Origin of the sequence: Agarivorans sp. Z349TD_8 (genome assembly GCF_050870825.2) — a bacterium.
In the GTDB taxonomy this organism is placed as follows: domain Bacteria; phylum Pseudomonadota; class Gammaproteobacteria; order Enterobacterales; family Celerinatantimonadaceae; genus Agarivorans.
Genome location: NZ_CP194037.2, coordinates 461,372 through 519,042 on the forward strand (window position 1 = coordinate 461,372; position 57,671 = coordinate 519,042).

50 protein-coding genes and 1 pseudogene (1 of these 51 cut by a window edge) are annotated in these 57,671 nt (G+C 46.6%); 33 read left to right on the forward strand and 18 right to left on the reverse strand.

Going from position 1 to position 57,671, the window contains the following annotated elements; genetic code table 11:
• Positions 1–273: 273 nt before the first annotated feature.
• The 5 genes and pseudogenes from ACRRS1_RS01995 to ACRRS1_RS02015 form a co-directional block, all read left to right on the forward strand.
• Positions 274–669 (forward strand): hypothetical protein, encoded by a 396-nt coding sequence (locus tag ACRRS1_RS01995; protein ID WP_432454820.1) that lies wholly within the window; start codon positions 274–276, stop codon positions 667–669.
• Positions 670–781: 112 nt separating this feature from the next.
• Positions 782–4,165 carry an exodeoxyribonuclease V subunit gamma gene (recC, locus tag ACRRS1_RS02000; RefSeq protein WP_432460743.1) on the forward strand — a complete coding sequence of 1,128 codons (3,384 nt, stop codon included), beginning with the start codon at positions 782–784 and terminating at the stop codon, positions 4,163–4,165.
• Positions 4,158–7,898 carry an exodeoxyribonuclease V subunit beta gene (recB, locus tag ACRRS1_RS02005; protein WP_432468510.1) on the forward strand — a complete coding sequence of 1,247 codons (3,741 nt, stop codon included), beginning with the start codon at positions 4,158–4,160 and terminating at the stop codon, positions 7,896–7,898. Before recC ends, recB begins: the two co-directional genes overlap by 8 nt.
• Positions 7,891–9,966, forward strand: a complete 2,076-nt coding sequence (recD, locus tag ACRRS1_RS02010) for an exodeoxyribonuclease V subunit alpha (RefSeq protein WP_432468509.1) — start codon at positions 7,891–7,893, stop codon at positions 9,964–9,966. The genes recB and recD overlap by 8 nt, the downstream gene beginning before the upstream one ends.
• A gap of 350 nt (positions 9,967–10,316) precedes the next feature.
• Positions 10,317–10,538: pseudogene (locus ACRRS1_RS02015) on the forward strand (chlorhexidine efflux transporter); the annotation flags it as partial.
• Here the strand turns inward: ACRRS1_RS02015 and ACRRS1_RS02020 are convergent.
• Complete coding sequence (locus tag ACRRS1_RS02020) at positions 10,535–11,065, reverse strand: NUDIX hydrolase (protein WP_432454815.1); 531 nt, start codon at positions 11,063–11,065, stop codon at positions 10,535–10,537. The pseudogene ACRRS1_RS02015 and the gene ACRRS1_RS02020 overlap by 4 nt on opposite strands.
• A gap of 151 nt (positions 11,066–11,216) precedes the next feature.
• On the opposite strand from ACRRS1_RS02020, the gene ACRRS1_RS02025 reads away from it, so the two are divergent.
• Positions 11,217–12,860, forward strand: coding sequence for an HD domain-containing phosphohydrolase (locus tag ACRRS1_RS02025; protein ID WP_432468508.1), 1,644 nt, complete (start codon positions 11,217–11,219; stop codon positions 12,858–12,860).
• A gap of 109 nt (positions 12,861–12,969) precedes the next feature.
• Here ACRRS1_RS02025 and ACRRS1_RS02030 read toward each other — a convergent pair whose 3' ends face one another.
• Complete coding sequence (locus tag ACRRS1_RS02030) at positions 12,970–14,184, reverse strand: M24 family metallopeptidase (RefSeq protein WP_432468507.1); 1,215 nt, start codon at positions 14,182–14,184, stop codon at positions 12,970–12,972.
• Positions 14,185–14,308: 124 nt separating this feature from the next.
• On the reverse strand, positions 14,309–15,466 hold the full coding sequence (locus tag ACRRS1_RS02035; protein WP_432468506.1) for a GGDEF domain-containing protein: 1,158 nt from the start codon (positions 15,464–15,466) through the stop codon (positions 14,309–14,311).
• A 329-nt stretch (positions 15,467–15,795) separates the two neighbouring features.
• Here ACRRS1_RS02035 and ACRRS1_RS02040 point away from each other — a divergent pair, with 329 nt between their 5' ends.
• Positions 15,796–17,301, forward strand: a complete 1,506-nt coding sequence (locus tag ACRRS1_RS02040) for a Ppx/GppA phosphatase family protein (protein WP_432468505.1) — start codon at positions 15,796–15,798, stop codon at positions 17,299–17,301.
• Between the two features lie 47 nt (positions 17,302–17,348).
• Here the strand turns inward: ACRRS1_RS02040 and ACRRS1_RS02045 are convergent, their stop codons facing one another.
• Entirely contained in the window at positions 17,349–18,551 is a 1,203-nt protein-coding gene (locus tag ACRRS1_RS02045; protein ID WP_432454810.1) for an ammonium transporter, read from the reverse strand.
• Positions 18,552–18,932: 381 nt separating this feature from the next.
• Between ACRRS1_RS02045 and ACRRS1_RS02050 the strand changes: the two genes are divergently transcribed.
• From ACRRS1_RS02050 to ACRRS1_RS02065, 4 genes are all read left to right on the forward strand, one after another.
• Positions 18,933–19,241 (forward strand): putative signal transducing protein, encoded by a 309-nt coding sequence (locus tag ACRRS1_RS02050; protein ID WP_432454809.1) that lies wholly within the window; start codon positions 18,933–18,935, stop codon positions 19,239–19,241.
• A gap of 102 nt (positions 19,242–19,343) precedes the next feature.
• A complete protein-coding gene (locus tag ACRRS1_RS02055; RefSeq protein WP_432454808.1) occupies positions 19,344–20,021 on the forward strand; it encodes a flagellin in 678 nt (225 codons plus the stop codon).
• 69 nt (positions 20,022–20,090) lie between these two features.
• On the forward strand, positions 20,091–20,336 hold the full coding sequence (locus ACRRS1_RS02060) for a YecH family metal-binding protein (protein WP_432454807.1): 246 nt from the start codon (positions 20,091–20,093) through the stop codon (positions 20,334–20,336).
• A gap of 323 nt (positions 20,337–20,659) precedes the next feature.
• Positions 20,660–21,250: a YhgN family NAAT transporter gene (locus ACRRS1_RS02065; protein WP_432460749.1), complete on the forward strand. Its 591-nt coding sequence runs from the start codon at positions 20,660–20,662 to the stop codon at positions 21,248–21,250.
• A gap of 104 nt (positions 21,251–21,354) precedes the next feature.
• Here ACRRS1_RS02065 and ACRRS1_RS02070 read toward each other — a convergent pair whose 3' ends face one another.
• From ACRRS1_RS02070 to rsmD, 3 genes are read right to left on the reverse strand one after another with little or no spacing between them, the layout of a single operon-like run.
• Positions 21,355–22,587 carry a BamA/TamA family outer membrane protein gene (locus tag ACRRS1_RS02070; protein ID WP_432468504.1) on the reverse strand — a complete coding sequence of 411 codons (1,233 nt, stop codon included), beginning with the start codon at positions 22,585–22,587 and terminating at the stop codon, positions 21,355–21,357.
• Between the two features lie 56 nt (positions 22,588–22,643).
• Entirely contained in the window at positions 22,644–22,910 is a 267-nt protein-coding gene (locus tag ACRRS1_RS02075) for a DUF1145 domain-containing protein (protein WP_432454804.1), read from the reverse strand.
• Between the two features lie 12 nt (positions 22,911–22,922).
• Complete coding sequence (gene rsmD / locus ACRRS1_RS02080) at positions 22,923–23,537, reverse strand: 16S rRNA (guanine(966)-N(2))-methyltransferase RsmD (protein WP_432460751.1); 615 nt, start codon at positions 23,535–23,537, stop codon at positions 22,923–22,925.
• Positions 23,538–23,640: 103 nt separating this feature from the next.
• Here rsmD and ftsY point away from each other — a divergent pair, with 103 nt between their 5' ends.
• From ftsY to ACRRS1_RS02105, 5 genes are all read left to right on the forward strand, one after another.
• Entirely contained in the window at positions 23,641–25,095 is a 1,455-nt protein-coding gene (ftsY, locus tag ACRRS1_RS02085) for a signal recognition particle-docking protein FtsY (RefSeq protein WP_432460752.1), read from the forward strand.
• A 38-nt stretch (positions 25,096–25,133) separates the two neighbouring features.
• Positions 25,134–25,817, forward strand: coding sequence for a cell division ATP-binding protein FtsE (gene ftsE, locus ACRRS1_RS02090; protein ID WP_432454801.1), 684 nt, complete (start codon positions 25,134–25,136; stop codon positions 25,815–25,817).
• Positions 25,814–26,773: a permease-like cell division protein FtsX gene (gene ftsX, locus ACRRS1_RS02095; RefSeq protein ID WP_432454800.1), complete on the forward strand. Its 960-nt coding sequence runs from the start codon at positions 25,814–25,816 to the stop codon at positions 26,771–26,773. Before ftsE ends, ftsX begins: the two co-directional genes overlap by 4 nt.
• A 484-nt stretch (positions 26,774–27,257) precedes the next feature.
• Entirely contained in the window at positions 27,258–28,106 is an 849-nt protein-coding gene (gene rpoH, locus ACRRS1_RS02100; protein ID WP_432454799.1) for an RNA polymerase sigma factor RpoH, read from the forward strand.
• A 97-nt stretch (positions 28,107–28,203) separates the two neighbouring features.
• On the forward strand, positions 28,204–28,686 hold the full coding sequence (locus tag ACRRS1_RS02105; RefSeq protein ID WP_432460753.1) for a DUF4357 domain-containing protein: 483 nt from the start codon (positions 28,204–28,206) through the stop codon (positions 28,684–28,686).
• A gap of 63 nt (positions 28,687–28,749) precedes the next feature.
• On the opposite strand, the gene ald is transcribed toward ACRRS1_RS02105, so the two are convergent.
• Entirely contained in the window at positions 28,750–29,865 is a 1,116-nt protein-coding gene (gene ald, locus ACRRS1_RS02110) for an alanine dehydrogenase (protein WP_432454797.1), read from the reverse strand.
• A gap of 187 nt (positions 29,866–30,052) precedes the next feature.
• Between ald and ACRRS1_RS02115 the strand changes: the two genes are divergently transcribed.
• The gene (locus ACRRS1_RS02115; RefSeq protein ID WP_432464287.1) at positions 30,053–30,643 is read left to right on the forward strand and encodes a DUF4202 domain-containing protein; all 591 of its coding nucleotides are present in this window, start codon (positions 30,053–30,055) and stop codon (positions 30,641–30,643) included.
• A gap of 66 nt (positions 30,644–30,709) precedes the next feature.
• Positions 30,710–31,717, forward strand: a complete 1,008-nt coding sequence (gene glpX, locus ACRRS1_RS02120; protein WP_432460755.1) for a class II fructose-bisphosphatase — start codon at positions 30,710–30,712, stop codon at positions 31,715–31,717.
• A 51-nt stretch (positions 31,718–31,768) separates the two neighbouring features.
• Here the strand turns inward: glpX and ACRRS1_RS02125 are convergent, their stop codons facing one another.
• Both ACRRS1_RS02125 and ACRRS1_RS02130 read right to left on the reverse strand, forming a co-directional pair.
• Positions 31,769–32,143 carry an acetyl-CoA sensor PanZ family protein gene (locus tag ACRRS1_RS02125; protein WP_432454794.1) on the reverse strand — a complete coding sequence of 125 codons (375 nt, stop codon included), beginning with the start codon at positions 32,141–32,143 and terminating at the stop codon, positions 31,769–31,771.
• Positions 32,144–32,161: 18 nt separating this feature from the next.
• A complete protein-coding gene (locus ACRRS1_RS02130) occupies positions 32,162–32,584 on the reverse strand; it encodes a hypothetical protein (RefSeq protein ID WP_432454793.1) in 423 nt (140 codons plus the stop codon).
• Positions 32,585–32,944: 360 nt separating this feature from the next.
• On the opposite strand from ACRRS1_RS02130, the gene ACRRS1_RS02135 reads away from it, so the two are divergent.
• From ACRRS1_RS02135 to ACRRS1_RS02165, 7 genes are all read left to right on the forward strand, one after another.
• Entirely contained in the window at positions 32,945–33,487 is a 543-nt protein-coding gene (locus ACRRS1_RS02135; RefSeq protein ID WP_432468503.1) for a GspH/FimT family pseudopilin, read from the forward strand.
• Positions 33,456–33,974 carry a type IV pilus modification protein PilV gene (gene pilV / locus ACRRS1_RS02140; RefSeq protein WP_432454791.1) on the forward strand — a complete coding sequence of 173 codons (519 nt, stop codon included), beginning with the start codon at positions 33,456–33,458 and terminating at the stop codon, positions 33,972–33,974. The genes ACRRS1_RS02135 and pilV overlap by 32 nt, the downstream gene beginning before the upstream one ends.
• Positions 33,944–34,735, forward strand: a complete 792-nt coding sequence (locus ACRRS1_RS02145) for a PilW family protein (RefSeq protein ID WP_432460758.1) — start codon at positions 33,944–33,946, stop codon at positions 34,733–34,735. The genes pilV and ACRRS1_RS02145 overlap by 31 nt, the downstream gene beginning before the upstream one ends.
• Before the next feature lie 2 nt (positions 34,736–34,737).
• Positions 34,738–35,250 carry a pilus assembly PilX family protein gene (locus ACRRS1_RS02150; protein WP_432464288.1) on the forward strand — a complete coding sequence of 171 codons (513 nt, stop codon included), beginning with the start codon at positions 34,738–34,740 and terminating at the stop codon, positions 35,248–35,250.
• Positions 35,251–35,255: 5 nt separating this feature from the next.
• On the forward strand, positions 35,256–35,657 hold the full coding sequence (locus tag ACRRS1_RS02155; protein ID WP_432454788.1) for a type IV pilin protein: 402 nt from the start codon (positions 35,256–35,258) through the stop codon (positions 35,655–35,657).
• Positions 35,657–40,078, forward strand: a complete 4,422-nt coding sequence (locus ACRRS1_RS02160) for a pilus assembly protein (RefSeq protein ID WP_432468502.1) — start codon at positions 35,657–35,659, stop codon at positions 40,076–40,078. The genes ACRRS1_RS02155 and ACRRS1_RS02160 overlap by 1 nt, the downstream gene beginning before the upstream one ends.
• 312 nt (positions 40,079–40,390) lie before the next feature.
• Entirely contained in the window at positions 40,391–40,627 is a 237-nt protein-coding gene (locus tag ACRRS1_RS02165) for a YkgJ family cysteine cluster protein (RefSeq protein ID WP_432454786.1), read from the forward strand.
• A gap of 11 nt (positions 40,628–40,638) precedes the next feature.
• Here ACRRS1_RS02165 and ACRRS1_RS02170 read toward each other — a convergent pair whose 3' ends face one another.
• From ACRRS1_RS02170 to gpmM, 3 genes are read right to left on the reverse strand one after another with little or no spacing between them, the layout of a single operon-like run.
• Complete coding sequence (locus ACRRS1_RS02170) at positions 40,639–41,430, reverse strand: divergent polysaccharide deacetylase family protein (protein WP_432468501.1); 792 nt, start codon at positions 41,428–41,430, stop codon at positions 40,639–40,641.
• Entirely contained in the window at positions 41,418–42,605 is a 1,188-nt protein-coding gene (locus tag ACRRS1_RS02175) for a murein hydrolase activator EnvC family protein (RefSeq protein ID WP_432468500.1), read from the reverse strand. The genes ACRRS1_RS02170 and ACRRS1_RS02175 overlap by 13 nt, the downstream gene beginning before the upstream one ends.
• Before the next feature lie 7 nt (positions 42,606–42,612).
• Positions 42,613–44,145: a 2,3-bisphosphoglycerate-independent phosphoglycerate mutase gene (gene gpmM / locus ACRRS1_RS02180; RefSeq protein WP_432454783.1), complete on the reverse strand. Its 1,533-nt coding sequence runs from the start codon at positions 44,143–44,145 to the stop codon at positions 42,613–42,615.
• 253 nt (positions 44,146–44,398) lie between these two features.
• Here gpmM and ACRRS1_RS02185 point away from each other — a divergent pair, with 253 nt between their 5' ends.
• From ACRRS1_RS02185 to gpsA, 3 genes are all read left to right on the forward strand, one after another.
• Entirely contained in the window at positions 44,399–44,827 is a 429-nt protein-coding gene (locus tag ACRRS1_RS02185; RefSeq protein ID WP_432454782.1) for a rhodanese-like domain-containing protein, read from the forward strand.
• Between the two features lie 70 nt (positions 44,828–44,897).
• Entirely contained in the window at positions 44,898–45,374 is a 477-nt protein-coding gene (gene secB / locus ACRRS1_RS02190; protein ID WP_432454781.1) for a protein-export chaperone SecB, read from the forward strand.
• Positions 45,374–46,381 (forward strand): NAD(P)H-dependent glycerol-3-phosphate dehydrogenase, encoded by a 1,008-nt coding sequence (gpsA, locus tag ACRRS1_RS02195; RefSeq protein WP_432454780.1) that lies wholly within the window; start codon positions 45,374–45,376, stop codon positions 46,379–46,381. Before secB ends, gpsA begins: the two co-directional genes overlap by 1 nt.
• 56 nt (positions 46,382–46,437) lie before the next feature.
• Here gpsA and nfuA read toward each other — a convergent pair whose 3' ends face one another.
• Both nfuA and ACRRS1_RS02205 read right to left on the reverse strand, forming a co-directional pair.
• Positions 46,438–47,016, reverse strand: coding sequence for a Fe-S biogenesis protein NfuA (gene nfuA / locus ACRRS1_RS02200; RefSeq protein WP_432454779.1), 579 nt, complete (start codon positions 47,014–47,016; stop codon positions 46,438–46,440).
• A gap of 162 nt (positions 47,017–47,178) precedes the next feature.
• Complete coding sequence (locus ACRRS1_RS02205; RefSeq protein ID WP_432454778.1) at positions 47,179–47,901, reverse strand: ComF family protein; 723 nt, start codon at positions 47,899–47,901, stop codon at positions 47,179–47,181.
• Positions 47,902–47,935: 34 nt separating this feature from the next.
• Here ACRRS1_RS02205 and bioH point away from each other — a divergent pair, with 34 nt between their 5' ends.
• From bioH to ACRRS1_RS02220, 3 genes are all read left to right on the forward strand, one after another.
• Positions 47,936–48,709, forward strand: coding sequence for a pimeloyl-ACP methyl ester esterase BioH (gene bioH, locus ACRRS1_RS02210; protein WP_432468499.1), 774 nt, complete (start codon positions 47,936–47,938; stop codon positions 48,707–48,709).
• A 66-nt stretch (positions 48,710–48,775) separates the two neighbouring features.
• The gene (locus ACRRS1_RS02215) at positions 48,776–49,009 is read left to right on the forward strand and encodes a hypothetical protein (protein WP_432460768.1); all 234 of its coding nucleotides are present in this window, start codon (positions 48,776–48,778) and stop codon (positions 49,007–49,009) included.
• A gap of 1 nt (position 49,010) precedes the next feature.
• Complete coding sequence (locus ACRRS1_RS02220; RefSeq protein ID WP_432454775.1) at positions 49,011–49,922, forward strand: putative metalloprotease CJM1_0395 family protein; 912 nt, start codon at positions 49,011–49,013, stop codon at positions 49,920–49,922.
• 379 nt (positions 49,923–50,301) lie between these two features.
• Here ACRRS1_RS02220 and ACRRS1_RS02225 read toward each other — a convergent pair whose 3' ends face one another.
• The gene (locus ACRRS1_RS02225; RefSeq protein WP_432454774.1) at positions 50,302–52,605 is read right to left on the reverse strand and encodes a Tex family protein; all 2,304 of its coding nucleotides are present in this window, start codon (positions 52,603–52,605) and stop codon (positions 50,302–50,304) included.
• Between the two features lie 253 nt (positions 52,606–52,858).
• Here ACRRS1_RS02225 and greB point away from each other — a divergent pair, with 253 nt between their 5' ends.
• Together greB and metF are read left to right on the forward strand one after the other, a co-directional pair.
• Positions 52,859–53,356: a transcription elongation factor GreB gene (gene greB / locus ACRRS1_RS02230; protein ID WP_432454773.1), complete on the forward strand. Its 498-nt coding sequence runs from the start codon at positions 52,859–52,861 to the stop codon at positions 53,354–53,356.
• A 134-nt stretch (positions 53,357–53,490) separates the two neighbouring features.
• Entirely contained in the window at positions 53,491–54,396 is a 906-nt protein-coding gene (metF, locus tag ACRRS1_RS02235) for a methylenetetrahydrofolate reductase (protein ID WP_432454772.1), read from the forward strand.
• 152 nt (positions 54,397–54,548) lie between these two features.
• Here the strand turns inward: metF and ACRRS1_RS02240 are convergent, their stop codons facing one another.
• The gene (locus tag ACRRS1_RS02240; RefSeq protein WP_432454771.1) at positions 54,549–55,796 is read right to left on the reverse strand and encodes a hypothetical protein; all 1,248 of its coding nucleotides are present in this window, start codon (positions 55,794–55,796) and stop codon (positions 54,549–54,551) included.
• A gap of 284 nt (positions 55,797–56,080) precedes the next feature.
• A protein-coding gene (ppc, locus tag ACRRS1_RS02245; protein ID WP_432454770.1) for a phosphoenolpyruvate carboxylase crosses the window boundary here: on the reverse strand, positions 56,081–57,671 show its 3' portion. 1,049 nt of this gene lie beyond the right edge of the window; the window shows 1,591 of its 2,640 coding nt (coding positions 1,050–2,640); its start codon lies off the right edge, out of view; it ends in the stop codon at positions 56,081–56,083.

Genomic DNA, 57,671 nt, shown 5'->3' on the forward strand with positions numbered 1-57,671 from the left:
ACTGACGGACTGATGATTTACTGTTGGTCGAGATAAAATAGCAATGATTTGGCTGGTAATTGTATTGTAACTCGCGTTCAATTTGTTGATGTTCAAGGAAATTAGCTGCATGTGTAATCGTAGCTGTGATTGTTTTTATGTGACGATTGCTTGAGCTTACTTGTTCATCGGTGCGGGTCAATAAGCGAATATCAAAATGCTGCTAATTAAGAATTTCTGCGGTTCAGTATGACCTCTAGTATTGATGGCGCTTTCAATGAGGAAGATGAGTAGATGATGAAATGGATGCTGATAGGCATTTCTCTATTATTTGGCAGTGCTAATGCAGAAGGCCTTCGGGTGTGGTTGCAAACCGGCAATGACTCTCAGTGGATGGAAATGAGTGATTTACAAGTTCAAAGCTCCGACGGCAGCCTCAAGCAGCGCATGCTGGCACTTGATGTTGACGGTAAACCCATCTATTTATCGTTGAGTGAACTGGCTTTTATTCAAGCTGCCAATCGTTACTACTATGTGTCAAATCAATATGTTGCCATTACGCATAGCGGCCTGAGCTTTAAGCTGCCAGCTCCTGAGCAAGCCAAGGGATTATTTGTCGCCAGAAATAGCTACGGTGGTTATACCAGCTTCGATTATTCGGCGCTGCGCAGAATTATTTTTTCCCAGTAGCTTTCTTTCAAGAGAGACCGAGCGGGTTTAGCTAACAATTGCCAAAGCCATTCTTCTCTCGTAGTATTTTTCTGGCACAATACAGGCTGCCTAGCTCAAGGGAGTCGCCTTCTTGTTATATCTATATCAAAGTAATCATTTAGACACACTGCAAATACTGCTAAGCAAAGTGATGGCCTTACAGGCTCCCGCTAACCCATTTACTCAGCAACAAATATTGGTGCAAAGCCCGGGCATGGCACAGTGGTTGAAATTGCAACTGGCTGAGCAGCAAGGCATTGTGGCAAACGTGGCTTTTCCGCTACCTGCGAGCTTTATTTGGCAAATGTTCCATTTGGTACTGCAAGATGTGCCCGAACAAAGCCCTTTTAACAAAGAAGCCATGAGTTGGCGCTTAATGCGTTTACTGCCACAACGACTTCGTGAAGCTGAATTTACGCCGCTGCGCCATTATTTACTCGGTGACGATGAAAGTGCCGCCATTGAAGGCCGTAAGCTGTGGCAATTGGCGCAAAAGGTGGCCGATATTTATGACCAATACTTGGTCTATCGTAGCGAGTGGATCAGTGCTTGGGAAGATGGCGATGATTTAAGCGAAGTGAGCCAAAGTCAACCCTGGCAACCGATTTTATGGCGTGATTTGGTGGACGACACCGTAGGCTCGATGGACGCCCCCTATCACCGTGGCAATATGTATATCGATTTTGTTGAGCAGCTGCGTTTCAGTAGTGCAGCACCTGAAGGCCTGCCCGAGCAGGTGTTTATTTTTGGTATCTCGGCGCTGCCACCCGCCTATATCGAGGCCCTAGATGCTCTGGCGCGACACACCAATATCCACCTATTTTTAACTAACCCTTCGGAGCACTATTGGGGCGATGTGCGTGATGTGATGACGCTGCTGAAGCAACAAGCAGAGATTGAGCGAGTGGGGAATCCCTTACTGGCGTCAATGGGCAAACTGGGGCGTGACTACATCGAGTTGCTGCACCCACTCAATAAACAAGAAACCGACATTTTTGCCAGTAATGTCGCTGAGCAAGCAAGCCCTCGTTTATTGTCTTTGTTGCAAGACGATATCCTCAAGTTGCACGATCCGATTGATTATCAGCAAGTTGACAGCAGTCAACATAAACGGCTGATTCAGCCCGGTGATCATAGTATTCAGCTACATCTTTGTCATAGCCCACGTCGTGAGCTCGAAGTCTTACATGATCAGTTGCTGGCGATGTTTGAGCAAGATCCCGAGTTAAGCCCGCGAGATGTGATTGTGATGGTGCCAGATGTAAACCGTTATGGGCCGATGATTCAGGCGGTATTTGGCAGCGCCAGCGCCGAAACCCGTTTGCCTTTCGCCATTTCTGATCGCAGTGCCACCCAAGAAAATCCGGTGTTATTAAGCTTTTTAGAGCTGCTGGCCCTACCGCAAAAGCGTAAATCGGCCGCCGAGCTGTTAGCGCTATTAGAAGTGCCGGCGATTATGCGCCGTTTTGAGCTGACTCAGGATGAGTTAAAACCCTTGCGTCAATGGGTCAAAGAAGCCGGAGTGCGTTGGGGTTTAGATGGCAGTGATCGCAGTCGCTGGCAAGCCCCGGAAGATGAAACCCATTCTTGGTTATTTGGTCTAAAACGGATGTTACTCGGTTATGCCATGCCCAGCGAGGTGGGTTTGTATCAGGGCATATTGGCTTATGATGAGGTGCAGGGGCAGCGTGCCTTAGCCGTGGGCAAGTTGGCCGATTTTATTGATCAGCTGATGCAACTGGAACAGCAACTATTAGCCGCAGTTCCGGCCGAGCAGTGGCGAGTGCGCTTGCAAGTTTTGCTGCAACATATCTATCGTTTTGATAGTGATGATGAAGCTGAGCAGCTGCGTTTATTGAAGCTGTTTGAAACGCTGGCGGAGCAATGCACGGCAAGTGATTATAAAGACGATATCAGCCCAGAGCTGATCCTTGATTATTGCCGTAATCAACTCAATTCACAGCGAGGCAGTCAGCGTTTTCTGGCGGGTCAAATCAATTTTTGCACGCTGCTGCCAATGCGCGCCATTCCCTTTAAAGTCGTGTGTTTGCTGGGGATGAACGACAGCGAGTACCCACGCAGTGTACCGAGTTTGGGGTTTGACTTAATGGCGGATAATCCGCCAAAGCGTGGCGACCGGAGCCGCCGAGACGATGACCGTTATTTATTCCTGGAAGCGCTGTTAGCGGCGCAGCAGCGTTTATATATCTCTTATATCGCACATAGCGCCAAAGATAATAGCGAACAAACGCCCTCGGTACTGGTGGCAGAGCTGTGTGACTACCTTAGCCAAAGTTGTGCGCTGGTGGGAGATGAAAAGCTGAATGTGGATCAGTCAGGCGAGAAACTGTTGGCACAGCTGCGTTGCAAACATCCTTTGCAGCCTTTTTCAGCGGAGTATTATCAAGCTGCCTTCGCGAGCGGTTCGCCCGGTGAAGATTCACCTAAAATTTTTAGTTATGCGCAGCGCTGGCTACCGGCGGTGGCGGCACAGCAGCAGGTTAAAATATCCTCCGTGGAAGCCGCGCCGTTGATTTCGGAGGGGGGGGGAGCCGATCTGGAAATGGATGAGCTACTGGCTTTTAGTCGCTCGCCAATTGCTTATTTTTATCAGCGGCGTTTAAAAGTAAGTTTTCCACGAATATCGGAACAGTTAGAAGAAACCGAACCCTTTGTGGTGGAAGGCTTATCCGCTTACAGCATGAAGTTACACCTACTCGAGCAACAATTGGAGAATGCCGATAAACAGCAACAGTTTGACTATTTACATGCCGCAGGCGCGCTACCCCACGGCGGTTTTGCAGAGGTCTCATTTGAGCAACAATGGCAAGAGATGCAGCCCTTGGCCGACACGCTGTTTCCCTTATTAGCGGGCGGTGTCTTAGAGCCTCAGCAGCTGTTCATCGATATCGACTACGTCGCTGAAGATAGTATTTTGCAAACCCGCTTATCGGCCTGGCTGAAACATCGCTACGGGCAAGGCCTGGTGACTTATCGGCCCGGAAGTATTCGCGGAAAAGATTTAGTGGCAGCCTGGTTATGGCATCTGGTGTTTCATGCGGCGCAACCCGAGCAAGCCATCAGCAGCTATATCATGGGTCGCAAAAATGGCTGGCAATTTGCTCCGATAGAGGCCGGGCTGGCTGTGCAATGTTTGGGTGACTGGTTGACTTGTTTGCATGCTGGCTTGCAGCAACCGCTGTTATTACCGATAGAAAGCGCCTGGCAGTGGATCAGCCAATGCAAAGATAAAAAAACCGGCAGCATCGAATTCAGTGACGTCAATCTAGAGAAAGCCCGCCGCGCCGCGCGCACTCAGTTTACGGGAGGGGCTTTTGCTCAAGCCGAAGGCGATGATCCGTATATTCAGGCCCAGCTTAGTGACTTAGAAGATATCTGGCCACAGTTCGAAGCCAATACTCGGCGTTTACTCGAACCCTTAATGGCACATCTGGAGGCGTTTGCTAATGTCTGATTCAAATACCCAAGCTCACACTGAGTCACCTTTAGCTAGCCAGAATTTAGATGCCTTTAGCTTTCCGCTGAATGGTGCGCGGCTGATCGAGGCCAGTGCCGGCACCGGTAAAACTTATACCATTGGCGCTTTAGTGCTACGTTTGTTGCTAGGGCATGCACGAGATGTTGCACAGGGGTTTAGTCAGCACGGCCAGTTGACCCCACTGAATATAGAACAAATTTTGGTGGTGACCTTTACCGAAGCGGCCACTCAAGAATTACGTGGGCGAATTCGTGAAAAAATTCATGAGGCTCGCCTCGCTTTTTTACGAGGGGAAAGTAGCGACTTCTTTATCACGCAATTATTAGATGAGGTGAGCGATCACTCTCTTGCGGCGCAACGTCTGTTGTTGGCTGAGCAAAATATGGATCAGGCGGCGGTATTCACCATTCATGGTTTTTGCCAGCGAATGCTGAAACAACACGCCTTTGAGAGCGGCTTGCCCTTTGAAATGGAGTTTTTAACTAACGAAATTCATTTGCGTTTGCAGGCGGTGCAAGATTGCTGGCGGTTGCGATTTTACCCGCTACCGGTGCCACTGATTAGTCGAATTGTTCAATGTTGGGCCAGCCCACAGCAGCTGCATCAGGAAATTGGCAGCTTGCTCAATCAAAGTCACTTTGAGTTGCAAGGGGTGCCAGATGAACAAGACTTGACCGCCTTTTTTGCCCAGCAAATTGCCCGTATCGAGGCCTTTAAACAGTTGTGGAAACCAGCGGCTCAGGATATTGCCGAGTTGCTTGCCAGTGCGCCACTGAATGGGAATAAGTTTCGCAAAGCCTCGCTGGAAAAATGGTTAAACTTGATTAATCAATTTGTCGATGCGCCAACCGACAGCGACTTTCTTGGCAAGCCTCTGCGTGAGGCTTTGCAAAAATTCACACCCGAGAATTTAGCCAATGGAGTGAAAGCCAAGGGGCAGCCGCCGGAGCATCCGGCCTTTGTGGCTATCGAGCGTTTATTTAGCCAGGAGCAGAGCATCAAAAGCTTGTTGTTGGCCCAGTTATTACCGCAAATTCGCCAGCGCTTTAGCGAGCTAAAACAGCAGCAACAGCTGCTGAGTTTTGATGATTTGCTGGCAGGCTTAGCCACTGCACTGAATGCGCCGCAGGGCGAGGTGCTGGCCAGGCAGATTGCCGAGTTATATCCGGTGGCGATGATTGATGAGTTTCAGGATACCGATCCCCAGCAATATCAAATCTTCAGCAAGCTATACATGGACCGAGCCGACTGCGCCTTAATGCTAATTGGTGACCCCAAGCAGGCGATTTATGGTTTTCGTGGTGCCGATATTTTCACCTACATGCAGGCGCGCAACAATGTGGTCGCGCGTTACAACTTGCCCACCAATTGGCGCTCTACGGGGGCCATGGTGAATGCCTGTAATCAACTGTTTGAATGGCATCAGCGGCCTTTTATTTATGATGATGCGATCCAGTTTATGGCGGTTGATGCCGCCAAAAAGCAGTTGAGTGGCTTGCAGATCAACGGTGAAAGCCAGGCCGCGATGCAGTTCTTGTATCAGCAAAACCCGGCCTTTGTGCGTAGTGAAGATTATATTAATGGCCAAGCATTGGTCTGCGCTCAACAGATCCAAGCTTTGCTGGAAGCTGGCCAAACTGGCGCGGCCACCTTAGGTGATAGCGGCAAAACCGTTTCCGCGGGTGATATCGCCGTGTTGGTGAGAACTCGCCGCGAAGGTGACAAAGTGGCCGCCGCTTTAGCCAAACAAAATATTGCCAGCGTGAGTTTATCCAATCGCGATAGCGTGTTTGAAAGCCCCGAGGCCTACCAGTTTTATTTGCAGCTCTTAGCCTGTCAGGAGCCTCATAACGACCGTAAGTTGCGCGCCGCCTTAGCCTGTAAAATGCTCGGTTTGAGTTTGCAAGAACTGGATGATTTAAATACTGACGAGCGCTGTTGGCAGCGTTATTCCCAAGAGTTTTCAGATTATCAGCAGCTGTGGCAACAGCGTGGCGTACTGGCAATGTTTTATGCGTGGATGAGCCAGCGAGGCATTAGTGAACGTTGGGTAAGCCAGAATGACAATTATGGTGAGCGCTTACTCACTAATTTAATGCATTTAGCTGAATTACTGCAAAATCAAAGTGCTGAGCTCGATGGTGATGCTGCCTTAATGCGCTGGTTTGCCGAGCAAGTGCTTGAGCCCGATGGCAATGCCGATGAGCAACAGCTGCGCTTAGAGAGTGATGCCAACTTGGTACAGATTGTTACCATTCATAAGAGTAAGGGTTTGGAATATCCGATTGTGATGTTGCCATTTATTCTCGGCTTTCGCGAAGCCAGTGAAGCCTTGTATCACCAAGGGGAGCGCTTTATTTACGACTTAGATGCGAGTGAACCGGCCATGGAAGCGGCTTGTCAGGAGCGCTTAGCCGAAGACTTACGCTTGTTGTATGTGGCGGTTACGCGCGCCGTATATTGCTGTTATTTAGGTGTGGCCGATCTGAAAAAAGGCAATGCTCAGAAGGGCGATAGCGATGTACACCAAAGTGCCTTGGGTTATTTACTGCAAAAAAATCAGCCGCTGCCAGCGGGCGCCTTAGTCGCCATTTTGGATGAGCTCGGCCAGCATCCAGATATTGGCTGGCAAATGGTCAGTGAGCAAACACTCACGCCCTACCAAGGACTCAGCGATGCGCAGCCCAGTTATGCCGCACGAGCATTCACCAGCCAAATTAACCGTAATTGGTGGCTCACCAGTTATTCCGCCTTAAGCCGTCAGCAAGGGCATCATGCCGGTTTTGATGCCAGTAGCGATATGGCGTGGTTAGACGTTGGCGAAGAACTGAGTATGGTCGAGGTGGATAATCAGGCCGAGCAACAGCTCAGCATTTTTGACTTCCCGCGCGGCGCCGAGGCGGGTACTTTCTTGCACTTGCTGTTTGAAGAACTGGATTTTCAGGCCAACATCGTACAAATTCGCCAGCGTTTGCCGGCCTTACTGCAAGCCTCCAGCTACAACGAGTTAAACTCGCAAGGCGAACTGAAATGGTTAGCGCCCTTGGCGCAGATGTTTATACAGGTGTGCGCTACCCCTCTGGATGATGGCGGCAGGCTCAGCCCCTATCGGCTGAATCAACTTGCTTTGGAACAGCGTTTGGTGGAAATGGAGTTTTTGCTGCCGATTGCCAATCTTCAGGCCAGCCAAGTCAATCGTTTGATCCGCCATTTTGATCCTTTGAGCCGCGGAGCCAGTGGGTTGGATTTTGCTACGGTGCAGGGCATGTTAAAAGGTTTTATCGATTTGGTGTATCAGCACGATGGCCGCTACTACGTGCTGGATTATAAGTCGAATTATTTAGGCGACAAGGTGGAAGATTATAGTCAAACGGCAATGATGGAGGCGATGGTCGAGCACCGTTATGATTTTCAATATCAACTTTACAGCTTGGCTTTGCATCGCTGGTTGGGCCAGCGTTTACCTGACTACGACTATCAGCAACATTTTGGTGGGGTGTATTACTTGTTTTTACGTGGCATGAGTGGCGAGCAAGTCTCTGACCCTATGGCTGAGCCGTTACAGGCTGTAACTGCAAGCCGCAACGGGGTTTATTTTAGCCGACCGGAGGCGCGTTTTATTCATTATCTCGACCAGCTCTTTGCCGGGCAGACTCTGCCCACCGAGTTGCTCCTTTCAGAACCTGCCGAGGGCCTGGCTGATGAGTGATTTAGCGGCAATCCAATCATCGCCGGCAAGCGCATGGTTACAACAACTGAAACAAACGGGGGCCATCAGCGCCCTAGATTTTCACTTTGCTCAATCCTTTGCCCACAGCGAGCATCGAGAGCCCTTAATGATTGCGGCGGCCATTGTTAGCAACGAACTCAGTGCGGGCCACGTTTGTGTTGATATGGCGAGTTTGGCCAGGCGCTGTGAGTTGCTGGGGGCTTGTCCGATAGAGCACCATCAAGAGAGTCGTTTTTGGCTGGCCTTGTTGAGCCAGTCGGAGGCAGTGCAACAAGCCGACAGTGCCGCGAAAGCCAATGACCCTCAGCAGCAAGCTAAACCTCTGGTCTTACAGTATCAGCGTTTGTATTTGCATCGTTACTGGCATTACGAACAGCAGGTTGCCGAGTATTTTTCCGACATCGGGGCGGCTTGCGCCTTTTCCCCTGTGGACATTAGCACTCGGATCCAAGCCTTGTTTGGCAGTGACTGGGCGATGTTGCTTCAAGCAAAATCGAGTTATCCGGCCGAGCAAATGGCGGTGTACGCTGAGCAGTTTTTAGATGTGAATGACCCGGTTTTACTGAGTAATCGCGGCTGGCTTAATCGGCTGGCAGCTATCACTGAAGCGCAAGATTTACATGAGTTCGTCAATGGCATTGCTGCCAGCAGTCAAATCAACTGGCAGCAGCTGGCTGCGCTACAGGCCTGTTATCAGACTCGATTAGTGATCAGTGGAGGGCCGGGTACCGGCAAAACCACCACCGTGACACGGCTGCTGGCATTACTGCAAGACTTACAGCTGAGCGCTGGTAAGCCGCCCCTGAGTATTCAGCTGGTGGCGCCAACCGGTAAAGCGGCAGCACGCTTAAGTGAATCGATTATTGGCGCGAAGCATCAGTTGAATGCCAGTGAGCAAACCATTGCCACCATTCCGGAGCAAGCATCGACCATTCATCGTTTGTTAGGGGTGATCCCGGGCAGGGCCGAGTTTCGTCATCATGCCAATAATCCTTTGGCTTTAGACATGCTGGTGGTGGACGAAGCCTCGATGATCGATCTGCCATTGATGGTGAAGTTATTGGCGGCGATGCCAAAACAGGCGCGGCTGATCTTACTGGGTGATAAGGATCAGCTCGCCTCGGTAGAAGCCGGTGCAGTACTTGGCGATTTATGCGCCTTTATCAGCCACGGTTATAGCGCAAAGTTAGTGGCATTTTTGCAAGCCTGTAGTGGTTTTAATTTAGCGCAACAGCAAGCTTCTAGTCCGTTAGCGATTGCCGATAAGCTCTGTTTGTTGCGCAAAAGCTACCGCTTTGATGCCCGCTCGGGGATTGGCTTATTAGCTGGCGCAGTCAATCAGGGCCGTGCCGCTCAGGCGCTGGAACTGTTAATGTCACAGCGCCCCGATTTACCCTATCAAGCACTCAATCAAGCGACTTATCAGGATTTGCTGGGGCGAGTGCTGCAGGGTTATCAGCCGTATTTGAGCGCGCTGCAACAAGGCGAGGCGATGCAGCAGGTATTTACTCTGTTTCATCGCTTCCAGCTATTGGTGGCTTTACGCAAGGGTGAACTCGGAGTCAGCGGGCTGAATCAGCGGCTGGAAAGCTTGTTGCAGAAACAGGGTTTGATCGCGCTACCGGCAAGCTCCGACAGCGTCTGGTATGTGGGCCGTCCGGTGATGATTGAGCAAAACGATCACGAGCAGCAACTGTATAACGGGGATATCGGTATTTGTGCCGCCGATGATTCAGGCCAGCTGATGGTGGCATTTGAGTCGGCCAATGGTTTGCGTTGGTTATTACCTAGTCGCTTGCCTGCCCACCAGAGTGTTTACGCGATGACGGTGCACAAGAGCCAGGGCAGTGAATTTGACCAAGTGGTGATGCTACTGCCGCCGGCTAAACAAGCGCTGGTGAATCGAGAGCTGTTGTATACCGCGATTACCCGCGCCAAGAGCGAATTCAGTTTGTATGCCGAACCCGACAGCATTCGTGCCGCTTGTCGCAATAAAACCCAACGTCGCTCTGGTTTAGTCGAGCGTCTGACGGCTGAGTCATCATGAGTTTTTGAAGCTTTGGGAGGCAATGAATGAGCAGCGTTGCTCATTCGGGCTTCGCTTGAACCTTAAAAAAGTTCAGGCGCTTAATTTTGTCAGTGAAGCCTGACTCAGATTGCAATGATTGGTACTTATGCGGGCTTAGGATGAAATATAGGTAATGTCCCTCACTGGAAACTGTCAAACCCTTGATATTGATAGGGGCGCAGGTGAGCTGGGCTGCTTTTTTACTTTAATTGTTTTGATTGGGATTTTTGTGAAGGTAGCGACCGCCCTAAGCCGTCAATGGCCAGCACTCAAAATGGTTTGACCGCTACTTACAAGCGAGGCAGGGCCACAGTGGTAAAACCCAGCGGCAGCGTATCGTTCATGCTTTAGGCTTTGAGTTCGGTTTGTTGGTGATCAGCCTTCCGATAATCGCCTGGTGGCTGAGTGTGAGTTTACTCAGCGCTTTGCTGATGGACGCTGCAATGGTTGTTTACGATTTGTTTTTTGCCTACTTCTATAATTTGGCTTACGACAAGTTATTCCCCCTGGTCAGTCAACACAAGCTGAACAAAAAGGCTGCGCTTCCTTAGATTAATAAACCGCTGAGCTTGGCTCGCGTGTAGCAGGCAATGCTTTTGGCATCGTTAATGGTGCCATCGACGATGGCTTGTTCAAATTCGGCGCAGCTCATGCTAAAAATTTCGATAAATTCATCTTCATCACATTGGCCTGCCTGGGCACTCAGTTGTTTGGCTACAAACAGGTATTGGATTTCATCGCAGAAGCCGGGTACTGGGTAGAGCTTACCCAAAGCCTGCCATTCGGCGGCCTGTAAATTGGTTTCTTCCTGTAATTCGCGCTGAGCGCAGGCGAGGATCCCTTGTGGGCCTTGTTCATGTTTTTCCAGAGTGCCAGCGGGTAATTCAATTAACCACTGCTGAATTGCACTACGATACTGGCGTTCCATGATGATCTGTCCTTGCGAATCTAGCGCCAGAATAACCACCGCGCCGGGGTGATGTAAGGTGGTGATGTTACGCTCTCGTTGATCGGGCAGTCGCTGAGTTTGGCTGGCCAATTCGAAACAATGCCACTGGGCTAAAATTTGCTTATCCATGTTTTCTTCCTTGTATTAGGTTTTTTTATTTAACGCTATTACGAAGCGTTTGTATTTAATAAAAGTGATACTTTTGTATATAAATTTAATTGTTAATTAGCGTTATTGCTGAGTCTGCCCCATAGTTTTATTGAGCTAAGGAGGACAAATTATGTCGCGTTTAACACTCTACCTAGCTATTAGTACCTTATGTGTCGCCGCAGTGATGAGCTTAAGTAGTCTTTTTTTGCTGAATCAACATAAGCAAACGGTGATGCAGCTGTCTAGCGATATCAGCAAACAGGCCAGTGTGATGGCCGCTACCCTTGAGTATTATGAAGCCGAGAATCGTCGAGAGCTTGAATATTTTGCGAGTTTGGATGTGGTGCAGCGAGCCTTGAATGATGCAGATTATTCGTTGTTGCAAGAATTGCTGATGAAGTTAATGAATTCTAAAGCCAGTATCGTTCAGGCCCGTTTGTTGGATCCTCACGGTAAAGAAGTATTTAAAATTATCAATCGCGGTGGTCAGGCGGTACGCCTCAGTGAGTTGGAGTTACAGGATAAGTCGAAGCGTTATTATGTGCGCGAGTTGCTGCAATTACCGGTGAATCGAACCTATCTTTCGGCTGTGGATCTTAATGTCGATTACGGGGTGCTTGAACTCCCTTATCGTCCAGTATTGCGGATCGCCAAGCAGGTAAGTGCCGACTCTTACCCACTGCTTGGAGCACTGATGTTTAATTACGACATGAAAACTGTATATCAGCAGTTAAGCCGTATACTGCCTCGCGGGATGTCTCTGTTTGTGGTCGCTCAAAACCATCAATTTCTTGTCCACCCTTTAGCTAAAGCATTGTATTGTGCCGAGCTATCTTGTCAGCAGCTGTTTAATGATTCTGATCTGGTTCAATCGCAGCAAGGCTTGAGCTATTTTAGTGATTCGCTAGCCGCAGTGGCTCCTTTAGGGCTTGGTTCTGAGCCGCTGATGAGTGGTACGAATTTGATCATGGCTTATAAACCGAGTTATCTGCCTCAATTTACTCAACGATTGAGCCCGATGAAGGTGCTGATTCGCAGTTATCAATGGTGGCTGACACTGTGGTTGTCGTTAGCGCTGGTGAGTTGTGGGGTTTATGTTTATTGGCGATTTCAAAAGCAAATTGATGAACGGATCCAACGGGCGAAGACGCATAAGGTATTGCAAGGGGTTACTGAAATGCTTGAACGCCTCCATGAAAGTGACGATCCGGTGACTGGCAGCCATGTGCAACGGGTCGCTGATTATTCGCGATTGATGGCCGAAAGGCTGGGCTTGGCGAAACCTTTAGTAGAAGATATTCATCTGTTCGCTTCTTTGCATGATATTGGCAAGATATCGATCCCCGATGCCATTTTAGGTAAGCCAGGTAAATTGGATCCGCTTGAGTGGGAGATCATGCAACAGCATGTGGTGAACGGCTACCAATTATTACGTGATTTTAGATTAAGCCCAGTGGCGGAAAATATAGTGCATTGCCATCATGAACGCTGGGACGGTACCGGTTATCCACTGCAAATTGTAGGGGAAGATATCCCTATCGAAGCACGTATTGTGAGTTTAGTGGATTGTTTTGATGCGTTGATGTCGGCGCGCCCTTATAAACCTGCTTATAGTTTTGAAAAGTCACAGGCGATCATTAATCAGCTGAGTGGTAAAGCTTTTGATCCTAGTTTGGTTCAATTATTTAATACTTTAGAAACGGAATTTCGTTGCAGCCGTAGCTCTACCCAAGATGCGCTTTACGCCAAGGGGGAGCTGCACTTGTCTACATGAACGGGCTCAATACCGCGTTTTAGCTTGGTTTAGACAAGCGCATTTAATGGTATACTCAATAGCCAATTTGGGACCATCGAGCTCTGCAGTGGACGATTTGGCGTTCAGTTTATTTAATTTGGTAGCCAAATGGGTCGTTTAGGCTTGGGCTAGGTTGGGTAAACCAAACAGGCCCATTGGCGCTCATGTAAAAGTGATCTTCCAGCCTCACCCCAAACTGCTCAGGAATGACCAGCATCGGTTCATTACTAAACACCATGCCCTCGGCGAGGGGAGTATTATCGCCAGCCACTAAATAGGGGCTTTCGTGAATGTCTAAACCGCAGCCATGACCTGTGCGATGTGGCAGGCCGGGAAGCGCATAGTTTGGCCCATAGCCATCGGCTTCGAGTGAGCGTCGTGCGGCCGCATCAACTGCGGCGCAGGGCGCACCGATTTTAGCCGCGTTGAAGGCGGCTAATTGGGCTTTTTGCTCGCTTAACCAAGCTTGCTGTTGTTGTTGGCTCGCTTCACCAAATGCATAGCTGCGGGTGATGTCAGAGTTGTAGCCTTCTAATAAGCAGCCAGTATCGATGAGTACCCAATCATTATCTTGTAAAATTTGCGGCTGTTTCACTCCATGGGGATAGGAGCTGGCGATACCAAATAGCACAATGCAGAAGGAAGAGCCGCTGGCTCCGACCCTTTGATGTGCTTGATTGATGAAATCCACCACCTCACTGCTACAGATCCCTGGACGCAGGATTTTGGCCGCCGCTTTTTGCACTGCCATGGTCATGTCTTTGGCGCGTTGCATTAGGGCTATCTCATTTGCAGATTTCTGAGATCGGCAAGCTTGGGTAATCGTGTCGCCATTCACAAAGTGAATGTTGTTATTGGCTTTGGTTAAGCCATCCACCAGAAAAAATGCGGCACTTGGGTCAATGCCAATCGCACCGTTTAATTGCTGTTGTTGGACAAGTTGAGCAAACAATTGATAGGGACTTTGGTGTTCATGCCAGCTATGCAAGGGCGCTTCGATGAGCCAAAAATCTTTCAAAGAGTTTTGTTCAAAATGAGGTGCGATATAGTGTAATTCTCCGTTTGCGCATAGTAGTGCGCCAACCATACGCTCGCTGGCACTCCATTTTAAACCCGTAAAATAATATAGGTTGGTACCCGCATTGAGATATAAGGCACTGATCGCTTGTTGTTTCATTAATTCACAGGCTTTTGCTTGACGTTGCAGGTATTCACTTTTTGGAATACTCGGCATATCACCACACATGGAATGAAGTAAGGCGAGTTGTTCGCTGGCATGACTGCCGCCGATACCGATGGTCATGGAGACTCCTAAAACATGATTGATTGGGATAGTGTGACTATCCAATTAAGGCTAAAGATTAAGAGCAGAGAGTAAGGAGGTAAAGTAGAATTTAATTAAAAATCAGATGATTATGCGATACTCACTAAACGCTTTCTAGATTGTCATATAGATTGACCCGATTTCCCCCTTGATTTTTTGCGTGATACATCGCTTGGTCTGCGTGGTTGATTAAATCGCTAAGCTCGCTGCTGGATTTGCTTGTGGCAATCCCGAAGCTAGCACTCATGAATATTTTCCCTTTATTGCTTGCTAGGGCTTGTTGATGAAGCTGGCAGCGGATCCGATTGGCGAGAGCATAAGCTTGTTCGCTAGTGGTGTGATTGAGTGCGATGATAAATTCTTCGCCACCGAAGCGACCAAACAAATCTCCAGCCCTTAGGTTACGACTTGCTATTTGGGTAAAGTGCATCAAAGCTTGGTCGCCGTAGTCATGTCCATAGTCATCATTTATGGATTTAAACCGGTCTAAATCGATAAAAATGACGCAGACTTGATCACCGGAAAATTCGGCGCGTTGGGTGAGTTTTGTGAGTTGTTGAATGAAGTAACTACGGCGCATTGCGCCAGTAATATCATAGTTGGCGAATTGCTCTAGTTGGACAACTTGGCGCCAGTGCAATAAAAAGTAAAATACATAGGTTTGTAGGGCATTTCCAACAAATAGCGCCAGTGATAGTAATCCAGGAACCCCTAGCAGTAGGTGCTGATTGTAGGCTTCAGCCTGTAATGTAATCCACCCCCGTATGGCAAAGCAGCTCCCAAAAAATAGATATAACACGATCACTATCCAAAGAGCATTGCTGGGTTTTTGCCGCCAGTGGTTGAGGTATAAGTAAGCATTATAGAAACAACACAAGGCGGCGCTGCTTGAAAAAACAATGGCACGGTTTTGTAGTGATGGTTCAATTGAAGAAAAGTACCAAATAATTGAGCAGTAAAGCACCAATGTTGTAGCGAGTCGGCCTACTTTTAACGGAAGGCGTAAATAAAAGTGATGACCTGCGGTTACAAATAGGAAGGCTCCAGCAAATAAGGCGTTTTGAAACAATAAGCTGAGCGCAGAGGGGGCGCTGACAGCAATATGTATCGCCAAACTTAAGACTTGAGCATAGGAGGCTATGATCCAACAGTCGAGAGCCGCTTGTTTTCCGTGAAAATAGCGGATAAGTGTCAGTACAGTGGCCGATACCACGGTGACGAGGGTGGTTAATATGAAAAACGTTAAAACATCTACAATCATCTATTCAGTGTAGCTTTTTGTTATTTGAAAACTTAATAATGTGTTTGATATAGATCGCTATTTTGTATTAATTCATTAAATGTTGATGTTTATGTTCGTTATCCTAAAACAAACCCCACCTTTCACTCAATGTCTATAGCTTGGAACATGAGTGACTGTTAAGCGAGGACTGTAGCATTAAATTTACAAATTCAGCTCGATTGCCAGCAGTAGAGGTATCTCCTTTTTGATATCGGTGACTAATCCGCTTGAAGCTATGTTAAAAGTGCTTATATTAAAGTAAATTAAGGCTCTTTGACTTGACGGTGAAATTCTGTCTAGGGTAATTCATGTTTAACTTATCACGTTTACTTAGTCCCAAAACTGAACAACTCGCGGCACTTGATTTAGGCAGTAATAGTTTTCACTTAATCATTGCTGATTGGCAAGATGGTGAATTAAAGGTTCGCGATAAGGTTAAAGAAATGGTTCGTTTAGGCTGGGGTTTGCAAGATGATGGTAGCCTTGATGCAGCCGCTTGGAATCGCGCATTGGCCTGTTTAGAACGTTTTGGTGAGCGTTTACGAGAGTTTAAACCGGGTAGTGTACGGGTTGTTGGCACCAAAACTTTGCGTAGTATCATCGACGCCGATGTTTTTCTACAAGCTGCCGAACAGCGTCTAGGTCATCCGGTCGAAGTGATTTCGGGAGAAGAAGAGGCTCGCCTCATTTATTTGGGAGTCGCGCATTATAAAGCCCCGACGAATGGCCCTCGAATGGTTATTGATATTGGTGGAGGAAGTACCGAAGTGACCGTCGGTGAGGGCATGGAATTGAAGCTCAAAGACAGCTTAGATATGGGTTGTGTGTCAATTACCAAACGCTTTTTTAAAAGTGGCAGAGTGACCAAAAATCGCTTGCTTAAAGCCAGTGTTTATTGCTCTCAGGAGTTACTTGCAGTGGCCGATGACTATTTAGATCATACCTGGAATGAGTGTTTAGGTGCTTCTGGTTCGATTAAGGCTGTGGCCAAGGTTTGTGCAGAGAATAAATTCTGTGATGGAGATATTACCCTCAGCGGCTTAGAGGCCATCCTTGAGTGTTACTTGGACGCGGGTCAATCAGACTTGGCGTTTAAAGGTTTATCGGAAGAGCGTCAGCCGGTATTTTTAGGCGGGGTGATTGTATTGCAAGCGCTATTTCAAGCGCTTCATATCTCTAGAATGCACGCCGCCGAGTGGGCTTTACGTGAAGGTCTCTTATATGAACTCAAAGGGCGTTTAGAGCACACTGATATTCGTCCGACGAGTGTGCAACGTTTGGCCGAACGTTATCATGTAGATATGACCTACAGCAGCCGTGTTGATGAGACCAGTCAGTTATTGCTGAATCAGGTTGCAGAAATGTGGGCGCTTGATGAAATTGAAACAGCTAAGCTATTGAAGTGGGCATCAATGCTATTTTTAGTTGGACTTGATGTTGCTCATAGCGACTACCATAAACATGGCGCATATATTGTTGAGCATGTTGATTTAGCTGGTTTTTCCCGAATAGAGCAGCAGCAGTTGGCGGCTTTAGTCTTAGCCCATAGACGTAGTTTCCCAGTGAAACAGTTTCCGCTACGCAATAGCGATTTGCTTAAAGCGTGCTTGATCTTGCGTTTATCCGTTATCTTTAGTCGTGGTAAGCGCGCTCAGAGCTTACCAGATATTCAGTTTAGGGCTGCTGAACAACAAATGAGTTTGCTTATCGAACAGCAGTGGTTACAGAATAACCCCCTGACCAGAGCCGATTTAGAAAATGAACAGCAATACTTAAGCGTGATCAACTATAAGTTGGATGTGATTGAGTTATAGCTTCATTAACCGCCTCAATCGAGTGAGGCGGTTAATCTGAGTTGTGTTTAGCGGTCTTTATTGGTCGCGCTAATTTTGTGTATGGCCAAGTCGGCACCGTGGTACTCGTCTTCCTCCGACAGTCGTAATCCGGCAATTTTGTCAACTAAACTATAAACGATGAACCCACCCACCAGAGCCACAACGATCCCCGTTAGGCTACCAATGATTTGACTACTCAAGGAGATACCGCCTAATCCGCCCAGTGCTTTACTACCAAAGATCCCTGCGGCAACGCCTCCCCAAACACCACATAAACCATGTAATGGCCATACACCGAGAACGTCATCTAAGCGAGAATGTTGTTGCAGCCAAGTGAATACCCAAACAAACAGTGCCCCTGCAATACCACCTGTCATTAATGCGCCAACCGGATGCATTAAATCAGAGCCTGCACAAACGGCAACCAAACCAGCCAAAGGACCGTTGTGCACGAAGCCTGGGTCATTTTTACCAAGTAATAAAGCGACGATTGTACCGCCTACCATCGCCATCAGTGTATTTACCGCCACTAAGCCGCTAATGCCATCCATGGTTTGGGCAGACATTACGTTAAAGCCAAACCAACCGACGGTGAGCACCCAAGCGCCAAGTGCTAAAAAAGGAATGTTGGAAGGCGCAAAGGCGACACCTGGTTTTCGGCCCTTACGTGCGCCGAGGATCTTAATTGCGACCAGAGCTATCCAGCCGCCCATCGCATGTACCACGACCGAGCCAGCAAAATCATGGAAGGCGGCGCCAAATTGTGCTTCTAACCAGCCTTGAAAACCAAAGTTACCATTCCAAATAATGCCTTCGAAGAAGGGGTAGACAAAGCCAACAATTAACGAAGAAGAAATGAGGAAAGGATAAAATTTACCACGTTCGGCGATCCCACCGGAGACAATTGCCGGAATGGCTGCGGCAAAGGTGAGTAAGAAGAAGAATTTGACTAATTCATAACCGTTTCCTTGCACGAGCATTTCTGCGCTATTAAAGAAGTGGTTACCATAGGCAATGTAGTAACCCACAATAAAGTAGGCTACGCCAGAAAATGCAAAATCGGTGATGATTTTCACTAAGGCATTGACCTGATTTTTATGACGAACGGTACCGACTTCTAAAAAGGCAAATCCTGCATGCATGGCGAGCACCATGATGGCGCCTAACAAAATGAATAAAGTGTTTGCGCTCTGCGACAGAGTGTCGATGGCTGCACTAATATTATCCACTTAAAATACTCCTAATCTTTTTAATATATTCAATTGCGCCAAAAAGAAGCAATAATTAGGCCTGAGTGTGTGGTTTTTCGAATATTTAGCACTAAGTTGATGCAATTAAAGCGATTTAACTGCTTGATAACAAATGTTTCGTAAGATTGAGCGCCTGTTTGGTGCATAATTTATATTAAATATTGATCGTGTTGACCTTTTTTGGTGCGCCATTGATTTAACTTGGTGCTTCAAGTCCATGCTTGCGAGCGGCTCACTGGATTTTTGCTTGCTTAGGTGCTTATTCGTCGTTCTGGTTTAATTAGGTCTAGACTTAAAAATGCAATCCAATGAAATGGTTAACTCCATTTTTAAGCCACTGAAGCGAGCAATGGAGATAGCATGGAGCAATGGCATGTGTTTTATTCTGCAGCAAATCTATTAGAAGCGAAGCTGTTGCAAGGCATGTTGATCAAGCAAGGAATTGATACACGCTTAGATGGGGAATTCGCGATGGCGGCAGCTGGAGAGCTGCCAGTTGATGTATTTCAGGTGACTATTCGAGTGGCGCTAACTAATTGGGATAGGGCAAAACAGGCGGTTTTCGATTATGAACAACAGAATGGATATGATTGGGCTTGTGATCAGTGTGGCGAGCGTAACCCCAGTAGCTTCGATTTTTGTTGGTCTTGCCAGTGTGACAAGCAATAAAATATAGATAATTTCGCAATGCATTTTTGACTAAACGGTGATAAGCTTAAAATATATACAGCTAGGATGGCTATCGTACAAGTCGTTTGTTGAGGTTATGCTATGTCTATTAATCAAGTATCCAGTTCAAATCCATCGAGCTTTTATCTCGATCAGGTTAAGAAGCGTCAAGAAGAGCAAGATGAAAAGCTGGCCTCTGGTAAGCGGATTAACTCGGCCGCCGACGATCCTGCAGGTCTGCAGATTTCAAATCGTTTAACCAGCGGTATTAATGAGCAAGAAGCGTACGCGAATATTTATCAAAACAAGGTTAGCTTAAATAATATTGCGTCTGCGCAGTTGCAGTCGACAACCGATTTGTTACAGCAAAATCAGGCTTTAACGGTGCAAAGTGGTAATGGCATTTATAATGCTGATGATATTGCGGCGTTACAGGCTCAGGTGGATGCCAATACCGCGGCGATCCCTAATGCCAATGAGCTAGGCGTTGATAGTGTTGATTTATCTGATCCAGCCAGTGCTCAGGCTACTTTGCAAGCTGCGCAACAGACCACCGATGCTAGTCAAGCCCAATTGGGAGCACAAAGTAATGCTGCTGAATCTTCTTATCGTTCGACGCAAGCGGCACTTGAAGCGCAAACCGCGGCACGCTCTCGCATCCTCGATACCAATTATGCGCAGTCGACATCTCAGCAAGCGCAAAATGAATCTCTATTGCAAAGTAATATTCAGTCGTATCAGCAACAGTTATCTTCAAGGAATATAGAGAAACTTCTATAAGTTGTTTTTCCTCAAACATATGACGACGCGACACTGCTACAGTGAGCGTCGTTTTTTGTGGGGGTCAAAATGAGTCAGTCAATTCATGGGCATCAAGTGATGCAATTAATGTTAGAAACGGGCGGTAGCTTTAGTTCGGAGTCTCTAGAGGTTCTATTGCATCAAACATTTGGTGAAAACAGCGTTTATCACACTTGTAGCAAACAAGGGATGAATGCTCAGCAATTAATCGTGTTGCTGGCAGAAAGGGGTAAATTTGTAGAATCTAAGCAAGGTTTTACCACTAGCCAATCGAAGATCTGTTCACATCATTGAGTCTGCTTGAAATATCAAGGCTTATATTAAAACGTGTTATTTCACCAACATGGCTTTTTAGCTGAGTTCTGCGAGTTTAACTTGGCTGATTGTTGTTGCTGATTGAATCACTGCTCGCTTTGATTTCTAGCTTGTTCGCTCCGCCGTAATATACGCAACGTTTGGGCTCTTTAGTTATTCGGATAAGTATAAAAATTCGTTCATCCGGTATTTCTATAGTTTTTTAGGCAACTAACAAACCAAAGAACAATTAGAGTCAGGGTGTTATGCTTTGGCTCTTTTTCTATGCGTAGACAATATTGTCGTTAATAAGAGAGTGATGAATGGATATGTTATCAGCAGCGGTGATGCTGTTTTTGATTATGGATCCTCTGGGTAATCTTCCGGTATTTCTTAGTATGATTAAGCATCTTGATCCCAAGCGTCGGCGCATTGTGTTGATGCGTGAATTGATGTTTGCATTGACGGTGATGTTTGCTTTCTTATTTGCTGGAGAACAGATCCTCGGTTTTCTCAACCTTCGTCAAGAGGCGGTGAGTATTGCTGGTGGAATTATCCTATTTTTGATCGCTCTAAAGATGATTTTTCCTCAACCTGGCGGAGTGGCGGGACTTGCCGCGGGAGAAGAGCCATTTTTAGTGCCGATGGCGATCCCGATGATTGCTGGCCCCTCAATTTTGGCGTCGTTGATGCTTCTGGCCAATCAAGATGGCAGTAGGATGCTTGATTGGTCTCTGGCTTTGCTGATGGCGTGGGGAATGAGCGTGATTATCTTCATGTTTAGCGGGTTTTTATTACGTTTATTAGGTGAAAAAGGTCTAACAGCGATGGAGCGTTTGATGGGGATGTTATTGGTCATGTTGTCCGTTCAGATGTTTCTTGATGGTATTGCTGATTATTGGCAATCGCTATAATTGGGCTCCCAATAATCATAAATCTTGGGCGTATTACTCCTTCGGCGAGTTAATCCGCCCATCGCTTTATATCGCCTATATTCGTCTAGGAGTAAGGCCTATAACTAATAGGGATGGTTGATCCCTAAACGAAACACCTTATCCTCTCCACTGCTGGCAAAATCGGCGCGCAATACCACTCCTTCTAGCATGATCCGAAGACTACCGCCAATACTGTATTTCATATCCTGGTGTAAGGTGGTTAAGCTATATTCATCGGCAACTCGCCCCAGCTCCGCAAACGCCACCCAATACCAAGCTGGAACGTTGAACCAGTTCACCACTGGGATTTTAGGCAGGGGATTCCAATGGGGGGTAAAGCGATATTCTGCAGAGTAGTAAAGCATCGAGCGACTATGATAACGTGCTGTTTCATAACCTTTTAAGCGGTTCATCCCACCAAGGGTAGCGCCGGCAAACCATGCCGGTCGATGAAAGCGAGATTCGCCCTTGATATCGGAGCTTTTATTCCAGCTTGGGGTATCCGCAGTTGCAACATTCAGGGCCAATACATGGTTTTGCAACCAAGGCATCTTCGGTAGGCTGATGTATTTAGCGGCAGAAAACTCCCACATGCTCCATGACGTTTGAGCGCTGCTGCCCCAATCGTGAGTGATACTAATCCGTTGATGACTACCTGCGGTGGGGTTTTGGTTATAGTTGCGATTGTCGTATTCTAATTCGAACTTTAACCCCATAGAGCGGGTGGATGCTTGCAATTGATTATATTCACCAACATCTTGCTGCCAGTAATAGGGCTCTAGTTGGATGATCGTTCGGCCGCTGGTGAGTGGATCCCACCGTTTCGCACCAGCTTCATAGCCTGATAAAACTTGACCTTGGCGGATCTTAAAGGTGTGTATGGGAGAGTTTTTGCCATCACCGATTGGCAGCAAATAGCGAAAGCGAGCGCGGTATTCTTGACCTTGGGTATGTGTATAGATGCGATTGTTCTTGTTAGAGTCGTTACTGCCAGCAGTTTCGCCATTAAACTCGCTGTTTCCATCGATATATTGTGGGTCTCGGGTGTAGTTTGTTTGATAAATGCTGGTATCAAAAAACACTCGGTCAGCGAAGGGTAATTGGTAATCGCCGCTATATAGATATCCCATCCAACTATCGTTGCTGGTCACCATTGCCGTTGCAATGAGGCTTGCATTTGCTTGGATTTGGCCAGCGGAGCCGACTCCGACACCGACTCCCCATTCTAGGTTTTCTGTATAAAAGCCATAGGGGATCACTTGTGTCCAAGGGCCAGAGCGCTGATGTTGGGCATCATCAATGAGAGTGACGTTCATGGCGAGACAGGGGAAGCTTAGCCAACCGAAAAGGGGTAAAGCGGGTCTCCCATGGTTCAAGCGCTTTTACTCGAAGTACGTTTATGAATTTGCCACATCGCAAATACCCCAAATAATAATAGTTGTAGACTGTCGCCTTTTTGTAGTGCGCCGCTTTGCTGCAAGCTATCGCGTATGGCAAATAATTGCAGGGCGTGCAGCAGCAATAGTAGCGCACCAACGATTGGTAATAGCCAATTAAAAGGCGCGCTGAACATGAAGATGCCGATTAAAATGGTTAACCACATCAAGGCCATTAAGGTTTTACCCAAGGTAATAAACATAGTTTTAAGCTCTTAGCTGAGTTGATAGAGACGAAAATTAACTTGACCGGCTTGTTTGCTTTTAATGCAGTTCCAATTGGCGGGAAGCTTGGGTTCTACGGCTTCGTTCTCATACTCGAGATACATTAAAGCATTGGTGTTTAACCAGCCATTTTCATTGAGTAGTTGACAGCTGACTTCCAGTAGGTCACAGCGAAAAGGGGGATCGATAAATACAATATCGTAGCCCTCTGCGGGTGTTTGTTTTAACCATTGCAAGGCATCTTGATTGATTAATTTTGCTTGCTGGCTAGAAACATCTAATAGCTGCAAGTTGACTTTCAGTTGATGAGCCGCTTGAGGGTCTTTTTCTACAAAGCTTGTAAAAGCAGCGAAGCGTGATAGAGCCTCAAAACCGAGACTACCGCTGCCAGAAAAAAGGTCTAAACAATGGCTATTGGGCAAATAGGGGCTTAACCAATTAAATACGGTTTCTTTGACCCTATCAGTGGTAGGGCGTAAGCCTTGGCTATTGAGAACTTTTAGTTTTCTACCGCGCCACTGGCCAGCAATGATGCGTACTTGTCCGCAGCCCTTGCTAGCTGGTTTCGTTTGATTTGAATGTTTTCTTGAGGAAAGCCGTGTCATTTACTTAGACCATTGAGAAACTGTGATAAAATCCGAACAATATTGACTGGACGTTGGCATTGTAACAGCCAACTTCGTTTACTGGTAAAAAGGTTTTGCAGTAATGGCAAAAAAGAAGGGCCTATTTTCTTGGTTTGGCCGAAAAAAAGATGATCAGCAACAAATTTCAACAGATTCGTCGACAGAATCACAGCTAACAGAACAAACTGCCGAACGCGAAGCCCAAGCTGAACGCGAAGCCCAAGCCGAACGGGAAGCCCAAGCCGAACGCGAAGCCCAAGCCGAACGGGAAGCACAAGCCGAACGCGAAGCCCAAGCCGAACGCGAAGTCCAAGCCGAACGCGAAGCCCAAGCCGAACGCGAAGCACAAGCCGAACGGGAAGCCCAAGCCGAACGCGAAGCCCAAGCCGAACGCGAAGCCCAAGCCGAACGGGAAGCCCAAGCCGAACGAGAAGCCCAAGCCGAACGCGAAGCTCAAGCCGAACGCGAAGCCCAAGCCGAACGCGAAGCCCAAGCCGAACGAGAAGCCCAAGCCGAACGAGAAGCCCAAGCTGAACGAGAAGCCCAAGCCGAACGGGAAGCGCAAGCCGAACGGGAAGCACAAGATGAAGCAACTCAACCGGGAAAAAAAATAGGCTTGTTTGCGCGCTTAAAAGCGGGCTTAAAGCGGACTCGACAGAACTTAGGCTGGGGTTTCTTCTCTTTATTTAAGGGGAGAAAAATTGATGATGAGCTATTCGAGGAGTTAGAAGAACAGCTGTTGGTTGCAGATATCGGGGTTGATACTACCTTGAAGATCATCAATCAATTGACCGCACATGCTAAGCGTAGTGCGCTGCAAGATGGCGAAGCCCTTTATGAGCAGTTGAAGTTAGACATGGCTGAGATGCTTAATCAAGTTGAGGCGCCACTGGATTTCAATCAAAGCGAAGGCCCGTTTGTTATTTTAATGGTTGGAGTCAACGGTGTGGGGAAAACCACCACCATTGGTAAATTAGCCAAACAATATCAGAGTCAGGGTAAGTCGGTGATGTTGGCTGCTGGAGATACTTTCCGCGCTGCCGCAGTGGAGCAACTACAAGTTTGGGGTGAGCGAAATAAGATCCAGGTGATTGCCCAGCATACTGGTGCAGATAGCGCCTCGGTTATTTTTGATGCCTTTCAAGCTGCGAAGTCACGAAAAGTTGACGTATTGATTGCTGATACGGCGGGTCGCTTGCAAAATAAAGCACATTTAATGGAAGAGCTGAAAAAGATCGTCCGTGTCATGCGTAAACTCGACGATGCAGCCCCTCACGAAGTTATGTTAACTATTGACGCAAGTACTGGTCAAAATGCCATTAGCCAGACCAATTTGTTTAATCAGGCGGTTGGTTTGACGGGATTGACTTTGACTAAGTTAGATGGCACAGCCAAGGGTGGCGTTATCTTTGCCTTAGCAGACAAATTTGCCTTGCCGATCCGTTACATTGGGGTTGGTGAAGGGATTGATGATCTTCGAGAGTTCTCTGCGCAACCCTTTGTGGATGCCTTGTTTAGTCGCGAAGAAAGCGAGTAGCCTTAGCGACAGATGATTAAGGAAAGGTTTGACTATTTATGATCCGTTTTGAGCAAGTGAGTAAGGTATATCCCGGCAGTCAACGAGCCTTGCAAAAAGTGTCGTTTCATTTAGAGCAAGGACAAATGGCCTTTTTAACGGGTCACTCGGGCGCGGGTAAAAGTACTTTGCTCAAGCTCATTACGGCAATGGAGCGACCCAGTGATGGTAAAGTATGGGTCAACGGTGATGATATTAGCCGTTTAGCTCATCGCAAGATCCCTTATCTACGTCGCCAAATGGGAGTTATCTTTCAGGATCATAAATTACTGATGGATCGAAGCGTATTTGATAATGTCGCGCTGCCTTTGGTGATTGAAGGTTATAGTATGAATGATATTAAGCGTCGTGTTGCCGCGGCCTTAGATAAGGTGGGGTTACTGGATAAAGCTCATTGCGTACCGGTCGCACTATCGGGTGGAGAACAACAGCGGGTCGGGATTGCCCGTGCAGTGGTCAATAAGCCGATGATTTTAATTGCCGATGAACCGACAGGTAATCTAGATCCCGCTTTATCCTTAGAAATCTTCCGCTTATTTGAAGAGTTTAATCGAGTCGGCGTGGCGGTGTTAATTGCCAGCCACGATTTAAGCTTGATTGCAAAATTGCATTACCAACGGCTGGTGTTGCAACATGGTCAATTACTGACCTCGTCGAGTGCTGGTGCGGAGCAAACCTTATGAGAGGCGCGAAACCAACAGTAAAAGTGGCATTGCCGCAGCGTATACTTATGTTTGTGGTTCGTCATTTACAGCAGTGCGTTGCAAGCTTAGGTGAACTATGGCGAACCCCCGCCAGTTCCATGCTAACCCTTGCGGTGATCGGTGTATGTTTGGCCTTGCCAGCAAGTTTTTACCTGGCAACAAAGAACATCCAGCAACTCACAGGTTATTGGCAAAGTGATACGCAAATTAGTTTGTTTTTACAACAGAATATCACTGAACAACAGCGTGATGAGCTGCAGCAAAATATTGCTGATATGCCACAGGTCGCGCGGGTCGATTTAGTCAGTAAGCAACAAGGCCTAGCTGAATTTCAGCAGACCAGCGGATTTGACGATGTATTGGCTTTACTTCCCGAAAACCCCCTACCTGATGTATTGCTGGTGCAACCTAGCCTAGATTTTAGTCATGCAAGTGCAGCTCAAGCTCTGCTTGACAGTCTGCAACAACATAGCTTGGTTCAACAAGCCAGCTTAGATGTGCAGTGGTTGCAGCGTCTGGATACGATTATTAGTATGTTACAGCAGTCGGCATGGTTGCTAATTCTGCTGTTAGTGAGTGCCGTCGCCCTGATTGTGATTAATACCCTACGTTTGAATATTCTAAACCGTCGTAGCGAAATTGAAGTGATGAAGCTAGTGGGGGCCACTGATGCCTTTATTCGTCGTCCATTTCTTTATACTGGCTTTTGGTTCGGCTTAATTGGTGGCTTATTAACTTGGGTATTATGCAATATTTTACTGATTTGGACCGAGTATGCACTACAACAGATCGGTCTGCTCTACCAGCAAGAGATTTATTTAGCGGGTTTGTCCTTTCGAGAATTTAGCAGTTTAATTGGTTTTTCTATGCTGCTTGCTTTAGCCGCTTCTTGGTTGTCTGTGAGTCGACATATTCGAGAAATAGAACCGAGTTAGTGCTTGTGATTTTTGCGGACAGTCCTGATTTCCTACCCAGCTTTTAGTGAGTGGTGATGTTTATTTTTGACGTAAGCAGAATCTCTATCCAATGAATCATTTATGGCCGCTGTGGTACTCAAGCCCATTTTGCTTTCCAAGAAGCAAGCAATCAAATTGAAGGTGGCGAGGGTTGTGCCTTGTCCCCTTGTGGTAAAACAGCCATATTTATCTTTAATTATTAAATCTTTTGCTATTCATCATGTTAGCGGTTTTATTGTTATAGCTTAACCAGCATAAGATGTGCTTGATTAGATGAATCCATTTAAACAGTGGCTTAACGTACTTTAAATAAATTATAAATTGTGAACTATATTCAATGTGTGGCATCTTATTTATCATGCTGAGATACTTGAATAGGCAGGTTCCAGTGGAAGTTTTAGGGGTTAGATCTTGCTGAATGGCTATGATAGACTCATTGACCGAGTAAATTATTGAGGTTGATATGGATCAAAAGATTGCATCTATGGCGTTAGTCCCGCAAGGGAGTATCGAGGCCTATATCCAATCAGTAAATCGGATTGAGATGCTGAGTGCTGAGCGAGAGAAAGAACTCGCGACTCGTTTGTTTGAAGATGGTGATTTAAGCGCCGCTCGTGAATTAGTCATGTCGCATCTGCGATTTGTTGCTCATGTCGCGAAAAACTATGGGGGTTATGGCCTCCCTCAAGCAGATTTGATTCAAGAGGGCAACGTAGGCTTAATGAAAGCCGTAAAACGATTTGACCCGAGTGTTGGTGTTCGTTTGGTATCTTTTGCAGTGCACTGGATTAAAGCGGAAATCCACGAATACGTATTACGTAATTGGCGAATGGTAAAAATTGCGACCACTAAAGCGCAGCGTAAATTGTTTTTCAATCTACGCAAGTCAAAAAAACGCTTGGGTTGGTTTAGTCGCGACGAAGTGAATATGGTGGCCGAAAATCTCGGTGTGACGACCAAAGATGTGTTGGAAATGGAATCTCGGATGAGTGCTCAAGATCAGGCTTTTGATCTGGCTTCTGATGATGACGAGCGTGAAGGCAGTTTTGCGCCGATCCAGTATTTAGAAGATAAATCTTCTGATGTTGCGCAGTTTGTCGAAAAAGAAAATTGGGAAATTGCCGCCGCAAATCGCTTGCGTGCCGCGTTGGCCACTTTAGATGAACGGAATGCTTTTATCGTACAACGTCGTTGGTTGGATGATAATAAAGCTACTTTGCAAGAGTTGGCCGACCACTATCAAGTATCGGCAGAACGGATCCGCCAGCTAGAAAAAAATGCCATGAAAAAGCTGAAAGCTGCGATGGAATAACAACTTTATAAAAAACCTCGCTTAGCGAGGTTTTTTATATTCAAATCTGCCCCACCGCTGTGTTAAATTTGCACAAACTTCTCAATATGGCCCTGACATGGACAGTCCTTTCGAATTATCAAAAGTAAACTTTGTGATTGATGGGGATGGCCGGAAAACTGCGGCGATCATACCGATAGAGCTCTATCAGCAACTTCTTTCTTTGCGCGAGTTAGTGGCACAGAGCAATACCAAAGAACTGAGTGCCGATTATTCCTTTAGTGTAAAGCAGGCGGTTGCCTATGGTTATCCGGTTGGTGCTAAGAATAAACCTGGTTTTATAGTGATCAAAGGTTCTACCGCTAACGGCGGGGGGGCTGAGTCGCTGCGCCCTGCAGTATTGGCCTTGCGTGAGCAGCTCCTGGAAGAACACGTATTATGCCGTCAGGGCGAGGGTTATGAGTTTATGCGTGATCATCAGTTTTCTAGTCCGAGTTCGGCGGCTTGTTTAATTGCCGGAAACGCCCGTAGCGGACTGGATGCTTGGCTAGATAAGTGGGGACGTAGCCTGAAAGATCGCGGCTATGGCAAGAAACGCTAAACGAGAAAGAAAAAGAGCGCTTAATCGCGCTCTTGGTATTTGCTAAGAGTATTCACTTAACACTTAAGCTAATAAACTTAAGGGGTCGATGCTTTCTAGTTGAAGCGCTTCTCCAACCTCTGCGCAGGTTAGTTTTCCATGCATCACATTTAAGCCGTTTCGTAGATGCTCGTCATCTAATAAGGCTTGCTTGTAACCTTTGTTGGCTAAAGTAATGATGTAGGGCAGGGTGGCATTATTGAGTGCCATGGTTGAGGTTCTGGCTACGCCACCAGGCATATTGGCAACACAGTAGTGTACAACTTCATCAACAATGTAAATCGGATCTTGGTGAGTCGTTGCTTTAGAGGTTTCAGCGCAGCCGCCTTGGTCAATTGCAACATCAACAATCGCACTGCCCGCTTTCATGCGTTTAACCAAGTCTTTGGTGATTAATTTGGGCGCTGCAGCACCTGGTAGAAGAACACCGCCAATCACTAAATCTGCTTCTAGTACATGTTGTTCAATACTGCTAGTGGTTGAATAAACGGTTTTCACTTTACCGTGATATTCGGCGTCAATCGCTCGTAGTACATCGATGTTGCGGTCTAAAATTGCAACATCAGCCCCCATTCCAACGGCCATTTGTGCCGCATTGCGTCCCACCATGCCACCACCAATAATCGCGACTTTAGCGGGTTCTACCCCTGGGACGCCACCCAATAGTAGACCGCGACCACCTTTTGACTTTTCTAGCGCAAGAGCACCGGCTTGAATGGCCATCCGTCCCGCGACTTCAGACATTGGGGCAAGTAGTGGTAGACCGCCTTTCGCACTGGTGACGGTTTCATAGGCAATACATACGGCACCAGATTTCACGAGGTCTTTGGTTTGTTCTGGGTCGGGTGCTAAATGTAGGTAGGTGAAGAGTAATTGATCTTCGCGTAGCATTGCCCGCTCGCTTGCTTGTGGTTCTTTAACTTTGACAATCATGTCAGCAGCGGCAAAAACTTCGGCAGCATCATTCGCGATGTTTGCACCCACCGCTTGATAATCTTTATCGGCAAAACCAATACCAGCTCCTGCGTTAGTTTCAACAAGCACTTGGTGGCCATGTTGAATCAGTTCGTTTACGCTGGCTGGGGTCATTCCAACACGATATTCGTGATTTTTTATTTCTTTAGGTACGCCAATAAGCATAGTTTTTAACTCCTTTTAAATATAATATATTGGTCATATATGCCGCTCTTTTTTTTAAAATATAGTGAATAACACCAGTAATGCAACACATTTTTAGTCTAAGGTTCTGCCTTGAGTTCTGCCTTTCGGTAGGATATGTTGAGAGTATGTTAAAGACTAAAACAAAGTCATGAGAATGGGGCAAAGTATGCAGCAAAATATTCTAAATAAGGTCTTAGACGATATTGATCTATTTAACCTCAATGATCCAAACCTGCAGTTAGATGAACTAGGTTATGAACATCCTAAAGAACTTTTATATGGGCAAAGAATGTCAAAAGTTTTGTTTGAGTTTATGCCATCCCCTTCTCCTGAATTACAGATCGCTGCTCGAGCCCAGCATATCGGTCGTTGGTTGTCGCCACGAGGTGATTATCCTGAGGGTAGAACAGGTTATTTAAAATGGCGAACCGATTTGTCTAAAAAACATGCACAGTTATGTAGTGATATTATGCGCCGACATCAGTTTGACGAAGCCAGCATCGAGCAGGTCTGTGGCCTATTACGTAAAGAAAAGCTAAAACGCAACCCACTAACGCAAGCTTTGGAAGATGTGATTTGTTTGGTCTTTCTAGAGTATTACTTTATCGATTTTGCGGCTAAACATGAACAAGATAAGGTACTCAGTATCGTTAAAAAAACTTGGGGGAAAATGTCGGAGCAAGGGCACGAGGCGGCCTTAGCGTTAAAGCTGTCAAGTGAGGCGAGTGACCTGATTAAGCTGGCGTTGGCTTCGTGAAGTCAGCTGATTAAATACTAATCTTATGCTAGTATTCGCCCGTTTTTAGTTGATTAGGCATTTCTGATGAGAAGAGATCTGGCATTTCGTTTTTCCCGTGTTACTGAGTCTGCAGCATTGGCTGGTTATAAATGGTTGGGGCGAGGCGATAAAAACCTTGCCGATAATGCAGCGGTAGAGGCGATGCGTATCATGCTTAATGATATGGACATTGAAGGCGAAGTCGTTATTGGTGAAGGCGAAATCGATGAAGCGCCAATGTTATACATTGGTGAGAAGGTGGGAACTGGCGGTGAAGCGGTCGATATTGCGGTTGACCCGATTGAAGGGACTCGCATGACCGCGATGGGTCAAAATAATGCAGTGGCCGTATTAGCTGTGGGTGAAAAGGGAGCATTTTTACGTGCGCCTGACATGTACATGGAAAAGCTGGTGGTAGGACCAAATGCCAAGGGCACCATCGATCTTGAACAATCTATTGAACACAATATTAAAATGGTTGCCTCGGTGTTGGGCAAAAATATTAGTGATATGACGGTGATTACTTTGGCGAAGCCCCGTCATGATCAAGTGATTGCAGAGATGCAAAAGCTTGGTGTGAGAGTGTTTGCTATTCCCGATGGGGATGTGGCGGCTTCGGTATTGGCCTGTATGCCGCTGAGTGAAGTTGACATGATGTATTGTGTTGGTGGTGCTCCTGAAGGCGTGATTTCTGCCGCTGTGATCCGGGCCTTGGGCGGTGATATGCAGGGCCGTTTAATTCCTCGTAATCAAGTAAAAGAAGACAATGCTGAAAATAGAGTCATTGCGGCTGAAGAAATTCGTCGTTGTGAAGAGCAAGGTATTCAAGTGAATCGTGTATTGCAGCTGAACGATTTGGTGAAAAACGATAATGTTATCTTTTCAGCAACGGGCATTACTAAAGGTGATTTACTGGAAGGGATCAACCGTCAAGGGAATATTGCGGTCACCGAAACGCTATTGGTTCGTGGTAAAACACGGACCATTCGCAAGATCCAATCAACGCATTACCTTGACCGTAAAAATGAAGACCTTAAAGCCGTTATCTTATAGGCGATGATTGTTTGAGTGAATAGCAAAAACCAGAGTAGTGCTCTGGTTTTTTTATAATTGAAACTCTAACTGGTTATTAAGTCCGAGATGCTGATAGAAAGCGAGAGCTGGTGAATCATTACTGTTTGGAAATATCAGCTTATTTAATTGTTTATGCTGAGCCAGTTGGAGTAATTGCTGAAACATAAATAAGCCGATGCCGCGTCGTCGGGTGATATCTCGCACGATAAAACGATTCACTTGAAGTCCGCTGCCCGCAGTGCTTAGTAGGCAATAAGCAACTATTTTTTGATTAAATACGCAGTAATAGAGTCGCTCCGCTTGTTGCCAATGGCTCCATTGCTGTTCGCTCACATGGGGTGAAATTTTAGTTAAATCCTTGGAAAAGCTTGGCAAGATTGTAGCTGTCTGAAAAGATAAACGCATGATTTCGGTAACGATTGCTTAGGAAACTTTGGAAAGCGGTGATTTAGACATTTGTTCGATATCTAAATTGTGCCAGTCTTTAAGAAAATACTGTGATTCCTGGCAAATCATCAATAGCGATTTCTTTAAATTATCGTCTAAATACTCAAGATCGAGCTTCGCCAACTGGTCAATGGTGTGGCTCAGATCGAAAACCAAAGGACTCAAATCAAACAAATTGTTTGGTTCGATATTACGTTTATGGTTCGGTTGAGTTTGTCGTTTTCGCCAAGTACTAAAAGTGACGAGTAAAAGATTGATGAGTTGCTTTGATTCTCGGCAATTCAAACTCGACTGCTGAATCCACCAGGGGGCGGTACCTTTCATAAAACTGATACAATCGCTCACAACATTATTGACATAAGCTTCATCAACGTAGGAGGGGAGGGGCATTAGTTTCATAAATATGGTGCTGAGAAAATGATGGAATTAGATTACACATTCTCTGCCCACAAACCAATAGCTTGAACTCGATTAGCTATATTTAATATCGATTTTGTGTTTGCCAGCGCTTAATTAAGCTTTTTAAAGCTTGTATCTGGTGATGTAAAGCAAGCAGGGCAGGATCCGCTAGTTGGAACTATGACTGCTGTCTATTATTATTTGTTTGCTTATTGTACAAAGTTTTGATGTTTGTCAGAATACCGTTTCTAATATGTTGTTTTTTTGGAATATTACCGACTTTAATCAACATTCTTGATTAAATAGGATGTTCTCTCCAAGCTTGTGGCTAGAAGAGAACGCTGTTACGGATGATAAGCAATGCCCAGTATAAGCAAACGAACCTTGAGGCATAGAGGATTTACCCTGATTGAATTGTTGATCGCCGTCGCTATCTTAATGATTATTATGGTGGTCGCCGTTCCCTCGATGCAAAGTTTTATTGAAGATAGTAAGCAGCGTGTCACTCGGGATCTATTGGCCAGTAGTCTCAATGTTGCACAGCAAGAAGCGATTCGTAATAATTTGTCTACCTATGTTTGTCCCACATCGAGTGGCACCAGTTGTGCTTCGGCTTGGGGAGGTAATACTGGTTGGCTGGTTTATTTAGATGAACATCGCGATGGCAGCTTAAGTGACGCTAATCAAATCATCGTTAGCTATCCCAGCCCAAAGTCGGCAAAACTTCAATATACCCCCACTTCTTCAAATAGCGTATTACTGCGTTTTTTCCCTTCCGGCCACGCGTTAGCTGGGATATTTACAATTTGTAGCCCATCGGCTGCGTTTGAAGATCAAAGGATCGAGCTGACACGCATGGGGAGGATCGAGTATGCGTCGCCATCAACCAGTTATTGCCCCTAAGGTTCAGGGCTTCACTCTAATCGAATTGCTGATTGCTTTGGTAGTGGTTTCGATTGGTTTACTGGGTCACGCGGCTTTGCAAATTCAGTCGGTGAATACCGCGCAACAAGCGCGTTTTGCGCAAACTGCAAATACCGCTATGTTGGATATGATACAGCGTGTCTTGGCTTTGCCTGAGGCGGCGCGCAATAATGAGTTTAATGCCGAAAACTTGACTAGTGGTGTCGCGCCTAGTTTTGTTAACTGTGATTCTGGGAGTGTGAGCTGTACTCGCGCACAATTTGCTGCGTTTGAGGTTGGTAACTGGTATGACAGAGTGAGCCCTTCCATTCCCCAGCTTCGATTCTCTTTACAACATGTCAATAATTTGGTGACTCTGAGAATGACTTGGGATGCTCACTTGACCGGTTCTGGGGTGGCCAATTGCGATGCGGACCGATCGGGAAATGCGCATCAATGCAGCGAGGTTGCCGTGTGGGTAAGGTGATGGGCCAACAGCGAGGCTTTAGTTTAGTTGAAATGATGATTGCTTTAATGCTGTCCTTATTGGTGGTGGGAGGGCTGTACGCCGCATTGATTGGTGATAAAAAAAGTTACCAGGCGACTCGGGCAAATCATTTATTAGTTAGTAAAAATAGAATGAGTATGCAAACACTGCAGATTTATTTACAACAAGCGGGTTTTCGTGATTTTCAGCAGCTCTACCAGAATACCCTTTTACCTCAGGTGAATAGCGAAGATAGCGCGGGTTTTACTTGGGATGAAGGCCAGTTTATTCAAGGACTCGAGAATCAAAATAGTTATCTTGGCGCCAAACCCAATACCGATGTCGTGAGTTTGCGTTTTTATGGTGCCGCACTACCTAACAGTAGTATTTTTAGCTGCAACGGCGACGAATTGGCCGCCAATAGTAGTACCAGCCTGAGCTTTTTCGTATCCACGACCAATCAACTGATATGTCGTGATAGCGGCGGTGACACCGTGTTCGATCAGGATATCGATAGTTTACAGTTACTCTATGGTAGTCGGGACGAACATGAGTATAAGTATTATAAAGCCAGTGAAGTGAGTGACTGGCGGCAAATAAATCGAGTTAAAGTTGCATTGTTGGTCGCTCAAGAAGTCCCGATGGGCAACCTCAGCAATCAGAATCGTTATTCTGTGCTTGATGAAGATATCGCGATCTCAGATAAAAAACTTCGGCAAGTGGTCAACGAAACCATTTTGCTAATAAACGTAGGATCTTAGCGATGCCACAATTCCAACGACAATACGGTATGGCGTTAATTATGTCGCTGATTATGGTGCTTATTATCGCGATGATAGGGGTCTCTATTGCCCAGCAGGTGAGTAGTGGTCGTAAAAACTCGGCAATCTATCAGGACCATACTGTCAGTTATGCTCGAGCCAATTCAGGCATTTGGGAAGCGGAGCAGGTGGTGAAAGAGCAGGCTTACTCGGTGGATGCCTTACTCAAACCGACAACTGCAAATTCGTTGGTAGCTGCAAAATTTGGCTCAGCAGATTGGTGGCAAACCAACAGTAATTGGGATACCGCGCATAAGATGGTTGTGGTTAAAGATGCCAATGGCCAAGCGTTAGCGGGTGAGCCCCGTTATATTATCGAAGATGCGGGGGTTGATTCAGGTTTGGTATTGGGGGTGAATATCCCGAAACGACGCTTTTTAAGAATTACTGCTCGTGCTCAAGGAGAGGGTGGTGCCGTTACTTATTTACAATCCTATGTTGCATTTATGGAGTAGTCGCAGTGAAGCAGATTAAAGGTTTTACCCTGATAGAGGTGATGATTACTGTGGCGATAGTAGCGATCTTGGCGGCTGTCGCATATCCCAGTTATTTAAGTCATGTGCAAACCACTCGACGTGAGGAAGCAAAACGAACGCTGGTAGAGGCTGCGCAACATATGGAAAGTTATTACTCGATGAATTTGACTTATAGTGGTGCCGCGAGCTCTGGTAGCCTCACTATTTATACACCCACTCATAATTTTAGTGATTATTACACGCTTAGTACGAGCGGTATGAGTGCTTCAGCTTACACCTTATCAGCGACGCCAAAATCAACGGCCGCTCAGGCCAGCGATCATTGTGGCACCATGAGCATTAATAGTACTGGTTTAACGACACCCTCTAGTGGCGGGTGTTGGTAATGAGTACCTTTCACAAGCTATCAAAGCTGGTTTTAGGCCTATTACTATTGCCTTTTAGTGTGGCTTCACTTTCGCTGAATGCGGCGAATTTAAACCTTGCTGATGTCCCTTTATATGTCGCAACTGTACCTGCACCAATGGTGATGTTAGTGATGGGGCGTGATCATACTTTGTACTATGAGGCCTATAACGATGCTTCTGATTTAGATGGCGATGGGGTATTAGATACGACTTATCAGCCAACGCAAATTGACTATTACGGCTATTTCGATAGCCAGCGTTGTTATGCTTATAACGAGCAGCAACAACAATTTGAGCCCGGCGAAGCGGCTACTTCAGGTTCAAAAACCTGTGGCGGTGCAGCGCAGTGGAGTGGCGATTTTCTAAATTACCTCACCATGTCTCGTATGGATGTACTGCGCTCGGTATTGTATGGTGGTCTTCGAGACGTCGATAGTTCTAGTCAAACGGTCTTAGAGCGAGCTTATATTCCACAGGATGCCCATTCTTGGGGGAAAAGCTATACCTCTGAGGCGGTCAATCATTATGACCTGAGTGCTTACACTCCTTTCGATAATCCGCTATCGGGCAATAAGCATTTTTTTGGTACCGCTACTTTTTCCAGTAATGACAACGCTCAGCCAAAGTTGGTAATGCTTAAAAATATTAATAAGAACAATGCACAGTGGAATAACTTTGGAATTGATGTGACCGCTGTTGAAGATGAATTCGATATTTGGTACTGGGCGAGTAAGGAAGCTCCGGTCCTGACTGGCAGTGTTGATGAATCTTATGTGGTGCGAGTTCAAGTTTGTGTGAGTGGTAAGCTTGAGAGTAATTGTAAGCATTATCCCAATGGCAATGATAAGCCGACCGGGTTATTACATCAGTACGGTGAGGATGGCAGTATTGATTTTGGCTTAATCACTGGCAGTTACCAAAAAAACTTATCCGGAGGAGTATTACGTAAACGGGTAGGCCCTTTTAGCGACGAACTTAATACTAATAATGGGATCTTTAATAGTGGCGTGAACGGTATCGTTCGCAGCATCGACAAGTTGAAAATATATGGTTATAACGGGAGCTCTTACGATCATTGTGGTTGGGTGTCGACCCGGGCGATCGTTGATGGAGAATGTTCATCGTGGGGGAACCCGCTGGGCGAAATGCTCTATGAGAGCTTAAGGTATTTTCATGGTGAAAAACTGGCGAGCCCGTCATATAGCATTGCTAATGGGAGCATCGACAACGGCCTCGGTTTGCCAATTGCTAGCTGGGATGACCCCTTTGAAGGTCGTGAGTACTGTGCGGCCCCATATAATCTGGTGATTAGTGACATTAACCCTTCCTATGACTCCGATGAACTTCCTGGCGGCCAATTCACCAATGCCTACCAAGGCTCTACCTTGGATGGTTTTTCTCTTTCGACCTTACTGAATACAATTTCTACCACAGAGGGCATTACCGGTAATTATTTTATTGGTGAGTCGATTGATGATAGCACCGATACTAGGGGGGCTCCTACGGCTAAAGCGGTGACTTCACTCGCCAAAATTCGAGGTTTATCACCTCAAGAGCCGACTAAAGAGGGGAGTTATTCCGCCGCTGGAGTGGCTTATTACGGACATAAAACAGATTTGTTCCCAGCAAAATCAGGTAAGCAGAATATTCAAACCAGCGTGGTAGCGATTTCTTCACCTTTGCCAGAGGTGAGGGTGAAAGTTGATGACAAGGTGGTTACGGTTGTGCCTTTTGCCAAGTCAGTGGGTGGAAATAGCATCAATAAGAATAAAGGGGCGTTTCAACCGACTAATACCATCGTTGATTATTATGTTGAATCCTTTAGTGATACTTCTGGGGTTTTTCGAATTGCCTTCGAAGACGTTGAGCAAGGGGCCGATCATGATATGGATATGGTGGTTAAATATAGCTATGAGGTCAAAGATTTATGTCCTCATGTTGGCGATAACGAAGCCACTTGTAATAAGACCAAGGGAGTCGCGCTGACCCTTGATTCGACCTACGCTAGAGGCGATATTCACCAACATGCCGGGTATGTGATTTCGGGCACAACCAAAGACGGTATTTATTTGGATGTTAAAGATCAAGATGGTGGTCATGTGAACTACTATCTTGATACGCCTAGTGAGAGAGAAGCGCCCTTCCCCAATAATACTCGAAAGCTTGAAGCGAGTACTGCCGATTTACCTTGGACTCGCACGCGCTACTTTTTTCCAAATGGGAATACAGCAGGCCAGTTAAAGTCACCACTTTGGTATGCGGCAAAGTGGGGGGGGTTTAACGATGAGAATGGCAGCGAATTCCCCGATACGAATGAATGGGATGCAGAAACGAGCGGTCAACCCGATGGCTATTTCCCTGTGACTAATGCAGGACAATTGGGGGCTCAAATCACCAAAGCCTTAGATAAAACCTTAGCAGGAGATCGCTCCGCGAGCTCGCCTGTGTTTAATTCCAATTTTCTACAAAGTGATACGCTGCTCTATCAGTCATCCTTTAATAGCGAACATTGGAATGGAGATGTGAAAGCCTATTCGGTTGATGTTGACGGCGAGTTAAGCTCCTCAGCTATCTGGAGTGTGGCTGCGCAAATTGACTCGATGGCATTCTCTTCACGCAGTATTTATACCCGTAATCCAGAGAGTGATGAAATTGTTAAGTTTTCTCCCCCTAGTAGTTTGCTTGGTGATAGTCATGGTTTAAGCGAAGCGCAGATTGATGACTTATTGGCAGGGCAACAGGGTAGCGATGAAAGCAAGCTCGCTTATCTCGCAGCGGTGGTTAATTATTTACGGGGAGAGCGAACTTATGAAGCTTCTGATTTGAGCTACAGTATGCGAGCTCGGGAGTCGGTGCTAGGAGATGTGATTCATTCGATCCCCTATTATGTTGCGCCTGTGAATGGTCATCGAGTGACTACCCCTGTGTTGGTATTTGGTGCTAATGATGGCATGGTGCATGTGATAAATGCGTCCAACGGCGAAGAGGCGATGGCCTATGTCCCGAGTCAAGTATATGGCAAGCTAAATAGCCTCACGCGCAGTACTTACAGTCATCAGTATTTTGTTGATGGTGGAGTGACGGCTTATACCGATGGCGTTGGCTCCTCGGCACGGACAACGGCGGTCGGTCGTTTAGGTACTGGCGCGAAGGGCTTCTATGCCATCGATGTTAGCGACATGAGTCGCGTGAATAAAGATAAGATAAAATGGGAAATTAGTGCCACTGGCGATTTTTCGGGCTTGGGTTTGAGCGCGGCAGCGCCAACTATCGCGAAATTGGCCAATGGTAAAGTTGGGGTTATTTTTGCCAATGGTTATAACGCCGATGACTCGGAAGCGAAGCTTTATATTGCGGATCTGGATGACGGTAGTCTGATCGCGACGCTGCATACACATGTCGATAGTGCCGATGATCCCACGGGTGAACAGCGACCGAATGCTTTAGCCAGCCCTGCGGTAGTCGATATCAATAGCGATGGGGTTGCGGATCGTATTTATGCGGGCGATTTGTTTGGAAATATGTGGGCTTTTGATGTGTCAGCGACCAGTTCCAGTCGTTGGGGGATCGCGATTGCGGGTGATAAACCCTTATTTAAGGCCGTTAGTCCAGACAAGCCAGATGTAAATTACACTGCGCAGGCGATTACCTCTAGACCTTCGGTGGGCGCTCATCCTAAAGGCATTACCGCTGGAGTTTTGGTGGCCTTTGGTACCGGTAAATATATCGAGACCACCGACAATAATGCGATTGGCGAAGCGACTCAGAGTGTTTATGCAATTTGGGATAAATTAGATGACGTTGCTTTTAGTTCGAGCCGCTCTAAGGTTGATGGCTTAGATGTTTATAACAACTTATTACGGCAAACCATCGAGAAAGAAGATTTTAATTCTGCCACGCGGATCGGCAATCGACTGTTGAGCGAAAATGTTATCGATTGGAGTCAACATCGGGGGTGGTATTTAGACCTGATAAATACCGCAGATGGTAATACCAATAATTATGGTGAGCGCCAAGTGAGTAATACTTTATTGTTGGCCAATAAATTGAGTTTTACTAGTTTATTGCCCAGCGCGGATGCTTGTGCGGGTGGGGGGAGTGGTTGGTACATGGAAATGAACCTACATTCTGGTTTAACTTGGAACACTGGTACCGAGGGGAACACCGACGCAGATGATCAAGGCGACACCATTAATAATGATAGCTCTCATCAGCTTGTGGAAGGCGGGATCCCATCCTCTCCAACGGTGATTATTAATCCCAATCTCGATCAAGATAATGCTGTTAAAGAAGAAGGCATTATTGAGAAAAATTGTATTACTTTGAGTGATGGAACGGTGAAGTGCTTTGATGATTACCAATCCCCAACTGGCCGCTTAAGTTTGCGTACTTTATATTAGCGTCTACTAGAAGAAGTCAAGGGCCATCATGTTAGGTATTTAATTTATTCAAGGCCTATTGTTTACCGATTTTCGCTAGCTTATTTATCCCAATTTGCTTCATTATATGATCAACTTATTACGCAGTATAAATCTGCCGATAAGGAGGGATAAAGTGCGCTAGCTAGTGGCTCCAATTACAAGAGACATAACGCAGTTAGTGGTGATTTGCGCTAGCAAGAATGTACAGATAATTAGTTCGATAATTATTAGTTGCGAGTCTAATATGCGGTTCTGCTACACTAGCCTCTTTTGGCTACCGAGAACCATAGTATGCAATGCCGGATGGGTTGTGGTGCTTGTTGTATCGCACCTTCAATTAGCTCTTTAAATAAAGCCGCTGGTGAGCGTTGTATCCACTTGAACATCGACAATTTGTGTCAAATATTTGAGCAACCAGAACGGCCGCAAGTGTGTCGTGATTTTAAAGCGGCGCATTGGTTGTGTGGTGATACCCGCCAGCAAGCCTTAGACAATCTCATTCATTTAGAAATACAAACACAGAGCTAGCGCTTCACAGCTTATTTGTCCCCGTCTTGGATTGATGGGCGCTGTTGATTGATGTTTGTATTGGCGATGCGTAAGTTGAGATCGCTGGATGATTGCTGCTTTTGCCATGCTAAACGTTGCGCTAAACCTACCAATTGAATATCTGTAGGCAACGTAAGTTGGCGCAATAGGGCTAGCGAATTAGGCCGCGGGTGGGCGATTAATATCGCATGACCATATTTACGACTCAGCTTGAGTGCCAGTTGCCATTGTTGGTAAATACTCACCGGGTTATCGATATGATCTAAAAAGACATGTCGACGTAAAACGGGGACTTGATACATTAAAGCGGTTTTTTCTGCGACGCTGCCCAAGTGGGTTCGGCTATCAACAAAAAACAGCTGTTGCTCGTTCAATACTTGCATCAACCAGCCCATTTCTTGAGGCTGTTGGGTGAGCTGACTCCCCATATGGTTATTGAGACCAGTGGCTTCAGGGTAATCTTGAATGGCAGCATATACCCGTCGTTTGAATTCATATTCATCGAGTTGTGTACTCAGCCCGTAGGGGCCTAAATTCAGATCGCGACTTCCCTGCATGGGCAGGTGTAGCATCACCTCTCGCGCCTGTTGTTGAGCTTGTACTGCGATGTTTTTGGCGTAGGGACTTGCCGGTAGGACCGATAGGGTGATTGCTGGGTTTAACTGGAGTAGTTGATAGTCTTGATAGCCGTTACCCACGTCATCAACAATGATACTGAGCAGACCCGCGCTCGCGGTATTGCAGCCACATAGGCTAAGCCAAATCAGGATTACTCTAACCATTTTTGTGGATCTTGGGTTTGACCCTGGTAGCGGATTTGGAAAAATAAGGCGTTAGTGCTCTGGCCCCCACTATTCCCTGCATAGGCGATGGTTTCTCCGGTATTGACCCGTTGGCCAATGGTCGCGTTGAGGCTTTGGTTATATCCGTATAAGCTTAAATATTGTTTGCCATGGTCGATGGCAACAACTAATCCGTAACCGCGTAGCCAATCGGCAAAAACCACATTTCCCGGCGCAATGGCTTTGATTTCGGTGCCAGGATGAGAGTCGATGACCATACCTTGCCAACGAGTTTGCCCTTGGTTTTGGCTATTATAGCGATGTAATACTTTACCCTTCAGTGGCCATGGTAGCTTGCCCTTGGTCTTACTTAGGCCTAGCAATGGTGCTTTGTCGAGATGCTGTTTGAGGGCTAGCTGTTGTTGCTGTTCGATTTGTTGACTGATCAGCTGTTGTAAATGTTGCTCGTTAATTTGCAACTGTTCTAAGCGACTTTTTTCGCTGCTTTGAAGTTGGTTGAGTTGTTGTAATTGTTGTTTGCGTTGGCGCTGTTGTTTTTGATATTGCTGTTGCTGTTGTTGTTGTTGGGCAAGTAATTGAGCTAACTGCTGTCGATTTTCATTGAGCTGCAGTTGCGCTTGACTCAGTTCAAGCTGTTTATCCGCGACAGCCACCAACGCTTCACGGCGAGCTTTGGCTAAATAGTGATAGTACTGCAACATTCGTTCTAATCGCGCAGGATCTTGTTGGTTGAGTAGCATCTTTAGATAGTCACTGTGGCCTGCTTGATAGGCACTCTTGAGCTGTGCTTTTAGGGCTTGCTGTTGCTGCTGAAGTTGTTGCTCCAAACCCTGCATATTGGCTTGGATGTGTTGTTGTTGGTTTTTGGATTCTGCTAACTGTAGATTGAGGCTGTGTAGCTGTTGATTGGAATCCGCTAAAGCAAGTTCCTGTTGTCGCAGTTGCTGTTGTGCTTTGGTTATCTGAGTTTTACGCTGTGTGAGTTGTTGCTGTTGCTGCTTGAGTTGCTGCTGTACATCGATTAATTGCTGCTGTTGATTCGCAGCAAGTTGAGGGCTTAGCAATAGCAAAGCGCCAGCAATAAGGCTGGCGCGATTCAAGCTAACAAAGTGCCTTACGACACGCTGAAACAAGTGTGAAATAGGCTCATTCATCAAACCATTATTTCAAATTCATCAATACCTTGCCAGTCATTTCTGCAGGGGTCTCTAAACCCATCAAACTAAGCATGGTTGGTGCGATATCGCTTAGGCGACCTCCCTCAACGGGGGTGGCGGCACGACCATGGTAGATCAGCGGTACAGGTAAGTTAGTATGTGCAGTGTGGATCCCGCCAGTTTTTGGGTCCACCATTTGTTCTGCGTTACCATGGTCTGCGGTAATCAGGCATTCACCGCCGACTTTGTCTAGTGCTTCAACTAAACGGCCAATACATTTATCGACTGCTTCACAGGCTTTTACTGCGGCTTCGTAAACACCTGTATGACCAACCATATCGCCATTCGGGTAGTTACAGATGATCACGTCGTATTTACCACTTTCGATGGCAGCCACAAACTTATCCGTTAACATTTCAGAATTCATTTCTGGTTGCAGGTCGTAAGTTGCAACTTTAGGCGATGGGATCAGCTCTCGATCTTCACCAACAAACGCATCTTCTTTGCCGCCATTAAAGAAGAAAGTCACGTGCGCGTATTTTTCAGTTTCTGAAATACGTAGCTGTGTTTTGTCATTTTTTTCTAGCCATTCGCCCAAGGTGTTTACCAAGTCACTAGGGCCGAAGGCGCAAGGCGCTTTAATATCAGCTGCGTACTGAGTTAAAGTTACAAACTCACAAGCTGGTACTTTAGCGCGTTCAAAACCGTTGAAGTCCTGCTCTACAAAACAACGCGCAATTTCGCGCGCGCGGTCGGCACGGAAGTTCATAAATAAAACCGCATCGCCGTCATTCATGCTGGCGGCAGTTTCTCCGACCACCGAAGCTTTCACAAATTCGTCGTTTTCTTCACGCGCGTAAGCAGCCGCTAAAGCTTCAGTTGCGTTAGCGTAGCTGTAGTCAGCCTTGCCTTCGCTCAGCAATTGGTAGGCTTCTTCTACACGTTCCCAGCGGTTATCGCGATCCATGGCGTAGTAGCGACCAACCAATGAAGCTATCCGGCCAGTGCCAATTTCGGCAAATTTAGCATCGAACTTTTCAATTGAACCTTGCGCGCTGCGAGGTGGTGTATCACGGCCATCAAGGAAAGCGTGTAAGTAGATGTTTTTTGCACCTTGTTTGGCGGCCAATTCGATGGCAGCAAGCATGTGGTCTTCATGACTATGAACACCACCTGGAGACAATAGACCCATAATATGAACGGCTTTACCAGCGGCAACCGCTTTATTGACTGCACCAAGTAATACTTCGTTGCTAAAGAAGTCACCGTCTGTAATTGCTTTACCGACACGGGTCAGTTCTTGATAAACCACGCGACCGGCGCCAATGTTGGTGTGTCCTACTTCGGAGTTACCCATCTGTCCATCCGGTAGGCCTACATCCAGACCAGAGCCTGAAATTAAGGTGCTGGCATTGGTGTTCCAAAGGTTGTCTAGTACTGGAGTGTTGGCGTTTGCCACAGCGTTATTAGCGCTGTCTTGGCGGTGGCCCCAGCCATCCATAATGATTAATGCTAAAGGCTTTTTGCTTGCAGACATTGCAATTTCCTCAATCGGTAAATGTAAAAATAGAAACGAATTCCTGAAATATTACTACATTTTTTGGCTGAGTCACCTGATTGAACGCAATTCAGCCGAGATTAGTTGTTTTATCTCTGATTTTTAGTTGCTTACTCTTTTGTTGGTGAATTTACACGCTTCTGCGTTGCGGATAGCTGCTATTTTTTACGCTCGGGTGTATACTCTCGCCCCAATATCACTAACTATTTGCTTAACTGGGAATACGCTTACTATGCAGCAAGTTGTCGAATTTTTTGGAAATAACCCCATCCTTTCATTGGCTTGGGTGGGTTTATTTGGGGCCGTTATCTACAGTTTTATTCAACCACTATTGTCAAAAGTGACTTCGGTGGGTAATCATGAAGCGACTTTGCTGATCAATAAAGAAGATGCGGTTGTGGTAGATGTCAGAACCAATGATGAGTATAAAAAAGGCTTTATTGCGGGCGCTCGTCACATTCCTTTGACTCAAATCCAGGCTAATAACTTCAAGCCCATTGAAAACTTAAAGACTAGCCCCATTATCGTGGTATGTGAAACAGGGATGCGTTCTGGCTCAGCGGCTAACGCACTGATTAAAGGCGGCTTTACCAAAGTGTATAACTTACGTGGCGGTATGACCGAGTGGAAATCAGCAAATCTACCGATCACTAAGAAGTAAGATCGCGTTTTAAATCGCAATTTGAGTTGCGATGAAACAATTTTAAATACATATTTCTAAGGTAATTATTATGGCTGAAGCAGCAACCACCGAAGCGCCACAAGTAGAATTTGCAATTCAACGCATCTACACCAAAGACATTTCTTTTGAAACTCCAAATTCACCAGAAGTATTTCAGAAAGAATGGAAACCAGAAATTAAAGTTGACCTCGACACCTCTAGCAATAAGTTAGCGGATAACGTATTCGAGGTTGTATTAACGCTGACTGTGACTGCAAACGTTGAAGATAAAACAGCGTTTTTATGCGAAGTTCATCAGGGGGGGATCTTTACTCTTGGTAACATGCCTGAGCCTCAATTGGCGCACGCGATTAATGCCTACTGTCCAAACATTTTGTTCCCTTATGCACGTGAAACCGTATCGAACCTAGTGAACCGCGGTTCATTCCCACAAATCAACCTAGCACCAGTTAACTTTGATGCTTTGTTTGCTAACTATGTGCAACAGCAAGCAGAACAACAACAAGCGGCGACAGCAGACGCTTAATGAGCACTATGAAAGCCACCATGACCGTATTGGGTGCAGGCTCCTATGGGACTGCATTAGCTATCGCCATTGCGCGCAATGGACAACGTACGGTGTTATGGGGTCATGAGCCTGAGCACGTAGCGGCCTTGAATGCCGATCGAGAGAATCGAGACTTTCTACCCGGTGTCCGTTTTCCCGATAGCTTGGAGTTAGAGGCCGATTTGGCTACAGCTGTCGCTCAAAGCGATAACTTGTTAGTGGTGGTGCCAAGCTTTGCGTTTGCCGATGTGATGCGGCAAATTAAACCGATGCTGAACCAAGATTCGCGGGTTGCTTGGGCGACTAAGGGGCTCGAGGCAAATACTGGTCATTTGCTCTCTGAAGTTGCAATGGAAGTTCTGGGAGAACAGCGTTCAATTGCTGTGATTTCAGGACCTACTTTTGCCAAAGAGTTAGCTGCCGGTTTACCGACCGCTATTTCAGCATCTTCTTCAGATGCTGATTTTGTTCGTTACTTAGCGAAGGTCATGCATTGTGAGCGTAGCTTTAGGGTATATACCAATAACGATATCGTTGGGGTACAGCTTGGCGGCGCAGTGAAGAATGTGATTGCCATTGGTGCGGGTCTGGCAGATGGATTGGGTTTTGGCGCAAATGCGCGTACAGCACTGATTACTCGGGGTTTACGTGAAATGGCTCGCTTGGGGAAAGCCTTAGGCGCGGATCCGGAAACCTTTAAGGGAATGGCAGGGCTTGGTGATTTAGTTCTGACCTGTACCGACAATCAAAGTCGTAATCGTCGCTTTGGTTTAGCTTTAGGTCAGGGGAAATCATTTGCGCAAGCCGAAACTGAAATTGGTCAAGTGGTTGAGGGATATCGCAATACTAAAGAAGTCTACATGCTGGCACAACGTATGGGCGTAGAAATGCCGATTGTTGAGCAAGTTTATCAGGTCTTGTATCAAGCGAAATCAGCCCAACAAGCGGCCATTGATTTACTGGCTCGCGATCAGCGAGAAGAATAGTGAGTGCTACCAGAGTTAAAAAAGCCTACGCTAGTGTAGGCTTTTTTGTTTGCGCTCTAATAATAAGAATGCTCACCCGCTTGGTGCTCGGTGACATCTTTCACACCCGTGAGTTCGCCGGGGAAGGCTTCAAGTAACTGTTTTTCGATCCCTTCTTTGAGCGTAACATCAACCATGCTACAACCATTACAGCCCCCACCAAATTGTAAAATCACCACGCCTTCTTCGGTGAGTTCAATAATGCTTACTTTTCCGCCATGAGAGGCAAGATTTGGATTCACTTGGGTTTCAATGACGTATTCAACACGCTCAATCAATGACGCGTCATCATCCACTTTACGCATTTTTGCATTCGGTGCTTTTAGTGTGAGCTGAGAGCCTACTTTGTCTGTCACAAAATCAATTTCGGCATCTTCCAAAAAGGGTGCACTGGCTGTGTCTACCATTGCGTTAAAGCCGTTAAAGGGGAGTTGCACATCATCATCTTCAACTGACTCTGGTGGGCAGTAAGATACACCACATTCGGCGCTAGGCGTGCCGGGGTTGACGACGAATACACGGATGTTAGTGCCTTCAGGCTGTTGTTCTAACAGCTTAACAAAATGTTGTTGTGCTGTTTCTGAGATCGATACCATCTGCTTCCTCGATACCTGAGTAAATTGCTAGGTTATATTGTACGGCTTTTTTATTCGCACGACTAGGGTCTATTGATAGCTAGCGATGGTTTTTCAATCCCGACGATAGCAACTAGAGTAAATTTTATCATGAAGGTTAGCAAGAATAGTCTGTGACTTAGCTTATGCTTGGCTGGATGAGTTGGGCTTCGGGGTGCGCGCCAGTGCCCAGATATCTACTTGTTGAGCGCCAGCTTGTTTAAGTAACTTAGCCAGTACATTGGCGGTACTCCCTGTCGTGACAACATCATCAATCAACGCCCAGTGGGGCTGTATATTTCTGACTTTGCAGCTAAAACTGCTTGTCAATGAACGCTGGCGTTGGGTGCGATTCAGGGTGGCTTGATTGCTTCCTGCGTGTTGGCGGCTTAACACGGCTTGATAGGGGAGGCCCGATAGCGCTGCGACTTGCTGACAGAGTAATTCACTTTGGTTAAAGCCGCGTCGCCAGCGTTTCAGCCAATGCATGGGGACCGAACATAGTGCATCGGGTCGGGCCATGGGCTGGCGTTCGATTTGTTGCCAAAGTAGCTGACTTAAGGGTTTGGCTAGATGAGCTTGTTTGGCGTATTTATAAGTTTTTATCACTGGGCTTAAGGGCCACTGGTAATCGCCGAGACAAAATATATGATCAAAATAGAGTTCTTGTTGTTGGCACTCACCGCATATTCCGGGTTCTGCGAGGGCTAAGAAACAGCGTTCACAACGGGGATGCGCTTGGCCGAGTAATAAGCGGGCACAATGCTCACAGCATGCCAAGTTGACTGCTTTGCTTTGTAAGCAAAAGTCACATTGGCTGGATTGCTTGAGAGTTCGGTTTAAAGTGGCTGCGAAACTCGATAACATTCATTCTTTCCTAATGATCAATAAGTAAGTGTAGATGAGTCAGTTGTATTGTGAGAGTCAAGGAGCAGGGCCTGCTTTAGTATTACTTCACGGGTGGGGCTTGAATAGTGCGGTTTGGCAGCCGCTAAGCGAACTGCTCAGTCCCCATTTTTGTTTATATATGGTGGATTTACCTGGTTTTGGTTATTCGACCGCTTTGCCACAGTTAAGCTTACAAAACATAGCTGAGGCTATTGCTGAGCAGGTGCCGGAGCAGTCTATTTGGTTGGGGTGGTCTTTGGGCGGCTTGGTGGCGATGCAAGCTGCCTTAAGTTTTCCAGAGCGTTTATCGTCATTAGTGAGTGTGGCTAGCTCCGCACATTTTGTCGCACAGGATGATTGGCCCGGGATCCCAAGTAAAGTGCTACAAGGGTTTGCTCAGGGCTTAGAGCTCGATTTTGTCAAAACCCTGCAGCAATTTCTGGCAATTCAAGCAATGGGAAGTCCTCATGCGAAGCAGGATATTAAACAACTGCGTCATTTGTTAGCAGAGCGACCTTTGCCTTGCTTAGACGCTTTGAGGCAGGGCTTGAGTTTGTTACAAAGTGAAGATTTGCGTCCCCAAGTGGGTCAAATCGATTTGCCGTGGTTACAACTGTATGGTCGTAATGACTCGCTGGTGCCAAGGGCTGCTATCGCCGAGCATGCGCAGCTGAATCTCGACGCACAGCAATATTGCTTTGCGAGCTCTTCACACGCTCCTTTTATTTCAGAGAAGCAATTATTTGCTGAGCGCCTGATCGACTTTTCCCGGTCATTAGTGGTTTAAAAGTGAGCAGTTTGCTACAATTTGTTTAGTGATCGCTTAAGTTTTGGCAAATATTGGGAGGGGGAAATGCAGATTGGTGCTGCGAGCAATGGCTTTCAAATTATTGCCAATGCTAATCAACAAGTTAGCCAAAGTGCTCAATCCCTCGCTGAGGTCGCCGCGGGGCGTGAGCCACGACAGAATGAAGTTGTAGATGCTGTGGTGAGTTTGAATCAGGCTGAGTTATACGTTAAGGCGGGTGCCAAAGTGATTGATACCGAATCAAAAATGCTCGGCTCAATCTTGGATATTGAGGCTTAACATGAACATTAGCGTGAGCCTTCCCAATGTTTTTCCTAATACGCTGAGTCCGCCGACCGATTCAGCCAAACGGGATAATATGCGGCGTGAAGTGATTGCTCAGCCTAAAGAGGTTGGCAGCTTTGCGAAAGAGCCAGAGGTAGGGGCCGAGAAGGACCGCGGCAAACCTTCGCTTCCGGTGCAGTACCCCAGTGTTCAAGAGCAGCAATTCACTAAAGTGACAGAGCGTGATGCGCAAGGTCGTGAACAGCAGCAACAGCAAGAACAACAAGACTCACAGCAGCAGTCAGAGCAAAAATCTGGTGGAGATCAAGCCAGCAGCAAGCAAACCAACCAAAATCAATTTAGTGAAAGTGAACAGAAGGCGCTGGATGAGCTCGTCGCGCGTGATCGTGAAGTTCGTTTACATGAATCTCAGCATCAAGCGGTTGGTGGACAATACACCAGTGGTGCTAATTTTGAGCTTGAACGCGGTGCCGACGGTAAGCAGTATGCGGTTGGCGGAGAGGTATCTATTGATACCAGTGAAGTCGCTGGCGATCCTCAGGCGACTATCGCAAAGATGGATCAAGTGCAACGTGCTGCGTTAGCGCCAGCCGAGCCCTCAGCACAAGATCGTCAGGTTGCTGCGCAGGCACAACAAAAAGCGGCAGCGGCTCAAGCACAGCTTAGCCAAACTCAGATGCCAGGCTTGTTGGCTTCCGATGAGCAAGAATCTGCTTTTGAATCGGCAGTCAATGATGTAGCTGCACCGAGCGATTATCAGCAACTTCAGCAGCAACAAGCGAAAGATTTACAACAACGTTATCCTGATATTGCCGAACAAATGGCTCAGAGAAATCAGCAGATTCAGCAGCGCTATGCCAGTGCCAGTCATTTTAGGCAGAGCGCACAACTCAGTTTAATGGCTTAACTATTTCAAAGCTCTTCTGTCAGTGGTAGACGCTGTCGTTACCAGTTCATCAAATTACACTCCAATTAAGCGAAACAAGTCTCTGCTCATTGCTGTAGGTTTTATCGAGTCGATTATTTGATGGTCTACTTATTCAGTCTTAACTGAGGCACTAGCCTTGTGGGTCGAATAGCTATCAAGGACTATTCGACAGCTAAGTTGTGAATCTCTTAAAGCAACTTTCAACTCAGGCATCGGCTGCGATTGTAGGCCCATTTAAGCGGGGATAAAACTGGTATTGGTTGATGTTGCTGATTTGGACTCAGCCTAATTTGCTGGGTTCTATATTCGAGGAAGGGGCCGAGTCTTTGAGTGAAGATGCAGCCCCATTTGTTACCCGTTATTTTTTAGCTTTAGCAAAAGCATCGGCAAAGGCACTATTCACTGGCGTCGTGCTTGGTTTGGTATTTTTCGCTGGGCGAGCCTTGTAGGCTGGTTTTTTATCAGAGCGGTCTGCAGATTTAGGGCCGCTGTGCACCTCATCATCTAAGCGCATGCTTAAGGCGATTCGTTTGCGTTGAACTTCGACTTCTAGCACTTTAACTTTCACGATATCGCCCGCCTTCACCACTTGATGAGGATCTTTGACAAAGTGATCGGCCAAGCAAGAAATGTGGACCAAGCCATCTTGGTGAACTCCGATATCAACAAAGGCACCAAAATTGGTGACATTGGTCACAACCCCTTCGAGTTGCATCGCTGGTTTCAGATCGCTAATGCTATCGATGCCTTCTTTAAAATTGGCGGTCGCAAACTCTGGACGAGGGTCTCGACCTGGTTTGTTCAATTCAGCGATGATATCGGTTACCGTGGGTAAACCAAATTGTTGATTGGTAAATTGCTTGGGGTCGAGTTTAGCCAAGCGCTCGGAATTGGCAATCAGCTGACTCACTTGGCATTGACTATGATTCGCGATGGCCTCGACTAGAGGGTAAGCCTCGGGATGCACTGCTGAGCTATCCAGAGCGTTGGCAGCTTGAGGGATCCTTAAGAAACCAGCGGCTTGTTCAAAGGCTTTAGGACCTAAGCGGGCGACCTTTTTAATTTGTTTACGTGACTGAAAGGCACCATGTTCATCGCGATAACTAACAATGTTGTGTGCAATCGTCGGGTTAAGCCCGGCGACAAAACTCAGTAGTGGAGCCGAAGCCATATTGATGTCGACTCCGACCGCATTCACACAATCTTCCACCACGGTTTCGAGCTGGTGTGACAGTTTACTTTGGCTCACGTCATGTTGGTATTGGCCTACCCCGATGGCCTTCGGTTCAATTTTTACCAGCTCGGCTAATGGATCTTGTAGACGGCGAGCAATGGACACCGCTCCACGGATTGATACATCTAAGTCGGGGAATTCGTGAGCAGCCAATTCTGAGGCCGAATACACCGAGGCACCAGCTTCGCTCACCATGACTTTTTGCAAATTCTGTTTAGGAAGCATCTTGAGCAAATCGGCGGCAAGTTTATCGGTTTCTCGGGAGGCGGTACCGTTGCCGATGCTCAGTAATTTAACTTGATGTTGTTGGACTAGCTTGGCGAGAGTATTTAAAGATTGCTGCCATTGATTGCGTGGCGCATGGGGATAGATGGTGTCGTAAGCGAGTAATTTTCCAGTGGCATCCACAACTGCAACCTTTACACCAGTGCGCAAACCTGGGTCGAGACCGAGGGTTGCTTTGGGGCCTGCTGGCGCCGCCATTAATAAATCATTGAGATTACGGGAAAAGACACTAATGGCTTCTTCTTCGGCGCGTTCTCGAAGCTGGTTGAGTAATTCAGTTTCTAACTGGAGCTTAAGCTTGACTCGCCAAGTCCATTGCACCACTGTATTCAGCCAAGTGTCACTGGCGTAGCCTTTAGGTGCAAGCTGAAAGTAATCTCGGATGAGCTGCTCTGCTGGGTGACTCTGCTGCTGATCTTGCTGAGCTATAACCAGATTAAGCATCAATATGCCTTCGTTGCGGCCGCGTAAAATCGCTAAGGCGCGGTGGGAAGGAACTTTACTGAGCGCTTCTTGGTAATCGAAGTAGTCTTGGAATTTTTGGCCTGTTTGCTGCTGTCCTTCAATGACCGTTGTACTCACTAAGCCTTGTGCTTGTAATAATTGGCGGAGTGATGCAAGCAGTGGTGCTTGAACAGCAAAACGTTCCATGAGAATAAACTTGGCACCATCGAGGACGGTTTTACTGTCGTGAAAGCCTGCTTGTGGATTGAAGTAGGCCGTGGCAAGTTGCTCGGGGGCGGTATCGGGTTGAGCTAATAGTTGCTCTGCCAGTGGCTCTAAACCCGCTTCAATGGCAATTTGTCCTTTGGTTCGGCGCTTTGGCTTGTAAGGCAGATAAAGATCTTCGAGCTCAGTTTTGGTGTTGGCTCCCATAATTAGCTGTTCGAGTTGCGGGGTTAATTTTTCTTGTTCATGAATCGATTTTAGAATGCTGCTGCGTCGTTGTTGCAAGTCGCGCAGGTAAGTTAAACGCTGTTCCAATAATCGCAGTTGACCATCGTCTAAACCTCCGGTGGCTTCTTTTCGGTAGCGGGCAATGAAAGGAACGGTGGAGCCTTCGTCTAGTAATTGAATCGCAGCACTGACCTGCGCTGGCTTGGCCTGAATATCGGCGGCAATTTGTTGTTCTAGTGTTGACATATGCTTGCTTACATTGAGAGAGCCGCAAGGCGGCAGATAATGGCCACTATCATATGGCGTTCTGTTTTTGCTTCAAGTATAAATTGGTCTCGGCTAGTAATTGGCATAAGCTCTGCTCGCAAGGTCGAACCGCCTAGCAAGTTCGGTGCTTGATTTATAGGGCGCGCATTCGATCGGCTTTCAGTCTAAACCAATAACCAACAGCTATAAATTTAATCACCAAAGACAAACTGCGCTTAGAGGCCTGGATGTTATGAAAAGTAATTTAATAACTCGTGCCGGTTGGCATAAACTCGACCAAGAGTTGAAATACTTGTGGAAGATAAAACGTCCGGAGGTGACTCAGGCCGTCTCTGAGGCCGCCGCCTTGGGTGACCGCTCGGAGAATGCTGAATATAAAGAAGGGAAGCGAGAGTTACGCCGTATCGACTCTCGTTTGCGTTTCCTAAATAAACGTTTAGATGTACTGCAAATTATTGATCATTCTCCGCAACAAAACGGCAAGGTCTATTTTGGGGCTTGGGTCGCCTTAGAAAATGAGGATGGGGATAAGGTACGTTATCGAATTGTTGGCACTGACGAGATTGATCCAAAGCTGGGTTATATCACCATCGATTCACCGATGGCGCGTGCTTTAATTGGCAAACAAGTGGATGACGATGTATTTGTGAATACTCCTGCAGGCATCAAGGAATGGTGGGTGACGGCGATTCAATATCAAGCATTTGAAGAGTACGAGGATGGATCTTGAGCACTGAGCCTAATTTGCTGATGTTGAATTATTTTCATTTAAAGCAAGTAATAACATGAGCTGATTGACTATATAGAAACTCTTCTTCATATTTAGCGGTATAGACGTCCAAATGTCTTTTATGGAGAAGGTTAATGGGATTTCATCACGCACAACAAATTGAATCACTCAATCAAAGCTTAAGCGAACTTAATCGTGATATTAACGTGTCCTTTGAGTTTTTCCCGCCAACCACCGAAACCATGGAGCAAACGCTTTGGGCTTCTATCGAGCGTTTACACACTCTAAAACCGAAGTTTGTCTCGGTCACTTATGGCGCGAATTCAGGGACTCGTGATCGCACCCATAAGGTGATTAAGGCGATTAAAGACAGAACTGGTTTAGCTGCCGCGCCTCATCTTACCTGTGTTGATTCTACCCCTGAAGAATTACGGCAAATTGCTCGCGATTATTGGCAAAGTGGGATCCGGGATATTGTTGCGCTGCGTGGTGATTTACCGGTCGGAGCGGCCAAACCCGAGATGTATGCGAGTGACTTGGTCAGTTTATTGAGGGAAGAGGCTGAGTTTGATATTTCGGTAGCGGCTTATCCTGAAATGCATCCTGAGGCAAAGAGTGCGCAGGCAGACTTGTTGGCTTTAAAGCGAAAAATGGATGCGGGTGCTAATCGGGCTATTACGCAATTTTTCTTTGATGTTGAAAGTTATTTGCGCTTTCGTGACCGTTGTGCAGCGATAGGTATTGAGGGCGAAATTGTCCCGGGAATTTTACCTGTCTCTAATTATAATACTTTGAAGAAGTTTGCTTCTTTTGCCAACGTGAAGGTGCCACAGTGGTTACATAAACAGTTTGCAGGTTTAGAGCATGATCAGATGACTCGTAATCTGGTGGGGGCGAGCGTGGCTATCGAAATGGTGAAAGTCTTGTCGCGTGAAGGGGTCAAGGATTTCCACTTTTATACCCTTAATCGCTCCGAACTTTCTTATGCGATTTGTCATACTTTGGGGGTCAGGCCTGAGCTTCAGGCGGTGGCTTGCTAGTCTAGCGGCTACCAACAGCAGTCCCCAGCGGCGCGAGCAGACTACTTGAGCTTGACCAAGCTTTCCGCGTGGATGATTGTTAAATGGGCTGAGGGGCATGGAGAATCATCAGACCTTTATCATCCCGCTCGGAGAAATAATGCGGACTGTGTTTATAATAGGGTGCTCATCGCCACGCTGAGTAACCACATCACCAGTGCATAGTACCAGTTATTTTGCAAAATTCGCCGGCTCGAACAATGATAACGGCCGGTCATGGTGAGGCCTACTCCCGATAGAGGGCTGCTACCAGTTGAAATGGCCCAAGAGCTTAGGAACAAAAAACCCAGTTGGCTGGGGCTTGGCTCCAACGGCAGTAATAAGGGACTGGCCAGCGAAATGCTAATCACCGGATGAATACCGAGGATGCCAGCAATAATCATCAGCGCCAATACTGTCGCAAATACGGGGGTTGTAAAGCTAAAATTTGCGAGGTTGATTGTGTCTGGATAGGCTAACAGGATCCCTTTGATGCCTGCCGAAAATACCCCTGCAGCAAGAAACAGCAGAAACTGACCGCCGACATTGGGCAGTTTGTGATTAATGAACTGACGAACGCTAGTGCGCGATGTACCTTGATTAAAGGCGAGTGCTGCTAAAGGGGCAAGACAGGTGATGATTAAAATAATGCTTAAGTCTGGTAAACCAAAGTGCAAGCCAATTACCAATAGCGCTAAGCAGAGCGGGATCATTAAGCTATCCGGTTTGATTGGGTAGCCTTCGAAGTTATCTCGGTGTTTTAAATATACTTCTGTACTCGTGAAGCCGAGAGCAATCAATGACATCACCAGACCCGGTAACAAGGTATCACTCCACTGCAGACCCGGCACATAAGTGATCGAGACCGCGGTTGCGATGAAGAAGGGAGACCACCATGCGGCAGCGCAAAAACTGCGGGTGAGCACTTTTTGCTGCGCATCACTTAAGGGGCTCTTTTCTGAGAGACGATCTCCGGCTATAAACACGATCGAAAGATTGATGATCGCACCTAAAAGGTTAATGCCAAGCGCGCTAGATAAAATACTCGCGGTTCCTTTGGGTAATGGTGTTTGATTGTCGGTTTTATTGGTGAGCGCTAAAAAAGACACCGCACTAAACATGGCTAACAGCGGGAGATTGGCCGACAACACATCCTTTAGGCTTAACAGAGTACCTTGACTCGCAGCAACCGCCAATAACCCCAGACCTAAGGCAAATAACGTGGCGGCTTGCAATTGGATCGGGCGATTCAGTTGTGGCCAATACACTGCGACGGCAAACCAGGCAAGTAGCGTGGGGAAGAACAGGCCAATTTGACCAAAGGCTGAAAGTAAATAAAGCAGTAAGAATCCGAGGAATAACCAGCCGGAGAACTTTTGCATTGATGACATCCTAACTATCAATTGCCATGGTGCGGATAAACATCGTCCGCTCGGTGACGCTAAGTGGTTGAAATTGGGCATTGAGTGACAAATGCCAAAGAGAACCCGAGAGTTTTCCTATTCCCCACCATGATTACCGCTTCACTCTCAATTATCTCGGTTCCGAACGACGATGTTAGCGGTGTATCACTCGTTCATCAAACCAAGCGCTGAGCTGGTGGCTCATCAGCTTCGTCAATAAAACAAACCCCGCAGCAAGTGCGAGGTTCGTTTTATGAAGTGACTTAACCAGTATTACGCATACCTGCGGCAATACCAGCAATGCTCACCATGAGTGCTTGATCGACCACCGGACAGAGCTGCTCGCTAGCTCGCGAGCGGTTTAAGAGCTCGACCTGCAGCACATGTAAGGGATCGATATAGGGGTTACGTAAGTTTATTGACTCCACTACCCAGGCTTGGTTGGCTAATAAGCGATGTTCAGGTGATAGCGATAAGATAGCCGCTTTTGCTGAATCCAACTGAGCGCGTAGTTTTTCTCCTAGACCTTTGAGTTCTGGTTCTACTAAGCGGTCATCGTAAACCTGTGATAGCCAAGTATCCGCTTTCATGAATACCATCTCTAACATTGCTAAACGATTTTCGAAGAAGGGCCATTCACGCATTTCTTGTAGTAGCTCGGCTTTACCTTGCTCAATTAGCTGATTAAAGGCGGCGCCACTGCCTAGCCAAGCGGGTAACAATAGTCGATTTTGACTCCAAGAGAAAATCCATGGAATCGCCCGTAAGCTTTCTACGCCGCCATCTTGACGACGTTTCGCTGGACGGCTCCCTAAGGGAAGCTTGGCTAACTCTTGTTCAGGAGTCGCTGAACGGAAATAAGCAACAAAATCTTCTTCTCCCCAGACCACGCCACGATAATTGTCACAAGAGGTTTCGGCAATTTGATCCATCACTAATCGCCATTCGTCTTTCGGCTCCATTGGTGGGACTAAGTTTGCCTCTAGAACAGCACTGGCATAGAGGTTCAAGCTATCTAAAGCGACTTTAGGTAAACCAAACTTAAAGCGGATCATTTCGCCTTGTTCGGTCACTCTAAGCCCACCTTTTAAAGATCCTGGTGGTTGGGATAGCAGTGCTGCATGGGCTGGAGCACCACCACGACCAATCGTACCACCCCGACCATGGAATAAGGTCAGATTGACACCGTGACCTTCGCAAATGGAGACTAATGCTTCTTGAGCGCGATATTGAGCCCAAGAGGCTGCCAGCACCCCAGCATCTTTCGCTGAGTCGGAATAACCAATCATCACATGTTGTTGGCCCGAGATATAGCCGCGATACCAATCGACGGACAACAGTTTGCTCATGGTTGCTGGCGCATTATTTAAATCATCCAATGTTTCAAATAATGGTGCGACAGGTAGGCGGAATGGGCAACCAGCTTCTTGTAATAGCAGCTGTACGGCTAATACATCGGAGGGCTCACTAGCCATAGAAATAATGTATATACCTAAGGCTTCACGCTCTTGTTTGGCGATGATGGCACAGGTATCCAGCACTTCTTGCACCGACTCACTGGGTTCCCAATTTCGTGGGAACAATGGCCGCTTGGAGTTTAACTCTTGTAATAAAAAGTGTTGTTTGTCGGTTTCATTCCAATGCGCATAATCGCCCAAGCCCAAATAACGGCTCAGTTCTGAAAAAACTTCTTCGTGACGACCACTGTCTTGGCGAATATCCAAGCGCAATAAGTTGATGCCAAAGCAGGCGATACGACGTAATAGGTCGAGTAGAGTCCCATCGGCGATGATGCTCATGCCACAATCTTGTAGTGAGTAGTAACATAGCTCGAGCGGTTCCCGCAGCTGTTCG

Excerpts from the sequence above, each read along its gene's own strand:
- ACRRS1_RS01995 (WP_432454820.1), top strand. The coding sequence starts at position 274 with ATGATGAAATGGATGCTGATAGGCATTTCTCTATTATTTGGCAGTGCT.
- recB (WP_432468510.1), top strand. The coding sequence starts at position 4,158 with ATGTCTGATTCAAATACCCAAGCTCACACTGAGTCACCTTTAGCTAGC.
- recD (WP_432468509.1), top strand. The coding sequence starts at position 7,891 with ATGAGTGATTTAGCGGCAATCCAATCATCGCCGGCAAGCGCATGGTTA.
- ACRRS1_RS02020 (WP_432454815.1), bottom strand. The coding sequence starts at position 11,065 with ATGGATAAGCAAATTTTAGCCCAGTGGCATTGTTTCGAATTGGCCAGC.
- ACRRS1_RS02025 (WP_432468508.1), top strand. The coding sequence starts at position 11,217 with ATGTCGCGTTTAACACTCTACCTAGCTATTAGTACCTTATGTGTCGCC.
- ACRRS1_RS02030 (WP_432468507.1), bottom strand. The coding sequence starts at position 14,184 with ATGACCATCGGTATCGGCGGCAGTCATGCCAGCGAACAACTCGCCTTA.
- ACRRS1_RS02035 (WP_432468506.1), bottom strand. The coding sequence starts at position 15,466 with ATGATTGTAGATGTTTTAACGTTTTTCATATTAACCACCCTCGTCACC.
- ACRRS1_RS02040 (WP_432468505.1), top strand. The coding sequence starts at position 15,796 with ATGTTTAACTTATCACGTTTACTTAGTCCCAAAACTGAACAACTCGCG.
- ACRRS1_RS02050 (WP_432454809.1), top strand. The coding sequence starts at position 18,933 with ATGGAGCAATGGCATGTGTTTTATTCTGCAGCAAATCTATTAGAAGCG.
- ACRRS1_RS02055 (WP_432454808.1), top strand. The coding sequence starts at position 19,344 with ATGTCTATTAATCAAGTATCCAGTTCAAATCCATCGAGCTTTTATCTC.
- ACRRS1_RS02060 (WP_432454807.1), top strand. The coding sequence starts at position 20,091 with ATGAGTCAGTCAATTCATGGGCATCAAGTGATGCAATTAATGTTAGAA.
- ACRRS1_RS02065 (WP_432460749.1), top strand. The coding sequence starts at position 20,660 with ATGGATATGTTATCAGCAGCGGTGATGCTGTTTTTGATTATGGATCCT.
- ACRRS1_RS02070 (WP_432468504.1), bottom strand. The coding sequence starts at position 22,587 with ATGAACGTCACTCTCATTGATGATGCCCAACATCAGCGCTCTGGCCCT.
- ACRRS1_RS02075 (WP_432454804.1), bottom strand. The coding sequence starts at position 22,910 with ATGTTTATTACCTTGGGTAAAACCTTAATGGCCTTGATGTGGTTAACC.
- rsmD (WP_432460751.1), bottom strand. The coding sequence starts at position 23,537 with ATGACACGGCTTTCCTCAAGAAAACATTCAAATCAAACGAAACCAGCT.
- ftsY (WP_432460752.1), top strand. The coding sequence starts at position 23,641 with ATGGCAAAAAAGAAGGGCCTATTTTCTTGGTTTGGCCGAAAAAAAGAT.
- ftsE (WP_432454801.1), top strand. The coding sequence starts at position 25,134 with ATGATCCGTTTTGAGCAAGTGAGTAAGGTATATCCCGGCAGTCAACGA.
- ftsX (WP_432454800.1), top strand. The coding sequence starts at position 25,814 with ATGAGAGGCGCGAAACCAACAGTAAAAGTGGCATTGCCGCAGCGTATA.
- rpoH (WP_432454799.1), top strand. The coding sequence starts at position 27,258 with ATGGATCAAAAGATTGCATCTATGGCGTTAGTCCCGCAAGGGAGTATC.
- ACRRS1_RS02105 (WP_432460753.1), top strand. The coding sequence starts at position 28,204 with ATGGACAGTCCTTTCGAATTATCAAAAGTAAACTTTGTGATTGATGGG.
- ald (WP_432454797.1), bottom strand. The coding sequence starts at position 29,865 with ATGCTTATTGGCGTACCTAAAGAAATAAAAAATCACGAATATCGTGTT.
- ACRRS1_RS02115 (WP_432464287.1), top strand. The coding sequence starts at position 30,053 with ATGCAGCAAAATATTCTAAATAAGGTCTTAGACGATATTGATCTATTT.
- glpX (WP_432460755.1), top strand. The coding sequence starts at position 30,710 with ATGAGAAGAGATCTGGCATTTCGTTTTTCCCGTGTTACTGAGTCTGCA.
- ACRRS1_RS02125 (WP_432454794.1), bottom strand. The coding sequence starts at position 32,143 with ATGCGTTTATCTTTTCAGACAGCTACAATCTTGCCAAGCTTTTCCAAG.
- ACRRS1_RS02130 (WP_432454793.1), bottom strand. The coding sequence starts at position 32,584 with ATGAAACTAATGCCCCTCCCCTCCTACGTTGATGAAGCTTATGTCAAT.
- ACRRS1_RS02135 (WP_432468503.1), top strand. The coding sequence starts at position 32,945 with ATGCCCAGTATAAGCAAACGAACCTTGAGGCATAGAGGATTTACCCTG.
- pilV (WP_432454791.1), top strand. The coding sequence starts at position 33,456 with ATGCGTCGCCATCAACCAGTTATTGCCCCTAAGGTTCAGGGCTTCACT.
- ACRRS1_RS02145 (WP_432460758.1), top strand. The coding sequence starts at position 33,944 with ATGCAGCGAGGTTGCCGTGTGGGTAAGGTGATGGGCCAACAGCGAGGC.
- ACRRS1_RS02150 (WP_432464288.1), top strand. The coding sequence starts at position 34,738 with ATGCCACAATTCCAACGACAATACGGTATGGCGTTAATTATGTCGCTG.
- ACRRS1_RS02160 (WP_432468502.1), top strand. The coding sequence starts at position 35,657 with ATGAGTACCTTTCACAAGCTATCAAAGCTGGTTTTAGGCCTATTACTA.
- ACRRS1_RS02165 (WP_432454786.1), top strand. The coding sequence starts at position 40,391 with ATGCAATGCCGGATGGGTTGTGGTGCTTGTTGTATCGCACCTTCAATT.
- ACRRS1_RS02170 (WP_432468501.1), bottom strand. The coding sequence starts at position 41,430 with ATGGTTAGAGTAATCCTGATTTGGCTTAGCCTATGTGGCTGCAATACC.
- ACRRS1_RS02175 (WP_432468500.1), bottom strand. The coding sequence starts at position 42,605 with ATGAATGAGCCTATTTCACACTTGTTTCAGCGTGTCGTAAGGCACTTT.
- gpmM (WP_432454783.1), bottom strand. The coding sequence starts at position 44,145 with ATGTCTGCAAGCAAAAAGCCTTTAGCATTAATCATTATGGATGGCTGG.
- ACRRS1_RS02185 (WP_432454782.1), top strand. The coding sequence starts at position 44,399 with ATGCAGCAAGTTGTCGAATTTTTTGGAAATAACCCCATCCTTTCATTG.
- secB (WP_432454781.1), top strand. The coding sequence starts at position 44,898 with ATGGCTGAAGCAGCAACCACCGAAGCGCCACAAGTAGAATTTGCAATT.
- gpsA (WP_432454780.1), top strand. The coding sequence starts at position 45,374 with ATGAGCACTATGAAAGCCACCATGACCGTATTGGGTGCAGGCTCCTAT.
- nfuA (WP_432454779.1), bottom strand. The coding sequence starts at position 47,016 with ATGGTATCGATCTCAGAAACAGCACAACAACATTTTGTTAAGCTGTTA.
- ACRRS1_RS02205 (WP_432454778.1), bottom strand. The coding sequence starts at position 47,901 with ATGTTATCGAGTTTCGCAGCCACTTTAAACCGAACTCTCAAGCAATCC.
- bioH (WP_432468499.1), top strand. The coding sequence starts at position 47,936 with ATGAGTCAGTTGTATTGTGAGAGTCAAGGAGCAGGGCCTGCTTTAGTA.
- ACRRS1_RS02215 (WP_432460768.1), top strand. The coding sequence starts at position 48,776 with ATGCAGATTGGTGCTGCGAGCAATGGCTTTCAAATTATTGCCAATGCT.
- ACRRS1_RS02220 (WP_432454775.1), top strand. The coding sequence starts at position 49,011 with ATGAACATTAGCGTGAGCCTTCCCAATGTTTTTCCTAATACGCTGAGT.
- ACRRS1_RS02225 (WP_432454774.1), bottom strand. The coding sequence starts at position 52,605 with ATGTCAACACTAGAACAACAAATTGCCGCCGATATTCAGGCCAAGCCA.
- greB (WP_432454773.1), top strand. The coding sequence starts at position 52,859 with ATGAAAAGTAATTTAATAACTCGTGCCGGTTGGCATAAACTCGACCAA.
- metF (WP_432454772.1), top strand. The coding sequence starts at position 53,491 with ATGGGATTTCATCACGCACAACAAATTGAATCACTCAATCAAAGCTTA.
- ACRRS1_RS02240 (WP_432454771.1), bottom strand. The coding sequence starts at position 55,796 with ATGCAAAAGTTCTCCGGCTGGTTATTCCTCGGATTCTTACTGCTTTAT.